Below are 55,568 nucleotides of genomic sequence, written 5' to 3'. Positions count from 1 at the left end.
ACGGCTTTGGCCTGTGGATGCTGCTGGAGAGCCGTCAGGTGAAGAAGATGATCTCCAGCTATGTCGGCGAGAACAAGCTGTTCGAGCAGCAGTATCTGTCCGGCGAACTGGAACTGGAACTGAACCCGCAGGGCACCCTGGCCGAACGCATCCGGGCGGGGGGCGCAGGCATCCCCGCCTTCTATACCCGCACCGGCGTCGGCACCGTCGTCGCCGAGGGCAAGCCCGTCGAGACCTTCGAGGGCGATGACTATGTGCGCGAGACCTGGCTGCGCGCCGACCTGTCGATCATCAAGGCCTGGCGGGCCGATCCGGCCGGGAACCTGATGTTCCGCAAGACGGCCCGCAACTTCAATCCGAACATGGCGACGGCTGGAAAGACCACCGTGGTCGAGGTCGAGGAGATCGTCCCCGAAGGCGCCCTCGATCCCGACGCCATCCACACGCCGGGCATCTATGTCGACCGCATCGTCCTGAGCACCATCAATGAAAATCGCATCGAGAAGCTGACGACGCGTCCGCGCGAGGAGGCGTCGGCATGAGTTGGACCCGTGACGAGATGGCCGCCCGCGCCGGGCAGGAACTTCGCGACGGCTATTATGTGAATCTGGGCATCGGCATACCGACGCTGGTCGCCAACCATGTGCCGCAGGGCGTCCGCGTCACGCTGCAAAGCGAAAACGGCCTGCTCGGCATCGGCCCCTTCCCCTTCGAGGGCGAAGCGGACCCCGATCTGATCAACGCCGGAAAGCAGACCGTGACCGTGCTGCCGACCTCCAGCTTCTTCTCCTCTGCCGACAGCTTCGCCATGATCCGGGGCGGCCATATCGACATGGCCGTGCTGGGGGCGATGGAGGTCGCCGCCAACGGCGATCTGGCCAACTGGACCATCCCCGGCAAGATGGTGAAGGGCATGGGCGGCGCCATGGATCTGGTCGCCGGGGTCAAGCGCATCGTCGTCGTGATGGATCACGTCGCCAAGGACGGCTCGCCCAAGATTCTGGAAAAATGCGCCCTGCCCCTGACCGGCCGGAAGGTCGTGGACCTGATCATCACGGACCTGGGCGTCATCGCCGTGGATCGCAAACAGGGCGGCCTGACGCTGATCGAGACCGCCCCCGGCGTCACGGCCGAGGAGATTACGGCCAAGACCGGCGCGCCGCTGGCCATCGCAGCGGCGGCGGCATGACCGCCCTCAAGAAGAGAGCCGCCGCGCGGCGAGCGATAGGGCAGGAACAATGACCGAGGCCTTCATCTGCGACGCCATCCGCACGCCGGTCGGGCGGCTGAACGGCGGGCTGTCGGCGGTGCGCGCCGACGATCTGGCGGCGATCCCGTTGCGGGCGCTGGCCGAACGCAACCCTGCGCTGGACTGGGGCGCCGTGGAGGACGTCATCCTGGGCTGCGCCAATCAGTCGGGCGAGGACAACCGCAACGTCGCGCGCATGGCCGTGCTGCTGGCGGGCCTGCCCGAGACCGTGCCGGGATCGACGATCAACCGCCTGTGCGGCTCGGGTCTCAACGCCGTGGGGCTGGCGGCGCAGGCCATCCGCGCGGGCGAGGCTGAGCTGATGATCGCCGGCGGCGCCGAGAGCATGACCCGCGCCCCCTATGTGATGGGCAAGGCCGCGACCGCCTTCGACCGCGCTCAGACGATCGAAGACACGACGATGGGCTGGCGCTTCATCAACCCGGCCCTGCGCGCCGCCTATGGCGTGGACACCATGCCCCAGACGGCCGAGAACGTCGCCGAACAGTGGGCCATCACCCGCGAGGCGCAGGACGCCTTCGCCCTGGACAGCCAGACCAAGGCCGCCGCCGCTCTCGCCTCGGGCCGGTTCGACGCCGAGATCGTTCCCGTCTCCGTGCCGCAACGGCGCGGCGACCCCGTCATCTTCGCCGTGGACGAGCATCCGCGGGCCACCTCCCTCGACGCCCTAGCAAAACTGAAGCCGGTCGTGCGGCCGGACGGCACGGTGACGGCAGGTAACGCCTCGGGACTCAATGACGGAGCGGCGGCGATGATCGTCGCCTCCGAGGCCGCCGCCCGCGCCCATGGCCTGACGCCCCGCGCCCGCGTGGTCGCCATGGCCGCGTCCGGCGTCGCCCCGCGCATCATGGGCGTCGGCCCGATCGAGACCGCGCGCAAGCTGTTCGCCCGCACCGGCCTGAGTATGGCCGACATGGACGTCATCGAACTGAACGAGGCCTTCGCCGCTCAGGCGCTGGCCGTGTTGCAGGAGCTTGAAGTCGATCCGCGCGATCCGCGCCTGAACCCCAACGGCGGCGCCATCGCCCTGGGCCATCCGCTAGGGATGTCGGGCGCCCGCATCGTCATGACGGCGGTGGAGCAGCTTCACCGCACAAATGGACGCTACGCCCTGTGCACCATGTGCATCGGCGTCGGTCAGGGCATCGGCATGATCGTGGAGCGGGTATGAGCGTGCAACACATCACCACCGGCGACGGCTGCCGTCTGGCCTGGCGCTTCGACGGGCCGGAAGACGCAGCCGTTTTGCTGCTGTCCAACTCGCTGGGCACCCGCATGGAGATGTGGGACGCTCAGATGGCCGCCTTCTGCGCGCAATACCGAGTGCTGCGCTATGACAGCCGGGGGCACGGGGCGTCAGACGCGCCTACGGGCGCCTATGGCCTCGACCGGCTGGGCCGCGATGTGGTGGAGTTGCTGGACGCGCTAGAACTTGAGCGCGTCGCCTTCTGCGGCCTGTCGCTGGGCGGCATGGTCGGCCAGTGGATGGGGGTGCGCGCCCCCGAACGGCTGGAGCGTCTGGTGCTGGCCAACACCTCGGCCTTCATGGGACCGCCCTCGGCCTGGGACGCGCGCATCGCCAGCGCCCTGTCGCAGGGCATGGCGCCGCTGGCGACGGCCTCGGTCGCCCGCTGGTTCACGCCGGTCTTCGCCGCCCGCGCGCCCGATCCGGTCGCTGTCATCGAGGCCGGACTGCTGGCGACCTCGCCGCAGGGCTACGCCGGATGCTGCGCCGCCATCCGCGACATGGATTTAAGGCGACTGGGCGGGCTGATAACAACGCCGACGCTGGTCATCTCGGGCGACGCCGATCCGGCCACCCCGCCCGACCACGCCGCCGGCCTGGTGAAGGCCATCCCCGAGGCCCAGTTGAAGGTGCTGGACGGCGCACACCTGTCGAACGTCGAACAGCCCGAAGCCTTCGCCGGGGCCGTGCTCAGCTTCCTCTCGGCCTGATCTGGCTGCGGGTGCGTTCGCGCACCAGGGCGCAGAAGCCGCCCAGCACCGAGGATCGATTGTCGCGCAGATAGGCCAGACTCAGCTGCGTCTCCCGCTCCTCGCCCAGCAGGGGGCGATAGGCGACGCCATGCAGCTGGGCCTCCGAGGTCGATTCCGGCACGAGCGACACCCCGGCCCCCACCGACACCAGCGACAGGGCGGTCTGAATCTCCAGCGTCTCCTGGGCGATCTCGGGGGTGAAGCCCTCGGCCCGGCACAGGTCCAGCACATGGTCGGCGAAGCTGGGTCGGGGCTGGCGCGGATAGAGGATGAAGGGCCGCACCGCCAGATCGGCCAGGGCGATATGGCTCTGTTCGGCCAGGACGTCGGTGTCCGGCAGGGCCACGATCAGCGGCTCGCGCTGGACCACCTCGCTGACGATGTCGGGATCCTGAATACCCGGCCGGGCGAAGGCCACGTCAATGGAGCGATCGCGCAGCGCCACCCTCAGCTCCGCCGTGTTCATGGCGTGCAGCACCAGTTCAACCTCGGGGTACTGTTCGCGATAGGCGTTGAAGACGCCCGGCAGGATCGAAAAGGTCGCCGAGCCGACGAAGCCCACCTGAATCACCCCGACCAGCCCCTCGGCCGCGCGGCGCGCCACGCGCACCGCGTCGGCCACGCGCGCCTGAATATCGCGGGCGCGCGGCAACAGGGCCTCGCCCGCCGGCGTCAGTTGAATGGCGCTGCGGCTGCGGTCGAGCAACTGGGCGCCGATGGCGTTCTCGAGGCTGGCGATCTGACGGCTGAGGGCGGGCTGGGCGATGTAGAGCCGCTCGGCTGCCCGGCCGAAATGGAGTTCCTCGGCCACGGCAAGAAAATAGCGCAAACGCCGCACATCGACGCCCGAAAGGACAGCACGCGGCAGAGGTTCCGGCTTCGGCGAGCGTTTCATTCCAACATCAGAGCCTGACGCCCGACCGCAAGGCAATACCCAAAAGGCATCAGGCTCTGCCCTTTTTGTATTGGCCCATTATCAGACCCTCCGACAGTCTTCGTTTCAGGGAACGGAACAACGAACCGCGAAAAGCGGTCCAACCCAGGAAACGAACATGACAGCGGCGCCCAGCCCGATCACGCGACCCAGCCCGTTTTCGAGCGGTCGCCCCAAGCTCCAGACCGTCGTCCGCAACCTGACGGACAACGGCATCGTGGAGTTCGACTTCATCTACGGCGACCCCGACCTCAGCGTCGAACTGGTCCTGCCGATCGCCGCCTTCCGGGAATTCTGCCTGGAGAACGGCTGTCTGGTGACCGCCGCCGATCCCGCCGCCAGCCACGCCGTGCTGCGCCTCGTCAAAAACGGCGCCGCCCTCGAACCTGTTGGAGCGTCACAATGAACATCGACCTGAAAGCCGAGGCGATCACGCCGCGGCGCCACACCTTCTCGCACATCGCGCGGCGCTTCGGCGTCGACAAGCCCGCGTCGCGCTACGAAGAAGCGACTTTCGACGTGCAGCCGATGGTCAACTTCCACTATCGGCCGACCTATTCGCCGCAATTCGAACTGTACGATGCGCGCCGCACCCGCATCGTGATGAATGACTGGTACGTCTTCCGCGACCCGCGCCAGTTCTACTACGCCTCCTACAACATCAGCCGCGCGGCCATGCAGCAGTCGTTCGACGACGCCGTGAACTTCGTCGAGAAGCGCGACCTGATCGCCAGCGTCGATCCGGCCTGGCGTGACCTGTTCGCCGCCTGGCTGCTGCCGCTGCGCCATGTCGAATGGGCGGCGAACATGAACTGCCAGTTGATCGCCGACTGGGGCTTTGGGACGCAGATCACCTCGGCGGCGGCCTTCTGCGGGGCCGACCGTCTGGGCATCGCTCAGGTCATTTCGCGCATCGGCCTGCTGCTGGGTCAGGGTACGGAAAGCGCTCTGAAGGACGCCAAGACCCAATGGCTGGAGGCCGACGTCTGGCAACCCCTGCGTCGTCTGGTCGAGGACCAGCTGGTCGTCCACGACTGGTTCGAACTCTATGTCGCCCAGTTGATCGTGCTGGACGGCTACATCTATCCGCTGGCGACGGGCGCCTTCGACCGCGCGGGCGCGGCGCACAATGGGGCGCCTCTGTCGATGATGACCGGCTTCCTCGGCGACTGGTACGCCGACAACAGCCGCTGGACCGACGCCGTCATCAAGGCCGCAGCGGCTGAATCCGACGCCAACCGCATCATCCTTGGCGAATGGTTCGAGCGCTGGTCCGCCCGCGCCGAAGAAGCTGTCCGCCCCATCGGAGCAATGGTGCTGGGCGCCGAGGGCGACGCCGCCGTCGATGCAGCAGGCGCGCGTCTGCGCGAACGGATGATCGCCCTGAACGCCCTCGAAGCCCGGGAGATGGCGGCATGATCAAGCCCGTTTCCATCAGCATTCAGAACACCCAGGACGGCTTCGCCATCGTCGAGGCCATACTGGCCGACAACCCCGAGGCCACCAGCAACCCCCTGCCCGCCATGACCAAGGTCGACTGTCCCGGTCGTCTGGTCATCCGCGCCGATAGCGTTTCCGAGCGCCTCGGCCGTGAATGGGACCCTCAGGAAATCCACCTCAGCGTCATCTCCCTGTCCGGCTCTGTGGACGAAGACGACGGCTCTCTGATCATCTTCTGGAGATAGGCATGACCCCGCGCAAAATGAGCCTGAAGCAGAAATACGGCGCCTATACGCGAGGTCTGGACTGGAAGCCGACCTATCAACGCGAAGACGACGTCTTCCCCTTCGCCAAATATGAAGGGATCAAGATCCACGACTGGGACGCCTGGGAAGATCCCTTCAAGCTGACCATGGACGCCTATTGGAAGTTCCAGGCAGAGAAGGAGCGCAAGCTCTACGCCGTCATCGACTCCATGGCCCAGAACAACGGCCAGCTGGGCATCACCGACGCCCGTTATCTGAACGCAGTCAAGCTGTTCATCCAGGGGGTGACGCCGCTGGAGTATCAGGCGCACCGCCACTTCGCCCACCTAGCGCGGCATCTGCCGGGCGCGGGCCTGCGCGTGGCGGCGCAGATGCAGTCGATCGACGAACTGCGTCACTGCCAGACGCAGATCCATACCATCAGCCACTACAACAAGTATTTCGACGGCATCCACGACTTCACCCACATGCATGACCGCCTGTGGTATCTATCGGTGCCCAAGTCGTTCTTCGACGACGCGACCAGCGCCGGGCCGTTCGAGTTCCTGACCTCGATCAGCTTCGCCTTCGAATACGTCCTGACCAATCTGCTGTTCGTGCCCTTCATGTCGGGCGCGGCCTACAACGGCGACATGGCGACGGTGACGTTCGGCTTCTCGGCCCAGTCGGACGAGAGCCGCCACATGACGCTGGGCCTCGAGGCCGTCCGCTTCCTGCTGGAGCAGGACGAGGCCAATGTGCCGATCGTCCAGGGCTGGATCGACAAGTGGTTCTGGCGCGGATACCGCCTGCTGTCGCTGGTCGGCATGATGATGGACTACATGCTGCCCAAGAAGGTCATGTCCTGGGGCGAGGCGTGGGAGACCTATTATGAGCAGGCAGGCGGCGCCCTGTTCGCCGACCTGGCCCGCTATGGCATCCGCGAACCGAAATACGCCGACGTCGCCAAGGCCGAGAAGGGCCACATGACGCACCAGGCGTGGGGCATCTTCTACAACTACACCCACGCCGCCGCCATGCACACCTGGGACATCGACGAAGCCCACATGGCCTGGCTGCGCGAGAAGTATCCCGACACCTTCGCCCAGCACTATGAGCCCCGCTATCGCAAGTGGCGCGAACAGGCCGAGGAAGGGAAACGCTTCTATAACAACGGCCTGCCGCAGCTGTGCCAGGTCTGCCAGATCCCGATGGCCTTCACCGAGGTCGGCGATCCGAACACCATCAGCTTCCGCGTCTCCGAACACGGCGGCGACAGGTTCCACACCTGTTCGGACGGCTGCAAGGACATCTTCGACCACGAGCCGGAGAAGTACGCCCAGGCCTGGCTGCCGGTGCACCAGATCTTCCAGGGCGCCTGCGGCGGGGCGACCCTGCCCGAGGTGCTGGACTGGTATCACATCAACCAGGGGGCCGATAACATGGACTACGCCGGGTCCCCCGAAGAAGAGCAGTGGAACCGCTGGATGGAGGGGCGTCGCCCCGTCGTCCCGGTCGCGGCGGAATAGGAGGACCCACCATGGCCACCGCAAGCCTGCACCCCGGCTACACCGGCCCTGTCCGCGACCGGGTCGAGAACTTCAACGGCGCCCAGCTGGTCTATGTCCACTGGGAGGAGCATCTGAACTTCTGCTCGGCAATCACCCTGCCGCTGCCGCCGCAGACGCCCTTCGCCGCCCTGACCGGCGAGATCCTGCCGTCCCTATATGCGGTGGATCCGGAATGGGCCGAGGTCGACCTGTCCAAGGCCCGCTGGATGCTGGACGGCGCCGACTGGACGCCCGATCCGGCCCGATCGCTGGCCGATCAGGGCGTCGGCCACAAGTCGCTGATCCGCTTCTGGACCGGCCCGTCCGCCACGGCCTGAGGACACGCCCATGCCGACCCTGACCATCGAACCGATCGGCGAGACCATCGAGGTCGCGCCCGGTCAGACCCTGCTGGACGCCTGCCTTCGGGCCGGCGTCTGGCTGCCCCACGCCTGCGGCCACGGCCTGTGCGGCACCTGTAAGGTCGAGGTGCTGGAAGGCGAAGTCGATCACGGCGGCGCCTCCCCCTTCGCCCTGATGGATTTCGAACGCGACGACGGCAAGACCCTGGCCTGCAGCGCCATGCTGCTGAGCGATACGGTGATCGAGGCCGACGTCGATGAGGACGAAGACGCCCGCCGCATCGCCGTCGACGACTATGTCGGCCGGGTCGAGCGCCGCGAAATGATCACGCCGGACATCCTGGGCCTGTGGCTGCGGCTGGACGGCGCGGGGCTGGATTTTCAGGCGGGCCAGTACGTCAATCTGCGTCTGCCGGGCATTGAAGGCACCCGCGCCTTCTCCATCGCCAGCAGCCCCACCGAACCGAACCTGATCGAGTTGCACGTCCGTCGCGTTCCCGGCGGCGTCGGCACCGCCTGGCTGCATGACGAGCTGAAGGAGGGTGACAGCCTCGACTTCACCGGACCGCTGGGTCGCTTCTACGTCCGGCGTTCGGCCGAAAAGCCGCTGATCTTCCTGGCGGGCGGCTCGGGCCTGTCCAGTCCCAAGGGCATGATCCTGGACCTGCTGGAACAGGGCTATTCGGAGCCGATCACCCTACTGCACGGCGGGCGGCGCCCCTGCGACCTGCACTTCGGCGACCTGTTCCGCCAGTTGGAGGCCGAGCACGACAACTTCCGCTACGTCCCCGCCGTCTCCCAGCCCGAGGCCGACGATGTCTGGGGCGGCGAGACCGGCTATGTCCACGAAGCGGCCGAACGCCTGTTCGAGGGGCGGTTCAGCGGTTGTCAGGCCTATCTGTGCGGGCCGCCGTCGATGATCGAGGCGGGCGTCGTCGCCCTGATGAAGGGGCGGCTGTTCGAGCGGGACATCTTCATGGAGCGGTTCCTGACAGCCGGCGACGCCGAGGCCACCGCCCGCTCGCCCCTGTTCCGCAAGATCTGACCAGTCGCCCCGAACCGGGGCTCAACAACAACGAGTGGGGCTTGCCGTCGGCGTTTTCGCGCCGAACGGCGCTCTGCGCCCGAAACTCAGGGAGGGACGACCATGAAAAGACTGCTGATCACCACGGCTGCGCTGGCCGCCGGTATGGCGGGCGCAGCCCATGCAGGGGAAACGCGCGGCACGGCCTATGCCGACGGCGCGGAATCCATCGGCGTGGCGCAACTGCCGCCGCCGGGAACCTATCTGCTGACCTACACCAACTACTACGCTGCTGACCGGCTGAACGACGGCGACGGCGACAACCTGGTCCCCGACTTCTCGCTCAACGCCTTCGCCAACATCGCCCGCGTGGTCCACGTCAGCGACAAGACCTTCCTGGGCGCCACGGTCGCCGCCCACGCCCTGATCCCCATCGTCAATCTTGACGTCAAGGCGGGCGGTCAGAGCCAGAGCAGCTTCGGCCTGGGCGACATCATCGTCAGCCCCCTGGTGCTGGGCTGGAAGAAAGGCGACTGGAACCTGGTGGCCACCGTCGACACCTTCATCCCGACCGGGGACTACAAGGCGGGCGACCTGGCCAACATCGGCCGCAACTACTGGACCTTCGAGCCGGTCTTCGCCGCCACCTACGCCCAGCCGGGCGGCGGATGGGAAGCCTCGGCCAAGGTGATGTACGACTTCAACACCACCAATGACGACACCGACTACAAGTCAGGTCAGAGCCTGCACACCGACGCGGCCGTGGCCTACACCACCGGCAAGCTGACGCTGGGCCTGACCGGCTACTATTACCGCCAGACCACCGACGACAAGATCGCCGGCGCCCGCGTCGGCCCCGACGGCGTGCGCGGAGAGGCCTTCGCCATTGGTCCCCTTGTCCGCTACGTCGTCGGTCAGGTGCCGATCACCGCCCAGTGGCAGCATGAGTTCCACGCCGAGAACCGCCCGCAAGGCGACAAGCTCTGGGTGAAGGCCGCCTTCCGCTTCTGATGGGCTTACAAACGGAGCATTGGCCTGGCACGAACTCCGAAAATGCTGTGGCAGGCTAGGTCACCGGCTCGCAGGCGATGACATAATCTGCTCCATGCCTCAGCCCGCGTCGCGCTTCGCAAAGCTCCAGCGCCTGCTTGCGGATGACTTCTGCCGTCTCTCGAAAATTCTGCGCCAGGGTTTGTTCGGCCAGATGGGGTAAACGCCGCAACGTCATGTCCAACTGTCCATTCACCCATTTCGCCTTGTAGCGATTGGGAAATCTACGTGCCGAGAGAATTTTGAAGCCACCGCCGGCCAGCGCATTCAGCGCCCATTCCGCCGGATATTCGCGGTAAGGCGTTTCGTCCGCCAGCATCAGCACGGCGTCGCGAAATCTGCCGATCCGTCTGACCATCCGCGCTTCATCAGTCTCAGCAGGCCCTACCACGTACGGATCCAGGCCGATGACATAGAGGCGGCGCCCCGTCATGGGGCGCAGGCGGCGTAGCAGCGACTGCTGGAAATAGGGTGCAAAGCCTTCCACGGCGCCGATCAGATAATCGGCCACGACTGTATCGTGAACCTCGCCCTGCAGAAGGTTCGGGTCCGTCCAGTTGCCGAGGACCAGACGATCCTGCGGCCGAAAACGCGAGCCCACAACCTTTCGCACCTGATCCGCATGCCCCGGAGCGGCCGTCACCCCCGTCCAGGATTCGGTGGTCAGGCCGGTGCTCCAGAGACTTGAGTTCACGCCTGTGCCGGCGTCCAGGAATCGTCCCCACGGCCTATCGCCCTGCAGCATTTCCACATGATCGAACAGGCTCATTGCACAATCGCCGGCTCAACGACCCCGGTCGCACGGCGCACCAGTCGCACATCGACATCATAGTCCATTGCATCCGCCAGACGCACCGCAGCCTTCAGCGTCATCCGTTCCCGATCACGCAGCCACAGACAGACCTGGCCTCGGGGAACGCCCAGCCTCCTCGCCAGCCGGGATTGGTTGAGACCGTCCTTCCGGCGCTTCTCGTAAACCTGACCGATCAAACGCCATAGTTGGCGCTGCACCCGCTCCGCTTTTTCAGCCGCTCCCACACCCCTTATTTCCATCTCCGCTCAGGCCCGCTTGATGAATGTTATGATATAACATAATAGCGACTCTCTTCATGAACGGGGAACGCCATGCACTCAAGATCAATCCTTCTCGCCGCCGCGAGTTTTTCAGCCGTTTCGACGGCTGCCTGGGCTGACGCCCTGCCCCAGTCCGGTCCAGCGACCACGCGCGTCGATGACGTAGTGGTCACGGCTGACGCCTTGGGGCGCTCGGGCAGCGAGGTCGTCTCGAGTGTGGCGGTTCTGCGCGGCGACGAGTTGATCCAGCGTCGGCAATCAACGCTGGGCGAGACGTTGACGGGATTGCCGGGCGTCAACTCGGACACCTTCGGCGGCGGGGCCAGCCGCCCGGTGATCCGTGGCCAGACCGCGCCGCGCGTGAAGGTGCTGACCGACGGCTCGGCCCTGATGGACGCTTCCGAAGTCTCGCCCGACCACGCCGTGTCCGGCGAGCCTCTGCTGCTGGAAGGCGTCGAAATCCTGCGCGGGCCGTCCGCCCTGCTCTACGGCGGAGGCGCCATCGGCGGGGCGGTCAATCTGATCGACAAGAAGATTCCGACGCGCATCCCTGAGAACGGCGGCGAAGGCGTGGCCGAATTCCGCCTCGGCACGGCGGATAATGAAGAAGCCGGCGTGGTCGGCCTGACCGCCGGCGCGGGATCGTTCGCCATCCGGGTCGAGGCCGCCGGACGCCGCACCGACGACTATGAGGTCCCCGACTTCGACGAAGCCACGCTGGACGGGTCGTTCAACCGGAGCTCGACCGCGACCCTGGGCCTGTCATGGATCGGATCGCGCGGCTATCTGGGGGCCGCCTATACGGAGCAGCGCAGCGAATACGGCCTGCCGGGACATACGCACGAGTATGAATCCTGCCATCCGCACGGCTCCAGCCTGCACTGCGGCGGTCACGACCACGGCGACGACGACCATGACCACGATCATGATCACGACCACGATCATGACCATGTCCCGATCGTCGATCTGATCAGCAAGCGGGTGGACGTGCGCGGCGAGATCGAGGATCCGTTCACCGGGATCGAACGCATCCGCTTCCGCGGCGGCTTCACCGACTATCGCCACGACGAGATCGACGACGGCGAGATCGCCACCACCTTCACCAATGAAGGCTATGACGCCCGCGTCGAGGTGCAGCACGCCGCCATCGGCGGGGTGCGCGGCGTGGTCGGCGCCCAGACCTCGCGTAGCGATTTCGCCGCCGTCGGCGCCGAATCCTTCATTCCCGAAAGCCGCACCGAGAACCACGCCCTGTTCCTGGTCGAGGAATACGTCGCCGGCGACTGGCGCTTCGAAGGCGCCCTGCGGCAGGAGTGGCAGGAGGCCCGCGCACAGGGACGCCCCGACGTCGACCACAAGCCCTTCTCTATCTCCGGCACCGCCAGTTGGACCTTCACGCCCGGCTATATGGTCAGCCTGACCCTGGCCCGCTCGCAGCGCGCGCCGACAGCCCAGGAACTCTATGCGCGCGGCGTCCACCTGGCCACCAACACCTATGAGATCGGCGACGCAGACCTGGATGTCGAGACGGCGGTTTCCGGCGAACTGGGCCTGAAGAAAACGGAAGGCGCCACCACCTTCGCCGCAAGCCTGTATCACTATGACTACGACGGCTACGTCTATGCCCGCACGCTGGATCAGTTCGAGGACTTCCGCCTGATCCGCTACAGTCAGGACGACGCCCGCTTCACCGGGATCGAGGGCCAGATCACCCACGACTTCAGGCCCGGTCTATCGGCCACGGTGTTCGGCGACTATGTCCGCGCAGAATTGAAAGGCGGAGGCGGCGACCTGCCGCGCATTCCGGCCGGCCGCCTGGGCGCGCGCGGCGACTTCTATCGCGGCGCCTGGTCCGGAAACCTGGAATACGTCCACGTCTTCGAGCAGGACCGCATCGCCGCCTTCGAGCGCAAGACGCCCGGCTACGACATGGTCAACGCCACCTTGGCCTATGACGTCCCGACGATCGCCGACATCAACGGCCAGATCTTCGTGCGCGGGACCAATCTTTTGGACGAGAAGGCGCTGAATCACGCCTCCTTCATCAGCCATCTGGCTCCGCTGCGCGGCCGCAATTTCGTGCTCGGCTTCCGCGCCCGCTTCTGACCCCTCCCTATTGTCCTGGCCGCGACGTCTAAGGCGTCGCGGCCGCCACGCCCTGAAAGAATCGCCATGAACGCTCGTGTCCAGACCTGGGGCGACGCCGCCGCCGTCGGCCTGTCCTGCCTGTGCATGATCCACTGCCTGGCCCTGCCTCTCGCTGCAGGAATGCTGCCGATGCTGGGTTTGTTCGTCGAGGTGCCCTGGGTGCATTGGGCCTTCGCCGCGACGGCGGCTCCCATCGCGGCCTGGAGCCTGACGCGACCGGACGCCAGCGGACGCCGCGCCTGGCCGCTGATCAGTCTGGGAGCCCTCGGCGTCGCCATGCTGTTCCTAGCGGCCGCCGAGTGGCCATCCCACGAAATGGAGACGCCGATCACTGTCGTCGGCGGCCTGATGCTCAGCGCAGCTCATGTGATGAACTGGCGACGCAGACCGCATGTCCGCTAAGCCTGCCGGCGCCCGCCTTCAGGCGACGGGCGCGTCGAGCATTCACGGCGCTAGGCCGACAGTTCTTTCCGGATGATCTCGGCCCCGGCGCTCAGGGCTTCCAGTTTGCCTTGGGCCACACGGCGAGACAGGGGCGCCATGCCGCAATTGGTGGCGGGATAGAGTTTATCGGCGTCCACGAACTGAAGCGCCTTACGCAAGGTGTCAGCGACCTCCTCCGGCGTCTCGATCGTGTCGGTCGCCACGTCGATGGCCCCGACCATCACCTTCTTCCCCCGGATCAGTTCGATCAGATCCATCGGCACGCGCGCGTTCTGAGCCTCAAGCGAAATGATGTCGATGCTGGACGTCCGCAGCTTGGGGAAGGCCTTCTCATATTGCCGCCATTCGGAACCAAGCGTCTTCTTCCACTCGGTATTTGCCTTGATGCCATAGCCGTAGCAGATGTGGACGGCGGTCTCGCAACGAAGCCCCTCGGCCGCCTTCTCCAGCGTCGCCACGCCCCAGTCGTTGACCTCGTCGAAGAAGACGTTGAAGGCGGGCTCGTCGAACTGGATGATGTCGACGCCTGCGGCCTCCAGCTCCTTCGCCTCCTCGTTGAGGATTTTTGCGAATTCCCAGGCCAGTTTTTCGCGGCTGCCGTAGTGATCGTCATAGAGGGTGTCGATCATCGTCATCGGCCCCGGCAGGGCCCATTTGATCGGCTGGTCGGTCAACCCGCGAAGGTATCTGGCGTCCTCGACGAAGACCGACTTCGGTCGGCTGACGGCGCCCGCAACCACCGGCACGCTGGCGTCATAGCGATTGCGGATACGCATGGTCTTGCGGTTCGAGAAGTCTACGCCGTCCAGGTGTTCGATGAAGGTCGTGACGAAATGCTGGCGGGTCTGTTCGCCATCGCTGACGATGTCGATGCCGGCGCGGCGCTGATCATCCAGCGACAGCCGCAGCGCGTCCCGCTTGGCTTCGATCAGGTCCTCCCCTTCCAGTTTCCAGGGCGACCAGAGGGTTTCAGGTTCGGCCAGCCAGACAGGTTTGGGCAGACTGCCGGCGGTCGAGGTGGGCAACAGGGTTTTCATGATGGATGACTTTGGAATGCTGGGCTGGATCAAACGGCGAAGCTGGCGGACCATTGGTCGAGGACGTCGCGGTACGGCTTGATGAAGCGTTCTTCGACGAACCTGCCCTGTTCGATGGCCAATCGGCTGCGCTCGTCACGGTCGTAGACGATGCGGGTCAGGGAATAGTCCTGATATTTCAGGCTGGGCTGATAGTGTTCGGTCGCTGGCGAGTTGGCGTTGTAGATCTCGGGGCGATAGATCTTCTGGAAGGTCTCCATGGTGCTGATCGTGCTGACCAGCTCCAGGTCAGTGTAGTCCGCCGTCAGGTCGCCCACGTGATAGAAGGCGAAGGGCGCCGCGCTGCCCTTGGGCATGAAGTAGCGGACCTTCATCCCCATCTTCGCGAAATACTGGTCGGTCGGCGAGAACTCGTCATTCTCATATTCGAAGCCGAGCACGGGATGCTCATTCCCGTTCCGATGATAGGTCTTGTTGCTCGACACGCTCAGGCAGATGACCGGCGGCTTTCGGAAATTTTCCCTATAGGCGCTTGACGTCAGGAAGTGCCTGAACAGCTTTCCATGCAGATCGCCGAACCCTTCCGGAGCCCCGGCGCCAGGGTGGCTCTTCATATGCTCCGGCAGAACCACGCTGAAGTCGTAGTCGCGGACGTAGGAGGAGAAGTTGTTCCCCACGATCCCGTCGATCCGCTCGCCGGTCTGCTGATCGACAATCGTCGTCTGAAGAATTTCGATCAGCGGGAAACTGTCCGCCCCCTCACCCGGGGCGACGCTCATCTCGACGGAGACGATCTGGAGTTCAACCGCGTAGCGATCGCCCTTCGGATTGTCCGTGTGCGCCAGCGAGTTGAACCGGTTGTCGATCATCCTCAGCGTGTTGCGCAGATTCTCCTGACGGCTCTCCCCTCGCGCCAGATTCGCGAAGTTGGTGGTGATGCGCGTGTTTTCGGCAGGAACATAGTCCTCGTCGAGCGGGGTCCGCTTGATGCTGAAAGTGAATTCGCTGCTGAGCATGGTCTCTGCCGTTATGCTGTGACGGGACAGCGGACAGGGACGCGCGACCGCCCGCGCGGAATCGTCCCGTCGCGGCGCTCATGCGGCCTGACCGACACCCCGTCGGAGGACGTTATCTGTCGCGGCAGGTCTCCTGGCTCACGGGTCATCGCCTCCGGTCCGGCCTTCCCGAAGGCGAACCTCCAGTGACGCGAAATGGACCTTCGACTCGCCGCTCACAGTTGCGGGGGCAGCGCCGGCATCGACCGCAGTCTCACCGGCTTCCCTCTTAGCTCCGCACAGTCCGAAGACCGCGCGCAGAACCACGACGACGCGAAAATGCCACGGCCGTCGCCAAAGTCAATAACGATATAAGGATATCTTTATATCGTTATTGATGCCTGTTTCAGGTCGCCGCCGCCGTCGGATAGGGCGTAGAGACACTGCGATCCATGTCGATCTGCAGAGCGCGACCGATGAAGGGGAAGGCGCGCTGCGGGCATGTCGGGCGCTCGCAGATCTTGCACCCGGCGCCGATGGGGGTGGCGGCGGCCTGATCGGACAGGTTCAACCCCTGCGAATAGACCAGCCGCTCTGCGTGACGGATGTCGCAGCCCAGTCCAATCGCGAACGTCTTGCCCGGCGCGCCGTACACTGGCCCCGGACTGCCTACGGTGCGGGCGATCCACAGGTAGGTGCGGCCGTCCGGCATCTGAGCCATCTGGGTCAGCACCCGCCCCGGCTGGACGAAGGCCTCATAGACGTTCCACAGCGGGCACGAGCCGCCGACGCGCGAGAAGTGAAAGTCCGTGGCTGACTGGCGCTTGGAGATATTCCCGGCGCGGTCCACGCGGATGAAGAAGAAGGGCACGCCAAGGGCGCCGGGTCTCTGCAGGGTCGACAGGCGGTGGCAGACCGTCTCGAACCCGACGCCGAAATGCCGCCCCAGCCGGTCGATGTCATAGCCGTAAACCTCGGCCTGCCGCAGGAAGTCGCCATAGGGCAGAAGCAGCGCCCCGGCGAAGTACTGGGCCAGGCCGATGCGCAACAGGTCGCGGGTTTCGCGCTCTTCCAGCACAGCGGCGTCGATCAGGCTTTCGATCAGGTCGCCCGCTTCCAGGAAGGCCAGTTGCAGCGCCATCTGAAAGGCTTGCTGACCCTGCTTGATAAAGGCCGAGACATACAGCGTCCGGCTCGGCCCGTCGTAGCGGCGCTGAGCCTCGTCCGTCTCGTCAAAGACGACGCGAACGCCGTGCTTCTCAGCCAGCCATGCGATCAGTCCGGGCCGCACCTGGCGCGGCGACAGCCCCGCCGCCGCATAAAGACGCTCGGCCGCCTCATCCAATTCAGCGACATGATTGCGGCGCGAATAGAAGAAGTCGCGCACCTGCTCGAACGGCATCCGCGCGGGGGCCTCTCCCGCCACGTCTTCACCCAGCCTCAAAGCCATGGCCTCGGCGCGTTCAGCGCTCTGACGCGTCTTGCGGTGCAGGGCGACGAGGGCGCGCCCCACGGCGGGCATGTTGAGCGCCAGTTCTCTTAGCTCGACGGTCGAGATCGGCTCATCGCCGCCGTCCGCCAGCGCGTCGCGCACATCCGAGATCAGCCGCCCCTCTTCGTCCTCCGAAAAAAACTGCACGTCGACGCCGAAGACGGCGTTCAGCTTCAGTAGCAGGGGCACCGTCAGGGGGCGCTGGTTCTGCTCGATCTGGCTCAGATAGGAGTTGGAGATATCCAACGCCCGCGCGACCGCCGTCTGGGTCAGGCCGCGCTCCTCGCGCAGCCGACGCAGCCGTACCCCCATGAAGGTCTTGCTCATGTATTTTGCAACTTTTACAGATCGAGCTGGCGATATTGACAATATTTGCGCGATAAATCGCGAACAATCAGCACTTTATGTGAATATTGCAAATATCCTGGCCGCGCAAGAACGGCTCAGTTCCCCGCGTCGAACGACCCGGCCGGGACCAGAATGCGCCCCTCCATCAGGCGACGTGCGCTGCGGCTCATGATCGCCCTTTCCACAGTCCAGACGCCCTCGGTCTGACGCGCCTCGGCCCCGACCGTCAGTGCGCCCGACGGATGGCCGAAGCGAACCGAGCGACGCTCGCCGCCCCCGGCCGCCAGATTGACCAGAGTGCCCGGCACGGCCGCCGCCGCGCCGATGGCCACCGCCGCCGTCCCCATCATGGCGTGATGAAGCCTGCCCATCGACAGGGCGCGGACCAGCAGGTCGATCTGGTCCGCTGCAATCACCTTGCCGCTGGACGTCACATGATCCGCCGGCGGAGCGACAAAGGCGATCTTGGGCGTGTGCTGGCGCCGCGCCGCCTCACCGACGGAACCGATCAGCCCCATGCGCACGGCGCCGATGGCGCGCAGGGCCTCAAGCCGCTTCAACGCCGCCGGATCGTCGTTGACCGCCCCCTGCAACTCCGCCCCCGAATAGCCGAGGTCCGCCGCATTGATGAAGATCGTCGGAATGCCGGCGTTGATCAGGGTGACCTTCAGCTTGCCGCCGGCGACCAGCGCCTCCGGCACGTCCAGTTCGTCGATCAGATTGCCGGTCGGGAACATGGCGCCGCCATCCTCGCCCTCATCAGCGGGGTCTAGGAACTCCAGCACGATCTCGGCCGCGGGGAAGGTCACGCCGTCCAGTTCAAAGTCGCCCGTCTCCTGCACCCGGCCGTCCGCGACCGGCACATGGGCGATGATGGTCTTGCCGATATTGGCCTGCCAGATGCGCACGGCGCGCACCCCGTCCGGCCCGACCGGGACATAGCCCGCGTGGATGGCGAAGGCCCCCGCCGCCGTCGACAGGTTGCCGCAGTTGCCCGACCAGTCGACGAAGTCCGTGTCGATCGACACCTGCCCATACAGATAGTCGACGTCGTGATCGGGCCGCGCGCTGGGCGAGATGATCACGCATTTGCTGGTGCTGGACGTGGCCCCGCCCATGCCGTCGGTGTGCTTGCCATAGGGATCGGGGCTGCCGATCACGCGCTGGAACAGGCGGTCGCGCGCCCGCCCCGGAACGCGGCACGCCTCGGGCAGGTCTTCCAGCCGGAAGAAGACGCCCTTTGAGGTGCCGCCGCGCATATAGGTGGCGGGGATGGCGATCTGGGCCAGGCGCGACATTCAGGCGGCCTCCGACTTTGCGGCGAGGAAGTCCTGCGCGAACCGCTGCAGCACGCCCCCCGCCTCATAGATCAGCACCTCTTCGGCCGTGTCCAGACGACAGGTGACGGGCAGTTCGACCGTCTCGCCAGTCGCGCGATGGATCCTCAGCATCAGGTCGGCGCCGGGGCGGCGCTCGCCCGTGACATCGAAGGCCTCCGTCCCGTCCAGCCCCAGCGTCAGGCGCGTCACGCCCGATTTGAACTCCAGCGGCAGCACGCCCATGCCGATCAGATTGGTGCGGTGGATGCGCTCGAAGCCCTCAGCGACGATGGCCTCAACCCCGGCCAGACGTACGCCCTTGGCCGCCCAGTCGCGCGACGAGCCCTGCCCATAATCGGCGCCCGCGATGATGATCAGCGGCTGGCGGCGGTCCAGATAGGTCTCGATCGCCTCCCACATGCGCATGACCTTTCCGTCCGGTTCGACGCGGGTCAGGGAGCCCTTCTTCACCACCCCGTCCACAACGACCATCTCATTGACCAGCTGGGGGTTGGCGAAGGTGGCGCGCATGGCGGTCAGGTGGTCGCCTCGGTGGGTGGCGTAGGAGTTGTAGTCCTCCTCCGGCACGCCCATCCGCGTCAGGTATTCCCCCGCCGCCGAGGCAGGCAGGATGGCGTTGGACGGCGACAGGTGGTCGGTGGTGATGTTGTCCGGCAGGATCGCCAGCGGCCGCATCCCCGTCAGCGTGCGCGGATTGGCGGCCAGAGCGCCGACCCCTTCGACATCCCAATAGGGCGGGCGGCGGATATAAGTCGACTGGGGGCGCCAGTCATACAGGGGGCTGACGCTGACCCCGCCGCCGCGGCGCGCCCCGAACATCGGCTCATAGACCGCGCGGAACTGCTCCGGCTTGACCGAGGCGGCGACCACGGCGTCGATCTCCTCGTCCGAGGGCCACAGGTCCTTCAGGCGGATTTCGCGGCCGCCGACCACGCCCAGCACGTCCTGCTCGATATCGAAGCGCACCGTCCCGGCCAGCGCATAGGCCACCACCAGCGGCGGCGAGGCGAGGAAGGCCTGTTTGGCGTAGGGGTGGATGCGGCCATCGAAATTGCGGTTCCCCGACAGGACGGCGGTGGAATAGAGGTCGCGGTCGATGATCTCCTGCTGGATGGCCGGATCGAGGGCGCCGGACATGCCGTTGCAGGTGGTGCAGGCGAAGGCGACGATGCCGAATCCCAGCGTCTCCAGCTCCGACAACAGGCCAGCCTCTTCCAGATACAGCCGCGCCACCTTCGACCCCGGCGCGAAGGATGACTTGACCCACGGCTTGCGCGTCAGGCCCAGGGCGTTGGCCTTCTGGGCCAGCAGGCCCGCCGCCACGACGTTGCGCGGGTTGGAGGTGTTGGTGCAGCTGGTGATGGCGGCGATGATGACAGCGCCGTCGGGCAGCAGGCCATCGCGCTCTTCGGCCTGCGCCTCGGCCAGGCCCACGGCGACGCCGCGCTCTTTCAGGGCGGATGTGGGCAAGCGCCGGTGTGGGTTGGACGGCCCGGCCAGATTGCGCTCGACGCTGGACAGGTCGAACGTCAGCACCCGCTCATATTCGGCGGTTTTCAGCGCCTCGCCCCACAGGCCGGTGGTGCGGGCGTAGGTCTCGACCAGCGCCACCTGATCCGGCTCGCGGCCGGTCAGCTTCAGATAGTCGATGGTCTGCTGGTCGATGTAGAACATCGCCGCCGTGGCCCCGTATTCCGGGCACATGTTGGAGATGGTCGCCCGGTCGCCGATCGACAGGCTGTCGGCCCCCTCGCCGAAGAACTCCAGCCATGCGCCGACCACCTTCTGCCCGCGCAGGAACTCGGTCAGGGCCAGAACGATGTCGGTCGCCGTGATGCCCGGCGCGCGGCGCCCGGTCAGCTTGACGCCGACGATGTCGGGCAGCCGCATCATCGAGGCCCGGCCCAGCATGACCGTCTCAGCCTCCAGCCCGCCGACGCCGACGGCGATGACGCCCAGGGCGTCGACGTGCGGCGTGTGGCTGTCGGTGCCCACGCAGGTGTCGGGGAAGGCCACGCCCTCGCGCACCTGAACCACCGGCGACATCTTCTCCAGATTGATCTGGTGCATGATGCCGTTGCCCGCCGGGATGACGTCGACGTTCTCGAAGGCGCGCTTGCTCCATTCGATGAAGTGGAAGCGGTCCTCGTTGCGGCGATCCTCGACCGCGCGGTTCTTTTCAAAGGCGTCAGGGTCGAAGCCGCCATGTTCGACCGCCAGCGAGTGGTCGACGATCAACTGGGTCGGCACCACCGGATTGACCTTGGCCGGATCGCCGCCCTGCGCTGCGATAGCGTCGCGCAGACCCGCCAGATCGACCAGCGCCGTCTGGCCCAGAATGTCGTGACAGACGACGCGCGCCGGATACCAGGGGAAGTCCAGATCCCGACGCCCTTCGACGATCTGGGTCAGGGCGTCAGTCAGTTGCTCGGGATCGCAGCGGCGCACCAGTTGCTCGGCCAGCACCCGCGACACATAGGGCAGTCGGTCATAGGCGCCCGGCTGGATGGCGTGGACGGCGGCGCGCGTGTCGAAATAGTCGAAGGGCGTGCCCAGCAGCCGCCTGCGGTAATCGGTATTCATCAGCGCGGATGTCCCTGCTTGCATGAGGCCGCGCCGGGCGGCGTTCAGCGCCGGATCAAACCGGCAGCCGCATCCCATGCGCAGACGTGCGCCCCTTATCCGACCCTGCCGCCTTCAGGTGAACGGCTGAAAAGGCGGAGACTTGTGAATGCCGCCATGTAAATCTGCAAATGCTGCAAAACTACCGGTCAGCAGATCAAGGCTGCCTGTCACTTGTTGCTCGCAGCACCGGACCGCATTTTGCAGCTTTTACAGCTTTGCATCTTCCGCTTGGCTGTTTTCCGCTTTTTCAGTCCTTAATCAGCGAGCGAAAGCGTGAATATTTCAGGGCGACGCGGATCCACCGCCGCCCTGAGGCCCCATGTCGCCGCCGACTCTGCTGCCCAATGAAGAGACCCGCTTTGCGGAGATGGTCTTCCCGGACCAGGCCAACCACTACGGCGCCCTGTTCGCAGGCGCAGGGCTGGCCCTGCTGTCCAAGGCCGCCTTCGTCGCCGCCAGCCGCAGGGCGCGCGGCGACGTCGTCATGGCCCGCTCCGAGGCGACCGACTTCCACACCCCAGTCCGCGTCGGCGAACTGCTGGACCTGTCGGCGCGCGTCGTCCGGGTCGGCCGCTCGTCCCTAACCGTGCTGGTCGAGGGGGTCGCCGAGACGCTGTCCACCGGCGTCCGGCGCCCGGCCCTCAGCGGCCGCTTTGAAATGGTCGCCGTCGACGCCGACGGCCGTCCTGTCCCCATCGCATCCCGTTCCGATCTTCACTGCTGAAGAGGCATCCCATGACCGAACCCGTTCTCGCACAAGGCGTGAAGCCGAAGAAGTCCGTCGCCCTGTCCGGCGTGCTGGCGGGCAACACCAGCCTGTGCACCGTCGGTCGCTCGGGCAACGACCTGCACTATCGCGGCTATGACATCATGGACTTCGCCGAGACCAGCGAGTTCGAGGAAATCGCCCACCTGCTGATCCACGGATCTCTGCCGAACGCGGCTCAGCTGAAAGCCTATAAGGCCAAGCTGAAGGCCCTGCGCGGCCTGCCTGCGGCGGTGAAGTCGGCGCTGGAGACGGTGCCCGCCGCCGCCCACCCGATGGACGTCATGCGCACCGGCGTCTCGGCGCTGGGCTGCGCCCTGCCCGAGGCCCACGACCACAACCACCCGGCCGCGCGCGACATCGCCGACCGACTGCTGGCTTCGCTGGGGTCGATGCTGCTCTATTGGCATCACTTCAGCCAGAACGGCCGCCGCATCGAGGTCGAGACGGATGACGATTCCATCGGCGGCCACTTCCTGCACCTGCTGCACGGGACGCCGCCGTCCGAGGGCTGGGTGCGAGCGATGCACACCTCGCTGATCCTCTACGCCGAGCATGAGTTCAACGCCTCGACCTTCACCGCCCGCGTCATCGCCGGGACCGGTTCGGACATGTTCTCCTGCATCGCCGGGGCCATCGGCGCCCTGCGCGGGCCCAAGCACGGCGGCGCCAATGAGGTCGCCTTCGAAATCCAGAAACGCTACGCCGACGCCGACGCGGCTGAGGCCGACATCCGTCGCCGCATGGAGGCCAAGGAGGTCATCATCGGCTTCGGCCACCCGGTCTATACGATCTCGGACCCGCGCAACGTGGTCATCAAGCGCGTGGCGAAACAGCTGTCGGAAGAAGCCGGTTCGATGAAGATGTACGACATCGCCGAACGCATCGAGACCGTCATGATGGACGCCAAGAAGATGTTCCCGAACCTCGATTGGTTCTCGGCCGTCTCCTATCACATGATGGGCGTGCCCACGGCCATGTTCACCCCCCTGTTCGTGATCTCGCGCACCACCGGCTGGTCCGCCCACGTGATCGAACAGCGCATCGACAACAAAATCATCCGCCCTTCGGCCAACTATGACGGCCCCGAGAACCTGAAGTTCGCGCCCCTGGCCGAACGCGCCTGAATCCCGAATTCTGAAGAGAGTCCCCATGCCCTATCTCGTCGCCGACGACCTGCCGACCGAATCCGCCGGGAAGCGCTTCCGCGCGGCGCTGGCTCGCCCCGGCATCTGGCAACTGCCGGGCGCCCACAACGGTCAGGCGGCGAAGCAGGCCAAGCTGGCGGGCTTTGACGGCCTGTATCTGTCGGGCGCGGCGATGACCGCCTCCATGGGCCTGCCCGATCTCGGTATCATCACTGTGGACGAGGTCGCCTTCTTCATCCGCCAGATCGCGTGCTCCAGCGGCCTGCCCCTGCTGGTGGACGGCGACACGGGCTATGGCGAGGTGCTGAACGTCATGCACATGGTCCGCACCTTCGAGGACGCGGGTGCGGGCGCGGTCCATCTGGAAGACCAGATCCTGCCCAAGAAGTGCGGGCATCTGAACGGCAAGAACCTGGTCCCGGCGCTGGACATGGCCGCCAAGGTCGCCGCCGCGAAAAAGGCCAGCCGCGATATCGTCATCATGGCGCGCACCGACGCCGCCGGGGTCGAGGGCTTTGACGCCGCCGTCGACCGGGCCAAGATGTATGTGGACGCCGGCGCCGACGCCATCTTCCCCGAAGCGCTGAACACCCGCGAGATGTTCGAGAAGTTCGCCAGGGCCCTGCCGAACGTGCCGCTGCTGGCCAACATGACCGAGTTCGGCAAGACGCCCTTCTACACCGCGAAGGAATTCGAGGAGATGGGCTATAAGATGGTGATCTGGCCGGTGTCTTCGCTGCGCGCCGCCAACAAGGCGCAGGCCGAACTCTACGCCTCGATCGCCGACAACGGCGGCACGCATAAGTACGTCGACCGGATGCAGACCCGTCAGGAACTCTACGACGTCATCGGCCTGCACGACTTCGAGGAACTGGACGCCAGCATCATCAAGACCGTCGTGCCCCAGGGCATGCCTCAGGTCGGTTGAAAGGGCTTGCGGGGCGGCATCGCATTGGCGCCTAAGCAGTCGCACCCCACAGGGCGAAGGCGCTGCTGGCGCGCTGGGGGGCTGGCCTAGAAAGCAGGACCCCCGCAGCGTGAGCTACGGGGACTTGGCTCCTGGAAGCAGACCTAGGAAAGCTTGGGGTCCGAGCCAGAGACGGCGTCGCCAAACACACGGCGCAACGAGCGACTCCCCCTTGGCTTTAGTCAGCCGTCGCTGATCAAAGCTCGCGACTAGCTGTTGGGAGCAGTCGCCGGTGCGGCTTGCTTCTCGGCGCGGCCCGAGAACGCAGCGGTTTAGGTGCAATAACAGCGTGATGAACCATTCAATGACGTTGAGTTGGGAGGCCGAGTGCGTTAAGCTATCCTCATCTTCCTCAAGAAGATCGTAAGCGTCTCACGTCAGGCAACGCATCCTCCGGTCTCGGCCGGAACATCCCGTTCATCGGGCGGATGCACAAGGCCGACGACCTCATTGATGAGACTGCTTTCAAATGAGCTACCCCACCTTCATCACTCTTCGCCGCCTCCCCGCGCGCTACGGCGCCGTGGCGACCCCGCTGGTCCTGTCGCTGCTGATGACTTTCGTCGTCTCCGCCATCGCCACCGCCCGCAGCCTGGGCTTCACTCCGGCCTTCGCCTCAACTTGGATGTCCGCTTGGGGCCTGTCCTGGCTGGTCGCCTTCCCCACCTTGCTGCTGATCCTGCCGGTGGTGCGCCGCATCGTCGGCCTGATCGTCAAGCCCGCGCAGGGCTGAGGCCAAGAAAAAAGGGCGGCCCGTCGAAGCCGCCCTTTCCTTCTGTCGTCCGGCACCCCGGCTCAGCTGTCCAGGAAACTCCGCAGCTTCCGCTAGCGGGGGGGGGGGGGGGGGGGGCTTCAGCTTGCACAGGGCCTTGGCTTCGATCCGAGGGATGCGTTCGCGCGTGACTGGGAACTGCTGCTCCACCTCTTCCAGGGCGTGGTCGGTGTTCATGCCGATGCCGAAGCGCATCCGCCGCACGCGTTCCTCAAGCGGAGTTGGCGGGCAGCGCGGTGTCAGGGTTGCGTCAGGACCAGACATCGCCGTACGGCCGAGAAGGCGACACTCGGGTGATCAGCCTAGCTTGGACCTGCCGCTCCGATGCGTCCGACTCCGACGCCACATGGGCCAAACCCGCCCCCGGCATCCGGCTGCGGCTCGTTCAGCTCGGGCGTCGTCCGCAGCCGGGCGGCCGCGAAATCGACGAAGGTTCTCAATTTGGCGCTCGCGCGTCGTCCTTCCGCATGGACGATCTGCACCGGCGACGGCGGCGGCTCGAACTGCGGAAGCACAACCTCCAGCCGCCCCGCGCGCAGATGTTCTGCGACCTGATAAGACAGCACCCGGACGATACCGCACCCGGCGATCGAGGCCGCGATCGCAGCTTCCGCCGCATTGGTGATCAAGCGGGCGTTCAGGCGGACCTGCTGGGTTCGTCCCTCCACCGTAAAGGTCCACCGACCCGGCGGCGGGCCCGAAGCAAACTCAATCGTGTCCATCTCTTCAAGATCGGGGAGCCGTTCCGGCGAACCGGCGCGCGCCAGATAGGTCGGAGCCGCGCACAACATGTGGCGCACGCTTCCGCAGCGCGTGACGGAGAGGCTCGAGTCCGGCAGGGATCCAATCCGGATCGCCACGTCCTGGCCTTCCTCCAGGAGATCGACAACCCGATCGATGAAGAGGGACTGCACGGAGATTCCCCGGTGGCGGTTTAGGAAATCGATCAGAAGAGGGGCGATGTACGTTCGTCCGAACATCGCTGGCGCGGTGATCGCAAGCCGGCCTTGGGGTTCGGCGTGAGCCCCCAATGCCGAAGCCTCCGCCTCATCCACCTCGGCCAGAATGCGCCGACAATCCGCGTGGAAGCGCGCGCCTGCTTCCGTAAGACGCACGCTGCGGGTTGTGCGAGTGAGCAGACGCGCGCCCAGCCTGTCCTCAAGCGCAGCTACGGCGCGGGTCACGACCGGCGGCGAAAGGCCAATCCGGCGCCCCGCGGCCGCGAAGCTTTGTTCCTCCGCCACGAGGACGAAGACACGCATAGCATCGAGCCGATCCACCTCATTACCTTCATAATATGCAATAGTTCATTGCAAAATATCCAACTTCTCGCGGAAAACCGCAACAGTCATAGGAGACTTCCCGAAACGACGGAGATTTAAGACCATGAAGCTCGCATTGATTGGGGCGACTGGATTCACTGGCCGCCCCATCCTCGACGAGGCGCTCGCGCGAGGACATGCCGTCACCGCAATCGCGCGTGACCTCACGCCGCTGCCCGCCCATGAAAAGCTTGTCCCGTTGCGCGGAGACGTGGCCGACACGGCCTTACTGGCCCGGCTCGTGGAAGGTCACGACGTGGCGATCAGCGCGTTCAATCCGGGCAAGGATCCAACGGGCGGCGGACCGGCCTCCATCATCGCCGCCGTGAGGAAAGCGGCCGTGCCGCGGCTGCTGGTGGTCGGCGGCGCCGGCAGCCTGCAGCTCCCCTCCGGCGATCGCGTCGTGGATCAGCCGGATTTCCCCTCGGAATGGAAGGCCGGCGCGCTCAGGACCGCGGAATTTCTCGAACAGCTACGGGCCACGCCGGATCTGGCCTGGACCTTCCTCAGCCCCGCCGCGACGCTTTTCCCAGGTGAGAGAACAAGCCGGTTCCGGCTCGGAGCCGACCGGCTTCTCACTGACGCCGCCGGCAGCAGCCGGATCAGCACCGCCGATCTAGCCGTGGCCATGATCAACGAGATGGAACGGCCGCAACACCATCGGCGGCGCTTCACCGTCGCCTATTGAACCTCGCCCAGGAGAACCCGGATGTCGCAAAGCTCCATCACATACCGAACCGTGCCGATCGACGGCGTCAATGTCTTCTATCGCGAACGCGGGCCGGTTGACGGGCCGGCCGTGCTGCTCCTTCACGGCTTCCCATCGGCCTCACATCAGTTTCAACGACTAATAGAGTCCTTCCCCGGCCACTTCCGCGTAGTGGCTCCAGACTATCCGGGCTTCGGTCGATCGGACGCGCCCGAAAGCCGCTCCGGCGGGGGGACCTTCACCTACAGCTTCGACCAGCTTTCCGACGTGATGGAGCGGTTCTGCCAAGCCGTCGGCCTGACCCGCTTCGTGATGTATGTCTTCGACTATGGCGCTCCGGTGGGATTCCGACTGGCCCAGAGACGGACGGAATGGATCTCTGGCCTCGTGATTCAGAACGCCAACGCTTACGAAGAGGGATTGGGCGAAATGGCGCGAGAGTTGATCGCGCTCCGACCAGACCGTCCGGGCGATGAGGACAAGATCCTGGGTGTGCTCGCGCCGGAGGCGGTCCGGGCCCAATATCTCACCGGCGTAAGCGACCCGACCCGGATGGCGCCGGAGGCCTGGGTCCTCGACTCGGCCTACCTCGGACTGCCGGGCCGCAAGCAAGGCCAGGTGGAGCTTGCCTTCGACTACGCCAGCAATATCGCCCTCTACCCCGCCTGGCAGGCGTGGCTGCGTCGACACAGGCCGCCGACGCTGATCGTCTGGGGGCGGAACGACCCGTTCTTCACGCAAGCGGGCGCCCTGGCCTACCAGCGCGACCTGCCCGAGGCGGAGGTGCATCTGTTCCCGACCGGGCACTTCGCGCTTGAAGAAAAGCTGCACCGCATCGCTCCACTGGTGATCGCATTCACCGAAGAGGTGACGGCGCGAGAGCGGGACAGGATCGTTCTTGCAGCCCTCTCCGGCGCGCAGGTGGGGGATAAGATGCAGCCGCATTCCGCCCCCATCGCCTCCGCCGCAGGGAGCTGAGACAGGCGCCCCGCGGAAGCTGTCCGCAATATTCTATTCCGACGGCCGCGCCGTCTGCCGGGACCGCCCATCAGGCTGCGTTGCGAGGTCCTGAAGGAAGGCGTGCGCCTCGCGCTAAACCTGTGCGGGCGGCATGCGGGCGAGCGCGGCGAGGTCGCCCGCATCTAGTCTCTTCGCCATCAGATAGCCCAAGTAGTAGCCCGCCCGCGGGGGAAGATCGGGCGGGTTCTCTCCGGCGGTGAACCAGCGGCCATAGCCTTCGTGGCCGTCGAGCTCGGCGAGCAGCAGCCGCGCCGCCTGCGGCAGCTTCTTCTCCATCTGCGCCTCCATGTCCCGGGGCAGCCAGAAGATCTCGGCCGAGGTGAGGTCGGGATTCAGTTCCCAACTGACGTAGCTCGCCAATCCCTCGCTCCAGAGCGCCCACCACAACGGTTGCGTCGCCTCAGGCGGCTCCGCCTCCCCGATCTGCTGGGCCTGGTAGATGTGGAAAAGTTCGTGCTGGAAAAACGGCTTTAGGTCATGGGGAGGGTGCAGCAGGGCGATCATGTCCACGCCGAAGCGCATTTCGGCCTGACCGGGCGCCGCGGAGGACTGGTTGCCGTCGAACAGGAACAGCGACGGTCCGAAGCTGATCGGCGTCTCGCAGCGGTAATCGGGAAAGGCTTGGCGGAACTCCGCCTCGATGCGGCGGTACTCGGTCCCGATCATCTCGCCGGTCTTGAGCACCCGATCGAGCGTGACCGACCCGACGCCCGGAAAGTTCGGCGTCCTCTCCGGATCGAACAGCCGCAGCGCTCTGGCCGCCAGCCTCTCGCGAGAGCCGAACAGACGCTCAGCGTAGTAGTCGGGGTGCCGGTCGACGATGCGGCTGACGAAAGCGTCCGCCCGCTCAGCTGGTTCCATGCCCGCCGTATCCGCGGCGAAGGCCGAGACCTCGGGCATGATGTCCTTGTAGGGGCAAACTTCGCTAGCCTGGGCGACGGCGGGCAGCAAGGCGGCGGCAATGAATGTCAGGAGTCGCATGATCCAGTTCTCAACAGTGACGGACGGGGAACTCCGCGGGGCTTCATAAGGGCGGACCGGCTCGCGGCCAGGAAGCGCGCTCTCGACTCGCGCGGCGGAGCGTCGACAGTATAGCAAGCTGCTTTCACCCGAACGGCGATGAGGCGGCAGGCTACGCTGGTCTTGGGGGCCTCGCTTGAGCGTCGACGCGGAGCTCAGCCGCAGGGCGGCGTAGCGACCCCAAGCACCGATTCCCCCAGCGGCCGGGCCTCGGTCCGGAACGTTTGTTGGCGGGTGGTAGCCACGGCCACCGATCGGCGCGTCTCGCGGTCGTAGTAGGCGGCCGTGCCCCAGAAGCCGCTGTGATGATAGATCTCGCGCCCCTCCGCCTCCTTGACCAGCATCCCGATGCGATATTGGTCCGCGCCTTCGTGCGCGCCGCGGGCGAGCATGACCTCGAGCGTTTCCGGCCGGTCGAACACGCGTCCCTCGAACAGGTCGGCCATGAACACGGCCAGATCGCGGGGGGACATCACCAGGCCGCCGCCGCCATAGAGATCGAAGGAGGCGTGGATGTCGGTGGCGTCGACCTCGCCGAGGAACTGTCGCGCCCGCGGTTCAGCGCCGCCGGGCGGCGGCTCGGCGATTTCCCACCAGGTCGCACCAAGGCCGCGCTCCCCCAGCCGGAGTTCGCGACGAACTGCGGCCGCCAGCGGCTCGCCCGTCAAGCGTTCGATCAAATCCCCCAGCAGAACGTAGCCCGTGTCCGAGTAGAGGAAGCGCTCCCCGGGCGCGCCTGCTGGATCCCCCCAGACGGTCGCCATGCGCACCTGATCCGCGCGCTCAAGCACCCGCTCCGGACGGGCCAGCGCCGCCTCGACGTAGCGGGAATCCGCGCCGTGGTCGTAAAGACCGGCGCTGTGCGACAGCAGTTGGCGCACGGTGATCTTGTCCACCGCATAGCCGTCGGCCCGCAGTAAAGCGACGAGGGCGGGATCCAGCATCGGGGCGACGGGCGCGTCGAGGTCGATCCGGCCCTGCTCCCACAGCCGCAGAACCGTCGCAGCCGTGAAAGTCTTGGTGTTGGAGGCGATCCGCATCGGCGTGTTCGGGGTCAGGGCCCGACCAGTGTGGGGGTCGGCGAGGCCGGCCGCGGCCCCAAAGGGCCGGGCCACGCCTGCGCCGGTCACATAGATGGCCGTGGGCGCGGCGAGATCCTCCAACGCCCGCTTGAGGGCAGCGGGCTGATCATCGGCGGGCAGGGCTCCGATGGCGGAGCACTGAAGCACTGCTGGCAGCAGAAGGGCGAGATACACGCGGCGTCTCTCCAAGAGGGGCGGTCGACGACGAAGGGATAAGACAAGAGACTAAGCGTCGTCTGGATTGACGATCGGAGAACCGAAAAGCATCAACGCCTTCTCCTCGAAGGAGCCTCTAATCAGACTACCAACCTGACAACTCAGTAGATCATGATGATCCATCTTTTACCAGTCCCATAGATCGTGCAGGAATGGCATGAAGAATCTAGCAATGACATTGGCGTCCCGCCGGGTCTTGAAGGTGTCTAGCGTCCACAAGGAGACTGAAGACAAATGGCCGGCAAAGAACACCACTATGCTGTCAAGGTGACATGGACAGGGAATACTGGCGCCGGAACCCGGACCTATCGTGGCTACGAGCGCGAGCATGACATATCGGCAGGAAGAAAGCCGACCATAGCGGGCTCAGCTGACGCATCTTTTCGTGGCGATCCGAGTCGTTGGAATCCAGAAGAACTTTTGGTTGCCGCTTTGTCGGCATGTCATAAGCTTTGGTTCCTTGGTCTTTGCTCACAAGCTGGCATCGTCGTTACGGAATATGAGGATGCAGCTGAAGGATTAATGATCGAGGAAGCCGGCGGCGGGGCGCAGTTCGTCTCGGTGACATTAAGACCCAGCGTGATAATCTCTTCTGACTCCGATGAGGCGAAGGCTGCAGAGCTTCACCATGAGGCTCATGCGATGTGCTTCATTGCGCGATCTGTAAATTTTCCCGTCACTCACGTACCTACGATTATCCGAGAGACGGAGACGGCCGCCTAATTGCCTAACTTCGGAACGGCATAGCATCGTCGCAGATCTCGCAGGGCGTTCCACAAGACGACGCCCATGGCCGGTCGTCGAGCCGGCGTTAAGGGGGGAATGGACCCTACGAGGAAAAGGGACGTTACCGATGACGAGCGCCTGGCCGTAGGAACCACATATCTGCTGTCGGACATTGAAACGCTCTGATCTGCAACTGTTAAATCGTGCCGCATCTAGCGGCACGCGGAAGACCGAAACTTGTGACGGCCATGCTATCGTCAAGCTGGCCGTCACAACGTGATGGCCGACCTCACGGTCCCCTGCCCTTTCACATCTAGCGGGAACCCTGCCGAAAGGCCCTGTTTGCCAATAGAATTACCGTGATCGAGACGATCGCCAAGGCGATCGCGACGCTCGTCCAGCCGAAACTCGCGGCCAAGGCGCCGCCGACAACCGGCCCAACCAGCATCCCGATATTGTTGCCCTGCATGGCGAGGCCTAAGGTCGCCCCCACCAGCTCAGCCCGCGGTGCCAAGCGGGGGACGCTGTCCATGATCACGACCGGGATCAATCCCGCCACAAAGGCGAACAGCACCGCAAGGACTGTAACCGCAGTCAAGAACAGATCGGCGGCCAACACGCCGCAGCCGAACAGCGCCATGAGAACGAATCCAGTTCCCAGCACGTGCAACGGCTTGCGACCCGAAGCCAACAAGAAGCCTGCGGCAAGATTGCCTAATCCGCTCGCGGCGATGGCGACGCCGGAAATCGTGCTAGCCAACTCCGAGCTAAGGCCGAACCGCTGCGTGAGGAGCGAAGGAAGAAAGCCGAACACTACAAAGAAGGCGGCGGAGAACGCGGCGAACATTACGGCGAGAACCCACGGCCCGGGCGCAGAGAGCGCCTGCCGCAGCTGACCGCTAATACTCCCGCCATCCTCAATTACTGCTTTACGAGCGGATACCATGACGACGAAGAACACCGCGTAGGCGAATAAGATCGCCGCATTGAGCGACCAGAAGCCGCGCCATTCCAGCAGGGTCAAAAGCGGGGCCGCAAACATGACCGTGGTCATCCCCACCGGCATGACCGTGGCCCAAACTGAGATGGCCCGGTTATGAATTTTTGCGGGAACAGACCCAAAGATCATCGCGGGGCCCGCGATGAGGACTCCCATGAAGCCAAGGCCCTCCACCACGCGCGAGATCAGCAGTAGCTCAACGCCGGGCGAAGCTGCGCCAAGCCCCGCGCCCACGGCCTGAACGACGAGTCCGCCGACGATCATTCGTTTGGCTCCAATCCGGTCCGCCGCCAAACCCACCGGCGCCCCCGCGATCGCGCCTACGATCGCGAACGCTGAGATGAGCCATGAAACGAGGACGAGGCTAATTCCCAGGTCGACCTGGATAGCGCCAAGCGCCATCGGGGCCTTGCCAACCTGAAAGGCAGACACGACGCCGGCGCCCGCAATGATGAAGACCGTATTCCAGCCTGTTTCGCGTCTGCGGGCCGCCATTGGCGCTGTGAACATGATTACCTCCGTCTACTGCAGGAAACGACCTGCCTGATCCGACAGTCGGACGTTTCCCCAAACCTGTGCCGCGCCTGCGCGTAACAACCGGGGTCCGCGTCGGCGAAGCCACGGTATCGGCCCGCCGCCTGCGCAGTTTGTCGCCGTCATGTCGCATCCTGAATGGCGTGGGCGAACCGACGTCCAGAAAGGATATCGACATTGAGTACGTCCAAGGCAGTGCTTATAAATTGAAGAAAATGATCGAAAGGATCGGCCATGCTTGACGGCCTCACGCTGGATCAGATGCGTGTCTTCGTGATGGTCGCGGAGACAGGTAGTTTCCGTTCAGCGGCGGTGCGGCTGTCGAGAGTGCAGTCGGCGGTCAGCCACGCTATCGGTAATCTTGAATCCCAACTCGAGGTAACGCTGTTTGACCGCTCCGGTCACAAGCCGCAGATCACGCCGGCCGGCGCATCGCTACTGGCCGATATTCGGGCGCTGCTAATCAAGGTCGATGCCGTACGCGGCCGGGCCCGCGGTCTGGGTCAGGGCGTCGAACTAGAGATCACCGTCGCACTCGATCCACAATTCCCGTTGCCGGTCGTGGCTCATGCGCTGGGCGAACTCTGCGAGAGTTATCCGAAGGTCGCATTCCGCCTCCTTTCGACCCCCCTCGGGGCGTCATACGACGCTTTGTTGGAGGGCCGGTGTGAACTGGCCATTACCGGCCTCGACCTAATCAACCCAGCCATTGAGCTGGAAACGCTGATCACTGTCCAGCGCGTCGCCGTCGCAGCGGCGAGTCACCCGCTGGCGCGAGCGGCCGGCGCGACGCTCAACACGATCGTGCTCGCAGATCACGTCCAAATCGTTGGGGAAGACCCCTCCGCACTCACGGACAAGCGTGACTATGGCGTCATGTCCCCAACGCGGTGGCGGGTGGCCGATAACATCACCAAAATGGCGCTGATCATGGCGGGGATCGGCTGGGGCAGCCTTCCACTTTGGATGATTGAAGAGGAGTTGCGCGACGGGCGCCTGGTTCGCCTCCCCGTCGCGGCTTTCGGCAAGGATGGCGAAACCACTCTGCGGACATACCTTGCCCATCGCGTCGATCGCCCCCTTGGCCCGGCCAGCGCCGCGTTCCGGGAGGCGCTGCTGACAAACCTACCTCCGGGTGACAGGACACCCTGACACGCCGAGAAGCCGGCTTTCCTGTCATCTGATAGCGTCGTACGGCCGGTGCCATCGGCGGCTCCCTCCACGAGGCTTATTCCCGCGCGCCCTTCAGCGTCAAAAGCCTAAGCTGGACTCCGAAAGCTGCCGCTCCGACGTCAAACGAAAATCCTCACGTCCCGCCGCTCACAAAGCTGTTCACGAGCAGCTTCGGCGGCAACGCGACCGCCTTCTTGGCTAATTTTTTCGATCGAAGTCTTCGATTTTTTGTCGCTTCCGTCGATCATTAGGCTGGCGCAATTGTCTCCTCCATTGTGAGGAAACCCTAATGACCAAGGTTCTTGTGCTCTACTATTCGGCCTACGGGCATATCGAGACGATGGCTCAGGCCGTCGCCGAAGGCATCCGCGAAACAGGCGCCGCAGCCACGATCCGTCGCGTGCCCGAGTTGGTGCCGCCCGAAGTCCGCGAGCGAGCTGGTTACAAGCTTAAGCAGTCGGCGGAAATCTGTACGATAGCGGAACTTCCGCAGTACGATGGGATCATCATCGGAGCGCCGACACGGTTCGGCAACATGCCCTCGCAGATGAAGAATTTCCTCGACCAGGCGGGGGGCCTCTGGGCCAAAGACGCTCTGGTCGGGCGGGTCGGTTCCGTCTTCACGTCTACGAGCACCCAGCACGGTGGCCAAGAGACCACGCTGCTTACTACCCAGATCGTGCTTATGCACCTGGGAATGGTGGTCGCGGGGCTCCCATATTCGTTCAAGGGACAAACTCGCATGGATGCAATCACGGGCGGCACGCCCTATGGCGCCTCCACCATCGCCGACGATGGTGAGGGCGGTGATCGACAGCCGAGCCCCAACGAGCTCGAGGGCGCACGGTTTCAGGGCCAGTATGTCGCGAAGTTGGCGCGTGCGCTGGCCGCCGCCAGATCCGGCGAGGCGGCATGACACGCTCGCTCAGCAAGACGGCCGTTCTGAGACCGCATTCTCCGCAGACGCCGGTGGCGCTGACGCCGCCCAGATTCTCAGCCCCCCGCTCAGACCCTCCGTCAGGTTCTCCGGTCGTTCGCTTGCCGCAAACCGCTTTCTGGGTTGCTGCGGCCTTCGCCGCCTTCGCCACGACGAATCCGGCCGCCGCCCAGGTGAGCTTGCCTCCCATGAACCTTGGCGACAGCGCATTCCAGGATGGCATCGCGGGCCCCAGTCGGATGGTGCAGGGCTCGCTTTCGATCCAGCACGCCGATCGCGTGAGGAACGCCAAGGGCGAAGTTGCAGAATCTCCGGGCAGCGTCCGATCGATGGGCGTTGTCGCCCACGCTGCCTGGCTCACTGAACATCAGGTGTTCGGCGCATGGTGGGGAGTTGAGGCGATCCTCCCGGTGGCGGCGGTCGACGTCAGCCTGCCGGGCCGGTCAGATAGCACGCTCGCGATCGGAGATCTGGTTGTCAGCCCGGTTATCCTTCAATGGCCCGAGACGAAGCTGTTCGGGCGTTCCTACTGGCAACGCCTAAACTTCAACGTGGCGATTCCCACCGGCGACTACGACCCGACCGCCTTGAGCATCGGGTCCAACGCCTGGCGCTTTAACCCACACTACGCCTTTACATGGGAAGCGAACGCGGATTGGGAGTTGAGCGGCAGGCTCCACTATCTCTGGACTGGGCGCAATAATCGACCTCCGATCTCAACGGGGGCGGAATCGACTCAGCCAGGCGGCGCCGTGCATGTGAACGGATCCGTGTCACGCCGGTGGAGCGATTCACTCCGCCTTGGCCTGTCGGCTTATTATCTCAGACAGTTGGACGACGACCGGATCGATAACACGCGGGCGCCTGGTGGGCGAGAGCGGGTGCTCGGTATGGGACCCGCCTTCAGTTGGAACGCGTCCCAAGGAACATGGCACGGGGCCGCCTACTGGGAAACTGCAGTTCGGGACCGTCCGGAGAGTGTTCGGGCCAGCCTGCGCTATGTTCAGACCTTTTGACTTGGGTTAGTTACGCCTCGCAGCGTGGGGTGAGCAACAGGCCGAGCCGCGCAGCTTTCATACTGCGCCGCGGGTCGGCCTGTTGCGGTCAGACAGCAGGCCGATGAGAGCGGCGCCGTGTGTTGTCGTCCAACGCCCATACAGCGACGTTTTGTCGGGCGTGGTCGAGGCTGAAGAACAAGCTCTCGCTGAGCAGTTCGTCGCGCATCCGCCATAAGGATTCCACAGACCCGTTTTGGGTCGCTTGTCCGGCGCATGCAGCACCCGTCGACGCCAGGATCTTGCGCCCGGTCCAGGATGGCTCGCTGACGATCATGTCCGCTCATTTCATTCCGTCCGTCCTTTCAAGGGTCGGACTCTAACTTGGCCAAGAGGAAATTCTCAGGAGCACGTCACTTCCAGTACAGCTCTGGCGTTCAAACCGTGATGCGTCACAAACCCGCCAGCCCCCTCATCATACTCCACGCCGGCCAAACCCGCGGAGCCGAGAGGCACTACTCAGAGGCGGCGCCTGCGAACTTCTCCGATAGCAGTTTCTCGCAATCTTGAGCGTTGAGAGCGACATTGAGTGCGTTCTCGTAGTCAGACTGGGCGCTTTCGAGACGCAACCATCCGCAGTCAGTAAGGACCGCGTAGATACCACCCCTGTCGTCCGAGCACAGGTCCCTGGCAGCCAGACCGCCACGCTCCCACCGTTCGATCATTCGCGAAACAGAGCTCTGGTTTAGGTGTACAATGCGCAGCAAGTTCTTGCATACAAAGCTCGAAGCACGGCGATCGGGACAACAAAGGGATGACGCGATACTCAGATAAAACCAAGCCATGCCTGTCTTGTAGCATTCAGGAGAAATCTACTTCTACCTGCGCCACAACATGAATTGGCGCCATGAATGTAGAGCCCGCTAAGCGGCTCGCCTTTCTGGGACGAGCCAGGCGGCGCGTATCGCTTTAACCCGGCGTCCGCGTCGGGACACGATGTTCCCTTGGCGGGTCGACGCAGCGCCGGAGATTAACCGCGAGAGGATCGACGATGAAGCAGTTTGGGAACCGCTCATCGTCGACGCGGCTCCTTAGAGAAGCCGCCCCGACTTCTGAGACACATTCAAAGGCCCAGAGGATCATGAGCTTCAGGCCTCTTGCCCTTGAAGCTTGGCGCTGTCGGCGAGTTTCAGCCAGACGACGCCGGCGACGATGACCGCCAGCCAGCCCCCCTGAACCAAGGTAAGCGGTTGATTGAGCAGAACGCCCCCAAACACGGCGGCTCCAACCGAGCCGATTCCGGCCCACACTGCATAACCGATGCCCACGTCAATTGTCCGCAGCGCGGCGCTAAGGAAATAAAGCGTAAGAAGAAAGAAGACCACGGCCGCAGCGGACCACGTAAGGACCGTAAAGGCTTGGCTTCCGCCAACACTCAGCGCATATCCGATTTCAAAGAGGCTCGCGAGCATAAGCATTAGCCATGCACGGCCCTGAGAAGTTGAATCTTTAATCGTCATAGGAGGGCTCTCGGATTGATTGAGGATTATGTGAACGAGGCAAGGGCTCAGGCAGCGCCACTCAGACGCAGGCCGACCACGCCGCCAATGACAACGACCATGCCGAGAATCTTTTGCCAGTTCAGTCGCTGGCCAAAGAACAGAGCGCCGATCACAACGATTCCCACCCCGGCCACGGACGTCCAAATGGCGTAGCCGACACCAACGTCGAAGGTGAGAAGTGCAAGGCTCAGAAAGAAGGTCGCAATAGCCCCGCTGATGAGCGTCGCCACAGTCCACGAGAGGCGCGTGAAGCCCATCGCCCTGCCTGCGCTGATTGCCACTGCGATCTCAAAGATCACGGCGATTCCAAGATATAGCCAACTCATCGTTTTGTTTCTTTCATTAAGGTCAGCGCCGTTTGAAGGGCGCTGACGAAGCGCATCTAGGCGACTCTTTGCTGCATGGCTCACAGCCACGCAGGAGCGACCTCGCCGCTCGACTGGACCACACGGCCAAGCCAAGCGCCGCGACCGCCTCGGCATCAGTTTTTCTAGTTCAGCGGATCGGCAGGTTCGGCAAACGTGTCGCCCCAATCATCTAGGCAACTCGTCGGCCTCCGGCGCGATCGTGTGAACGACCTCTCCGGCAGCGTCGAGAAATTCGATAGCGCCAAAACCAGCATCCGTAACCGTCAACCGAAGACGCGGCTTGTCGTTCTTGTCCGATAGAGCGACGCTGGGCGTCCCGTTCGCAGCGACGGTCAGACGAATTCGCGTCGGGGTGCTGACGCCCGGCACAAGCGCGCCCCCCAAAGCCTCATCGCGTATCAGGGCCGGCGCCTGATTAATAAGGAAATTGACCTCACCGTCTGGCGACACCCGCCAACCGATTGCGTCCATCGCCGGGTGGTCTAGGGCCAGGATAGCCATCCCACCATCGACGTCGGCAGTTCCTAGCCCACCACGTTCACTGCCGCTTTTATCGTAGATGACGAGTCCAGCGACGTCGAACGCTCGCTTGTACTGGATTCCGTCGATGATTGGAGCGGGCGTGGTTCCGGCCAACGTCATGCGGATCGTGCCCTCAGCATCAACAATATCGATGCGGCGCGCAGTGATGCGGTCGTGATCCGGCGCTTGCACGCGGGTGATTGGCTCGCGGTCCACAATGATCTTCTCAATGGCCTCGAGCGACGGACGATCAGATGCCAGGTCCTGCGCGTTGGTTTCCCCTGCCGTCGCGACCATCAACACGACATACAAGCTCGACCCGAATATCGCCTTAAGACGAAACATACCGACACCTATGATTTATGTTAAACAAGATAACTTTTTTGCCAGACTACCCGGAACCATCTCGCAACCACACCGAGCACGAAGACCGGAACGACAGAAAGAATGACTTTCATCACTAGCCATCAGCCCTACCTTCAGTGACAACAAGAAGAATTCGGCTTTTACGATCAAGATCTATTTTGAATCGTCGCTTCTGGATGCTTGAATTTGCCAACAAACCAGCCAGACCCGCCACTCCGGAGGGCGTCGTCTGCAGTCCCGTCGTCGATCGTAAGATATCCACTGCATCTAACAACTCGGCCTCGTCGACCTGCAGAGCTTGCGCCCCGTGGCGCTGGAGCGTCGCCAGGGCGGGAGTGGAAGCAAGCCCGCACGACAGCATCTCCGCTTGCGTCGTCAAACCTCCCTCCACCTTCTGGGGCCGCCCCTCCGCCAGTGCCCGAGCAACACAAGCCGCCGCCCGGGGCTCGACAACCAAAAGACGTGGGCTGGGAGACGGCGGGCCCGCAAAGCCATCCGCCATCGCGGCGGCCAGCCCCCCAACCCCAGCTTGGATGAAAAGATGGGTCGGCCGCCCAACCCTCGTCTGTTCAAGTTGGGCCAGCGCCTCCTCGCTTATGGCGCGATAGCCGGCCATGACGTCGCGCACGACTGGATCGTCCAAGACGTCAGTGGTGTCAGCGACCAGCACGCCCTGTCCCCGCGCCGCCGCGCGCCGCGCCGCATCCACGGCGTCGTCATAGGTGCCGTCGATCCGCACCACCTGGCCGCCGGCGCGCTCAATCCGCGCCGCCCGCACGCTCGAAACCTCGGCAGGCAGATAGATGATCGCCTGGGCGTTCGCGCGCCGGGCCGCGGCCGCGACCGCCAGGCCGTGGTTGCCGTCGCTGGCGCAGACCAGGGCGGGCAGAGCGCCGAAAGCGTCGGGATTGGCCAGAAAGGCCCCGAAATCCGCTCCGACCGATCGCGCGATCGCCTTCAATCCGGCGATCATGCCGCCCAGAGCCTTGAAGTTCCCGAGCGGACGACAGCCTTCGTTCTTGATCAGAACTCGATCCACTCCCGCTAGATCCGCCAAGGCTGGACAATCGATCAGCGGCGTAGGTTCATAGTCAGGCCAGATCGAAAGGAGCGTCGACCGGATATTAGACATCGCATTGGACATGCCGACAGATTACCCGAGCCTCACGCCGTTCAACCGCGATCAAAGGCGCGTCGACGCGGCCAAAACGCGAAAGTCGACGATAGGCGCGGCTCAGCCACGATCCAGCGGTTTGATCCGCTCAGTCCTCAGCGACCGGAGGGACCGGAATCATCAACCCCCGCTTCACAATGCTCATCGCAACATTGGTAGTGTATCGCTTCACGTTAGGGTTCTCACTAACGAGACGCCTCATCAACGCTTCAAAGCCGACGGCGTCGGGCGCGGTCACGACTGCTATGAAGTCCGCCTCTCCCGTGACGTAGAACGCCTGCTGAACGGCATCCTCCTTCGTCAGCCATCGGCGCAGTTCCACCAGCAGCTCCGGCCGCTCGCTTTCGATATGCAGCCCCACGACAAAGAAGGTCGGACGCCCAACGCGCCGAGGATCCGCCACGGCGATCGTGCGGGAAATGACGCCCTGCTCCCGCAAACGGCGAAGCCGACGCTGGATGGCGGATGGCGAGAGCGGCACCAGGGCGGCTAGCGCCTCGGCTGTCTGCTCGGCGTTGTCCTGCACCAGGTTCAGCAGGCGGCGATCAAAGTCGTCTAGCGTCATACTGCCTTTGTAACGCACGGTGACGCAGAAAAACTGCATCAAACCGCATCAGATCGCGGCCAGACGGCGCGCCCCTGCCGCTACGTTCTTTGTCTCCGCCGACCAGAAGAGACTTTTGTACATGGATATCGTGCGTCTACGCAGCTTCATCGAGGACAGATGGACCGCAGAGGTCATGCCGCCGTTGCTAGAATACATCGCCATACCCTGTGAATCTCCAGCCTTCGACCCGGACTGGAAAGCCCACGGCCATATGGATCGTGCGGCGGATCTCATGGCCGCCTGGGCGCGCGAACAACTGTCGGGCGTTCCCGGTTCGACCGTCGAGATCATCACCCTGGAGGACCGCACACCGGTGCTGTTCATTGACATCCCCGGCGACAGCGAACAGCCGGTGCTGGTCTATGGCCACCTGGACAAGCAACCGCCCATGGACGGCTGGGCGCCAGGGCGCAGCGCCTGGGCGCCGTCGCTGGAAGGAGACCGTCTTTACGGACGCGGCGGGGCGGACGACGGCTATGCGATATTCAGCGCGATCCTCGCCGTTCAGGCTCTGAGGCTCCAGGGCCTTTCTCATCCGCGCATCCTGATCCTGATCGAAGCGTGCGAGGAATCCAGCAGCGAAGACCTGCCCTTCTACGTGGATCATCTCCTGGACCGGCTTGGAGATCCGGCGCTGGTGATCGCCCTCGATTCCGGCTGCGGAAACTATGACCAGCTGTGGGCGACCACCTCGCTGCGGGGCCAGGTCGCCGGCGTGCTCAGCGTCCGCGTGCTGGACCAGGGTGTCCATTCCGGCGAGGCGTCCGGGGTGATCCCCTCGAGCTTCCGCATCGCCGCCGGCCTGCTGGCGCGGTTGGAGAATCCCGCGACGGGCGAAATCTTCCCGCCCGAGTTCACCGTGGAGATTCCGGCCGATCGGCGAGAGGAGGCGGTCTTCGCGGCCGACGCGCTGGGAAGCGCCCTCTACGACGCCCTTCCCTTCCGTCCCGGCGTCCGGCCGGTCGAGAGCGAGGGGGCCGCCCTGGCGCTCAATCGATCATGGAGGGCCCAGCTCGCCGTCACGGGCGCGGACGGCCTGCCGTCCATCGGCGACGCCGCGTCGGTCATGCTGCCCATGACCGCGCTGAAGCTCAGCCTGCGTCTTCCGCCGACGCTCGATCCGGAGCCGGCGGGGCGACGGCTGAAGGCGATCCTGGAAGCCGACCCGCCCTACGGCGCCGAGGTGAAGTTCGAGATCGATTTCGTCTCGCCCGGCTGGAGCGCGCCGCCGATTGCGCCGTGGCTCGCCCAGTCGCTGGATCGCGCCTCCCAGGGCGCATTCGGGCGCGCCGCCGCCCTCTACGGCGGGGGCGGGGGCATCCCCTTCCTGGCGATTCTGGGGGAGAAATTCCCGCGCACCCAGTTCGTCGTGACCGGCGTGCTCGGCCCCGAATCCAATGCCCACGGACCGAACGAATTCCTTCATCTGCCGACGGCGCTGAACGTAACCCTCGCCCTGGCGCAAATCCTTCATGATGCGGGCGGACGCCCCGCCCCTTCTTCTCTCTGAGGCCGGACATGTCGCTGACATTGCTTTACCAGACCCATTCGCCCTACGCTCGCAAGGCCCTCGTCTTCGCCCATGAGGCGGGCCTGGCGGAGCGCATCGAGGTGGTCCACCACGAGACCAGCCCGACGCTTCGCAACGAGGCGGTGTTTTCCCGAAACCCCCTCGGCAAGGTGCCGGTCCTCATCCGCGAGGACGGCGGCGCCCTCTTCGATTCCGATGTCATCTGCGCCTATCTGGACACCCTCCACGCGGGCGCCCCGCTGATCCCGGCCGAAGGCGAGCGGCGATGGCAGGCGCTGGCCCTGCAATCCGTGGCCCAGGGCCTTGCCGACGCGGGCATCGCGATCCGCTGGGAGGCGGTCCGGCGGCCCGAGCATCTGCGCTATCCTCCGCTGCGCGACGGCTACATCGACAAGCTGCTGAGCAGCTATGCCTGGCTCGACGACGTCCTGCATCCGGACGACGAGATCGACATCGGCCGCATCGCCCTGGCGACGACGCTGAGCTGGCTGGAGTTTCGCGGCCTACCCAGCTTCCGCGACCATGCGCGCCTGTGTCTGTGGTTCGATCGGTTCGAGGCCCGCGCCTCGATGCGGGCGACCCCTCTGTCGGGCGAAACCCACGACGCCTAGTGAAGCGTTGTCACGCCAGGTCGTGTGCGCGCCCTGGACGATCCGATCAGGATGGGAGTTTCAGGGTACCCTTTACGGCGCTCGACGGCCTATCGGCCTGCCGTCGCTGCGCACCAATCGAACGACGATGTTGGCAAGGGAGCAGAACCGCTTTTCGTGCCGCGCGCACGGGGAAGCCTGATCGGCATGGCTGCCGGGCTCAGCGGGTGCGGTCGTGGTCTCGCCGTCCGTGTCGCCATCGGCCCTCCCATGCCGCACTGGGCAAGCTTTTTTTGACCTCATAGTTCATGTGCCCTCGCGCTTCGCGACCTCGAACCTGCCAGTTCATCGCCTCCGACCAGACCGCAGCCACCTTCCGCTACAAGAACTATCGCCCTCTAGGGCTGTACCCACGCCGATGTAGTGCAGCCTACTTGAGGATCGCCGTGCGGGTCATGCAGCCTACTGCCTTGACGATCAGGGCAGACCTTCGCGAAGAGCAATATGTTGTTCCGTCGGTCGGGTAGCCATGCGCTTGGAGCGGATCGAGATGGCGACGAACAGGTGGGCAGAGGGTCAGCATTAAGTCAGGAACGATGCACTGAGTGCCGAAATGCTCTCAGCAACCAATTACAAAAAGAAAGAGCTGGCTTGCGGCCCCGACCTCATGGCGCCAGTTCTTTCCCCTGGAGCCGAAACGTCTACTCTTGATTAAATTTCCACGTTTCGATTCCCGACCAATGAACGCAGACTCGCTGACTCCCGCAGCGCGTTACTTAGCAACTGGCCCGCGTCGGTTAATCTTCAACAGGTTCCGCGCCCGCCTCTCTTAGACGACCCCTATAGCGCCGATGCTTCCTGCCGACGGCAACGGGTTTCCAGCTTCCTATTCACGCAGCGGGCTGATGACATGCGCCACCTTTAACGCCCCTTCTTCCCGCTGCCCCTCAATAAAATCGGAAATTCGGCCCGAAAAAAACCGCTTGCCGCGCTGAAGACTCCCCCCCCCCTGCCATGCACTCGCTTCACGCTTCATCTGCGAGGTTCATTGCATTCCGCCTAGTGTCAGGGTGAACATGGCGCGAACTGTAGGCGGAGCCACCCAGGAGAGCAGGCCGGACGGGCTTGCCAGATAGCCTTTCTCCCCTGTCACGTTGGTCGCCAAGACCCGCACCTGCACTGGCCTGTCCGCCACACGGAAGCTTGTCCGAGCTCCAAGATTGAGCGTGGTGATTTCTGGTGTCGTCAGCGTGCCGAGGGCGTCCACGGCGCGTTTCCCGATATAGTTCGCCTGCGCATCGACCGAAACCGTTCGCCAAATTCTGTGTTCAATGCTGGCGTTGGCCACAAGGCGCGACACGCCAACGGGACGCGTTCCGACCTGCCCCGCCTCGACCAGCGACCCGGATATCAGCGGATCGATCGCCACGGCGCCTACGACGATGCTGGTTCGCTCCGACAGGGCGCCGGCGAGCGAACCCTCCACACCGCGGTGACGAACCTCGCCAACGGCCCCATAGCTCTGGTCCGGCCGGAAGCCCATCATGGGCTTGGACACATCGAAAACGGCGACGATCAGGTTCAGACCTTCTGACACGCGGTGGCGCACCCCGAGTTCCATTTGGCGAGCTTCGACCGGCTCAAGCACTTGGTTTCTGTTTGTAGCCGTCTGGGGGGCCACGCCAGTCTCTTCCAGGCCCGTAACCCAGCTCGCGAAAAGACTCGTTCGCTCCTGCACGGTCCAGACTCCTGAAACGTTGAACAGCGTGCTTTCGTCTATGCCCCGAGTGATTGATCCCGAAAGGGGGGTTACGGTCTTGTCATAGCGGGTTCGGTGGGTGCCGAGGCGCATCTCCAAGCGATCGTTCCAGATCAGGCCATATCCGAGGGACGCTGTCATCTGCTCGACGCGGTCCTCGCCGTACACCCCGCTCCACGTGATCGGCGCAGTGGCGGCTGGTATGTCGGGCAATCTAAACGCTGGAATCGGAGCTGAGCGGACGGTCGAGAACTCGACCGTGCTGGCGCGGCCTCGCACCGATCCGCTGAATAGATGGGAAAACTCCCCGCGCGACACCATCCGGCTGATCCGTAACTCGGCTGAATCCGATATGTTGGTGCGGGGCCCGGTGATGAGGGTTTCGCCGGACGCCGTCCCGTTTGCCGCGGCGGAGATGATAGTGAAATCTTCCCGCTCCGCATCGAACATCGAACGAAAAGCAGACGCGTCAACCGACCAAGGACCGCGATCTGCGGAATAGATGAAACCGAGATTGACGTTCGTAGACTCCACGCGCGCCCAGTTCGACGAGCGATTGCGGCGGTCTCGGATAAAGGGCGGTAGTGCGTCTCCGCTGGCGCGGACGCTGTAGTCGCCATTATAGGCGCGGTCGTAAACGGACGCGAAAGCCTTTAGCATATGGCCGTCTGCGAGCCTGACCTGCCCGACTAAGCCAGCGTCGAAGGCGCGTCCATTCCCAATAGGCCACTGGGCGTCCGGCCGCCACACGAGTCCCCCGGCGAACCCCGCGCCTTCCGCTGCACGCCATGAGCCGTTCAACTCCAGCGTACGTGTCCCGAAGTCCCGCCAACCGGCGCCTATATTCAGAAAATCGTCTGCAGCAGGCGACCGCAACCGATAGTTCACGACACCCGTCGGAGATGGATAAGCCAGTCGGGACGCGTTAATTCCCACTCGAACGCCTACGCCAGTCAGTAGAGGGTCATTCAAGGGAGCTGCGCGGCTGAAATAGGCGTCATCAACCCGGTAGGCGCCCGAGGCCTGTAGATCAAAGCCCCTGACCTGACTTTCGCTGTAGAGACCGAGCTGCTCAATGCCGGTACGTTCTCCGAACGCGTCGACGGCTGAGCGCACAGCGCTCTCTTGTGCCCGGGCTCCGGAAACATTTGTTACAAGCGCGGCGACAGCCGCTGAGCCGGCGGCGAGGTTCGCCAGCGCGCGCGAAGATCTCGGTCGGCTCAAAGCCGCTATTGGTAGAGCAGGTTTGCAATAAATTTCGCGCAAGATCGCCTCCGTGGAAGGCTGGCCAGCATATGACCCGATAGTGCGGTTCGACCGCCTTCTCCCCCGGCCGGGCGCATCTGTCCGGCAAGTTCACCGGCTTTGACGCATCTTAACATTGTCAGTCCAGCGGCCGTTGCCCTAGCTCCCGCAGGCGGCTCAGCGCGAATGAGCGTCCTCTAGCTCCAGCGCACTTCTGCAGCTTGGTTCCCGCCAAACCAGGAAAGAAAGGGGAACTACATGTGCAAGATTTTGCGCGCATGAGGCCTGTGCCGACAACGCCCCCGTCCCCGTCGACGGGTCAGACGTCAGCGCCGCAATGGCAGTCCATGCGCGTTGACTTAGAGCCGGCCGAGCGCAGCGGACGCCGCATCATAAAGGTGCGGACGCGCCCGATGCCAAACGCCAGCCAGGAGTTAATGTAGATCGGCAGATTGGACGCAAGTGCGAGGCCTAGCAGCTGCATCGCCGGTTGCGATGCTTATGCGGCAGCTCCGCAGTCGCACTTCCTCCTAGCTTCGTTCTTGACCACACAATGGCTCCCGACGAAACGTCGCCTCTTTTCGGTGCGGGGCTACCACAACATCCTGCGATCTCGCCCCCGCCGACATTGAAGTTGGTTACGCAAACACCTGTCCCAGGAAGGACGAGTTGGACATTGTCGGCCTCCCGCAGGTCGCCGGCAAGCGCGGCGGCGACAGACCGAACCTGTTCATACCCTGTCAGCATCAGGAATGTCGGGGCGCGACCGTAGCTCTTGATGCCCACCGTGTAGAAGCCCGGCTCAAGATGAGCTAGTTCACGATGACCGTGCGCCGGCACTGAACCACAAGAGTGCTCGTTCGGGTCGATCAGAGGTCCGAGCGCCTTGGTGCTTTCTAACCAGGGATCGAGATCAACGCGTAGTTCCCGCGTCAGCGACAGGTCCGGGCGTTGTCCGGTCGCAGCAATGATGCGGTCGACAGGACCGATCGTGCGCGGACCATCGCCGGTCATGCCATCGATCATGAGCCCGCCGCCTTCCTCGCGAATGGCGAAGATCGCAAAGTCGGCGACAAGCGGCACGCGGCCGCCCTCAACCAGCGCGCGTGTGCCGGCGCCAAGTTCGGAGCGCGCTGGCAACTGGTCAGCGTCCCCGCCGCCATAGATGTTCACGAGGTTGGCCCTGCGGGTCGCCCATATCACCTTCGTAGCTGGATCAGCCTCCGCCATCAGGGTCAGATCGAGCAGCGCGTTCGCGGCCGAATGCCCAGCGCCAACAACCAAGGTGGTTTGTCTGGCATAGATAGTGTGATGCCGCCCAAGCACATCGGGAATGCCGTAGGCGATACGATCAGCGTGTTCTCTTTCGCCGCTGGCCATTATGCCGCTCGCCCCCAGCGGATTCGGTGTTGCCCAGGTGCCGGAGGCGTCGATTACGGCCCTGGCAAGGTCCCGGCGCGTTCCCGTGGCTGTCGTCACCGCCAGAATGAATGGCTGCCCTTCCCGACCTTGGCTCACCACCTTATCGACACCGAGTCGAGAAATCGCTGTAACGCGTGCGTCTGTCTCAATGACAGCGGCCAGTTCAGGCGTCGCCGAGAGCGGCTCGAGATAGTTTCGGACAAGATCGTTGCCAGTCGGGAAAGTGTCGGCAGGCGGCGCCTTCCAGCCTCGGCGTTCGAGTAGGGCGACCGACGCTGCATCGACACAGTATCGCCAGGGGGTAAAAATGCGGACGTGCCCCCAATCACGGATGTTGGCGCCGACTGCGGAGCCAGCCTCATAGAGCTTCACGGGAACACCACGGCTGACGAGATGAGCGGCTGCGGCAAGTCCGACAGGACCGCCGCCGATTATGGCGACCGGAAAAGATTTAACTGCTGACTTCCTCATATTTAGTCTTTCTAGAAAAACCGAAATATAGCGCAGAAGAGAGAATTTTACGCAGCCGCGCCCTCGTCCTCGCTAACCCGTGCAGTATCAGCGCAGCATTCGGCCGCCAGAAAATCGATGAGGCCGTTCATTGCCGGATAGTTCGCCCGGCAGATCAGCGTAGTGGCTTGACGCTCCTGCGTTACCAATTCCGTCGAAATTAGCCGCTGCAGGTGATGAGATAGGGTTGAGGGGGGTATGCCCAGCCGCTCTTGCAAGCGACCAACCGGCAATCCCGCACCGCCAGCACGCACGAGGGAGCGATAGATCCGCAATCGAGTCGCATTTCCGATTGCTTCCAACTGCTTGGCCGCTTGTTCGACGTTCATGGAAAGAAGCTACCGCCCCTTGATGGAGGCAGTCAATGACTAATTCGATTATTATCGAAATTCTGCTACCGCGCGCTCTCTCCAGCAAGACCCAGCCATCACTCCATCCGTACTCGTGCTGTATCTGGACAGTGTACGATCCGGACAATGGAGAGCATAATCGGAGCCTCGACCAGAACTCCGGCGTTGCAAGCGCTGCTCCCGGCTGGAAAGGCGTAGTGCACCGCCGTGGATTATCCTGTGACGTTCAGAGACGGCGGACGAGCCGCGTCAGTCGGAAGTGCGCCGATTTCGTTAAAAGAGGCCTCAGGGAAGTAGCATGACAGCAGCGCGCTGCTGACGCCCCCCCTTGAGGCTCAGTCAAAATATTAGACGAGGCTAGACGGGGAGGTCAGCGTGAAACGCGCAGAACAATTAGCGCCAAGATGCCGATTGCTAAAGAAACGGGCGAAAGAAACGCAACGCCTACGGTATTGAGAGCCAAACCGCCGAGAATGCCGCCCAACGCAACACCGAGATAGGTGAAGCTCGTATTGACGGCCATCGCTTGTTGCCCAGCGCTGCCGGCAATGGCCATGATCCTCGCTGCAATAGCGGGTGAGTTCCAAAATGCCGACCCTGCCCAAAGGGTGACCAATACAAGCAAATAAGGCAATGGGACTGGTCGAAAACTCCAGAGGACCGTCAACCCGGCCATGGCGATTACGAAAGCCGACATCCCCACTGCTAGGGTACGCAAGGCCCCAAACCGGTCAGTCGCGAGCCCCCCCAGCCAGACGCCTGCCATGCCGGCAAGCCCGGCAACTCCGAACACCAAGCCTCGCTGATCAATGCCCACACCACCCAACTCGAGAAGGACCGGAGCGAGATATGTCAAAAGCAGCATGCTCGCCGCCATGTTTAGAAAATTTGCAAGAAAGCCAAGCAGTAGCGGCCGCGACATCAGCAAAGCCAACAGCACTTTCAGTCCTGGGACCTTTTGAGGCTTTGGCCTTGGCAAAACAATCCATATTGCGATGGCCGTCATGAAGCCGCCTATTGTCATGAGACCGAAAGTCCATCGCCAACCGGCGGCTGCACCGACCCAAGTACCAAATGGAACGCCGAATGCTATCGACCCAGTTACGCCCAAGCTGATAACCGCTACGTAGCGCCCGGCCTTCCCTGCCGGAGCCATCGACGCTGCGGCGGCAAACAGCGATGGAGTGATTGCCGCCGCACAAAGCGCTGCGACAACTCGCGTAGCCATCAAGAGGTTGAATGATGTTGCAAGCGCCGCCACGAGATTGGCGCATGCGAAGATCAGCAGCGCCATCAACATCAGACGCTTGCGATCAAAGCCATGGAGAAGTGCGGCAAGCACAGGCGCAGCAATAGCAACCGTCAGGGAGAAGACGGTAACCAACTGACCCGCCATGCCGTAGCTCACGAACAGATCACGGGCAAGTTCGGGTAAAATACCGGCTATGACGTAGTCATCGGTAAACAGTACCAGCGACGCGAAAAATAAGGATAAAAGCCAGACGGCAGGGGGAACCATGCGTTCCGAAAGCATAGGTAAACTCCGCATTGATGAGGATCAAGCGGCGTCCTGTCAGCAGATATGATCAGACCGGTTGGCACGCCGCAACAACTTCAAGAGTCGTTGCGGCTCATCGGTCGGCATCGTTTAATGTGCCCATGTCTATCCGGCCAATTATTCGACGACTTTTTATCACGATAAAATTGGCCCCTCAAGCAGTCATCAGCCCTTTCTACAGCTCACAAATCGCTCGGAGGGAGGCGTCCGCCCCGCGGTGCTACAAACCTACTGTATAATGCTGCCTACCCGCATTCCAACACGTAGGAGACTCGATATTGGACAAACCAGTTGCCACCATCGCGCGCCGTTATGAGGCATGTCGATGATTGCGTAGCTTTTTTTGCAGATCATGATCAGAGCCCTACGCCTTCAGTTATCCACTGGCTCGAACTGATCAACGTTCCGAAGGCCTCTGACACCCCCACTCCTACTATAGCCGCTGGAAGAGGTGGCGGATCTTTAGCACGCTCACGCCAAAGCTCCGAGCCGATCACTCCCCCCAGCGGTGCGCCCCACCCTTTCGCTCCCCCGAACCTGTGCATTTCAACCGCGATCCGGACGCGTTCGGGCAACTCGGCAAGGGCGGCCTCCAGACGCATCAATTCATTTCGCGAAAGGACGACCTGTTCCGGCGTGGGCTGGACGGCGGCCATTTCGTCCAGAGCGGCCTGAATCGCCTTGCGTGCGGCGCCCTTCTCCAGGGCGACGCCTAAACCGACACCCGCCACAATTGCGAATGATTTGCAACTGATAGACGTCAAGCTGTGTCAGTGCAAGGGCAGGCACAGGACTTGCCACATCGCCCGCCAGCACCGGACGATGTGCGATGCTGTAGAATGCTGACCTTCAGCTCAGAGACCGGCTTCCTATGTCGCGGAAGCGTCAACAGCGGACACTGGTGCGTCGCCCGATCGGCGACATCATCGTAGGGGGGCTTCCCGTGCTGCGGGATGACTGCGATCAGATCGAGGATGCCCCGCCTCGACAGGAGCCAGGCTTCACCCAGGTCGTCGCCGCATGTCAGGCAGGAAGACGGTAACCAGGCCGAGCAGAGGCAGGAAGGCGCACAATTGGTACACCCAGACAATGCCGCGTGCGTCGGCCAGACCGCCTAGTCCCGCCGCGCCGATCCCTCCGATCCCGAACATCAGACCGAACATCAGACCCGACACCAGGCCGACACGACCCGGCACCATCTCCTGAGCATAGACAACCAGGGCCGCAAAGGCGGACTGTTCCTTCCACTCCACGACGGGACTTCAGACTCATGTTCCTGGCGTATTCGGCGTTCTGAAAGGCGCTGAACGTCGCCGCCATCTGCGTCACTTCGCCAGAACGAACGGTATGGATACCGATATCCAAGGCTTCGAGCTCTTCGATAACGGCATGAAGTCCCGACGCCTGTCGCGTTATCCGGTCCAGATCTTCGGTGACGACATAGTCGTACTTGCCGCGTTCGGCGTCAGCCATGAGCGCCGCAAATCCCGGACGCCCCATGAAGGACTGGCCGCTGCATTCAGGGTCGGAGTAAGACGCCACCCAGATTCCGCCCTGTGCGCGCACATACTCTTCGCAAATCCTAAGCTGATCCTCGATCGACTCCTGGCGCTGGTGAATGGTGGAATATCGCGCATAGCCGACGCATCGCTTGTTCTTAAGGGATCGAAGCGTCATGCCGCCACCTCCTCGCCACCGGCGGCATGAGGGCCCTCAAAGGCGCGTTCACACGCGAACCTTTGCGCGTCCAATCGCGCCAAAGCCAAGACGATGGGGATCAACTCATCACAGGGTTCGCCTGTCTGAAATTCCGCCTCGTGGCGCTCGAGACGCTGCTGTCGCAACAGTTCTTCGAACGAATGGGAGACCTGACGTTTCATCGGCTTCCCTCGCTACTACCGGCACTGTCAGCCGGACCGGTCACGTAGGTGACGAAGGTGTCGATCTTCCCAGTCGCCATACGTTCGAAGCAGATGCCGACGCCGTCAAAGCCGGCCGCCTCGAGCTGAGACCGCAGTTCGTTAATCTGCGACAGGGACGTGGCCGTCGCCTGGAACCGTTTGACAACCGCGGCCAACACTTCGTCGTTCGTGCGTGAAGGTCGCCTCTGCCCGATGCGGCACCTCGAGAAACGGCCCCTCATTGCTGCGCCTCCGGCTGGACGCGGCGCATGTGGAAGCGGTCCGGGTCATCCGGGTCGGGCAGCATGATCATTTCGTAGACCACGCCGTCACAGATCATCTGAGTACGCACGCCGACCTCATGGACGGGTTCTGCAGGCTGTTCAGCGGGGCAAGCGGTATCTTCAGTCATTTGCATTTCCAATATGCGACATCACTCTCGCGCGGGGGCGAGGCGACAGAGGGTGGGTTTGATTTCAGGGGAGAGGCCTGCGGCCTATCAGGCGTGGTGAAGGGCGCTGATCTCATCAGCGAGACGCGCGGCGGTGATCGGTTCGTTGGTCACCAGCCAGATCAACTCGTCCCGGCTCTCAAGGTCATCCTCGATCGCCACAAAGTCCGTCAGGTCGCCCCTCAGGTCTTCAATGTCGCCGATCATCCCCATGGCGGTCGGGTTGTTTTTCAGGATGTCGTCGAAGACGGCCTGGTCAGAGAAGGCTTCCGCGAGATCCGATCGGTTGGCGGCGACCGCCAGTTCGATGTTGCGCTGCTGCAAGTCGTCGATCAGCCAAAGCAACAGATTGGTGGAGGACGTCAGCACCGCCAGGTCATAGACGACCACCACATCCGCTTGGGCGTACAAGGCGAGATTGATCCCATGGGGATCGGCCGCCGTGCGAACGGCCTCGTCCACAACCACATCAGCGATGTTCCATGACCGTTCCGCGCAAAGCAGGGAACAAGCGTCGATCTGGTCGGTCAGGCCGGCGCCCGTTCCTCCCTCATCGGACGGAAGGCGCACATAGATGACGGCGTCCTTTCTGACGACAGATTCTGCGGCGGATTCTTCCGCCAACTCGGCAAAACCATCGAAGAGGCCAGCGGCCTGCCGATAGCTGCGTGCTCGCGGTTTGGAGAATTGGGCTTCCATTCAATTTCTCAAGTTCAGGGCGCGCGCCATCGGCTTCGCGCGGAGGCGCGAATGACGACGGGCCGGATTGTTGGGGTAGGAAGGCCGCCGCGACTTGCGGCGGCGCAGGTCAGTCGCCGACGGTGAAGACCGCGCGCTCACGCGCCAGCCGCACCAGGGCGCGGATCGTCGGCAGGAGGAGCGCGACGGCGGCGTCATAAGACGCCATCGACGCATCTTCCGCCCAGGGAGGGATCAGCGGCCGTGCCGGCCTGCGTCGTTCCGGCCGCGGCGACAGGCGAATGACGTTGGCGTCAGCCGTCATGAGCGAGCACCAGCTGAATGCGATGGCTGGGCACGAGCACTTCGACGATCGACGGATAGCCGTCCTCTTCGATGATGAGGTGGCCGACCAGGGCCCGCTCGCGACGCAACTGCTCGCTGACGGCGGACAGGTCCGCAGCCTCCAGACGCATCCGCAGCGCCTCACCGCCCATCAGCCGGACGGAATATTCTTTCTGATCAAGGGCATCGGCGTCCGCCGCGCCCCAATGGGCGACACGCATATGCACTCCCCGGGGTTGTTTATTCCCGCAGAATGCGATAGCCAGACAGCAATGTCAAGTTACAGGCGCAGCTCGCCTTATCCGCCCATATAAGACGACACGACAGACATCGTCAACCGCTTTTTTGCAGAAAACTTCAACCGGGAAATCCCTTGGTCCTTCGCCCAAAGAAACGCGCCATCTACGGCCGCCATTCCTCCGACCTCCAGAACACCCGATCAACCGCAGACCAGATCGCACTGCTGCGCGAGGCCAGCCGAGCCGAGGGCGTCACAGACGTTCTCGTGTTCAGAGATGAGGCCGTTTCCGGCAGCGCGATCGCCAATCGGCCAGGACTGCGCGCCCTCCTCGCTGCGGTGGAGCGCGGCGAAGTCAGCGATGTCATGGCTGAGGCGCTCGACCGGCTGTCGCGCGACCAGGAGGACATCGCCGGCATTTTCAAACGCCTCGCCTACGCCGGCGTCGCGCTGAAGACCCTGGCCGAAGGCCCGATTGACAGAATTCACATCGGACTGAAAGGCACGATGAACGAACTCTTCCTGCACGACCTGGCCGTGAAAACGCGTCGAGGCCTGACGGCACGGGTCAAGGCCGGCTACTCAGGCGGCGGCCGTTGCTATGGCTATGACATCGTCAGCAAGGGCGAACTGCAGCCCAACACCCGCCAGGTCGGCATCCTCCACCAGATCTTCAACGACTTCGGCCACAACGAAATGTCAGCCCGCGCCATCGCTCACAAGTTGAACGCCGCCGGCGAGCCCGGCCCACGCGGCGGCGAATGGACGCCGTCGACCATTCATGGCGACCGCCGCGCCCAGGACGGCATCCTGCACCAGGAACTTTATATCGGCGTGCGGGTGTTCAATCGGCGTCGCTACCGCAAGCACCCCGACACCGGAAAGCGCTCATCGGTGCTGAACCCGCCTGAGGAAGGGCTGCGCCAGCCGGTCCCGCACCTGCGCATTATCGATCAGGAACTTTGGGACGCCGTCCAGGCCCGCCTCGCTGCCCAGGCCGAACAACCCAAGACGCTCACTCGCAAACCCAAACGCCTGCTGTCCGGACTGATGAAGTGCAGCCTGTGCGGCTCCGCCATGACGCTAAAGGGCGGCAAGTACAACTGCAGCGGCCGCTACGATCGCGGGACCTGCTCCAACGGCAAGATCATCGCCGCCAAGACAGTGGAAGAGCGCGTCCTCACCGGCATCAAGACCCATCTGCTGTCGCCTGAAGCGATCGCGGAGGCCGTCAGAGCCTTTCACGCCGCCGCCGAGGCGGAGCGCCGGGCCCTTCAGGTTGAACGGGCGCCGCTGGAACGCGAACTGGCGGAGATTGAGCGCAAACTGAAGCGCGCACAGACCATGTGCCTAGAGGGCGCGATCGAGACGGACGAACTGAAGACGATCAGCGCGCCGCTGAAGACCCGCCGCAGCGAGATCCAGGCCCGACTGGCAGCCGACGCCGCCCCATCGGTGATCCAGTTGCACCCCGGCGCCGCTGACGCCTATCGGCGGCTTGCTGAGAATCTGCACCAGGCCATCGAGGGCGAGGACGGCGAGGAGGTGCGCGCGGAACTGCGCCAGTTGGTCGACCGGGTAGACTTCATCCCGCTGGAGGGGTTGGGCAAGTTCCAGTTGGAGGTTCACGGCAGTCTGGCGGCGCTTCTGGCGCTGGGCCAAGTGCGAAACGCAAAAAACCCCACGGCCAGGAGCCATGGGGTTTCTGTAGATCAAAGCCTCACGTCCGGGTGTGAGGTATCACTGGGTGCGGGAGCAGGATTTGAACCTGCGACCTTCAGGTTATGAGCCTGACGAGCTACCGGGCTGCTCCATCCCGCGGCAAGGCGGTGAGTAAAGGAAGAAGGGTTCGAGATATCATTCATGTGTGTCGGGTAGACCCGGCGACGACCTACTCTCCCGCGCCTTAAGACGAAGTACCATCGGCTCTGGAGGGCTTAACGACCGAGTTCGGAATGGGATCGGGTGGGGAACCTCCGACAGAGCCACCGGGTCAACCCGACACACATGAATGAGAAGATATTGTCTTTGATTTCGGCAAGTAAAAACCGAATGAGTTTTGCTGAGAAACGATCAAGCCGATCGGATTATTAGTACCAGTAAGCTTCACACGTCACCGCGCTTCCACACCTGGCCTATCAACGTGGTAGTCTTCCACGATCCTCAGCGAAGCCTTGTTTTGAGGTTAGTTTCCCGCTTAGATGCTTTCAGCGGTTATCTATTCCATACTTAGCTACCCTGCTGCACGGCTGGCGCCATGACAGGTCCACCAGAGGTATGTCCATCCCGGTCCTCTCGTACTAGGGACAGATCCTCTCAAGCTTCGAACACCCACGGCAGATAGGGACCAAACTGTCTCACGACGTTCTGAACCCAGCTCACGTACCACTTTAAACGGCGAACAGCCGTACCCTTGGGACCTGCTCCAGCCCCAGGATGTGATGAGCCGACATCGAGGTGCCAAACTTTGCCGTCGATATGGACTCTTGGGCAAAATCAGCCTGTTATCCCTAGAGTACCTTTTATCCGTTGAGCGATGGCCCTTCCACGCGGGACCACCGGATCACTATGGCCGACTTTCGTCTCTGCTCGACTTGTCAGTCTCGCAGTCAGGCTAGCTTATGCCAT

Annotated in this window: 55 protein-coding genes, 1 tRNA gene, 2 rRNA genes, 4 pseudogenes and 1 riboswitch (2 of these 63 cut by a window edge); of the genes and pseudogenes, 26 read left to right on the top strand and 36 right to left on the bottom strand. The window is 63.8% G+C overall.

Going from position 1 to position 55,568, the window contains the following annotated elements; genetic code table 11:
* The 4 genes in view from H556_RS0107715 to pcaD are tightly spaced (at most 49 nt apart) and all read left to right on the top strand, a layout consistent with a single transcriptional unit that may run on beyond the window.
* Positions 1 to 542, top strand: the 3' portion of a protein-coding gene (locus H556_RS0107715) for a CoA transferase subunit A (RefSeq protein ID WP_211216122.1). It extends 181 nt beyond the left edge of the window; 542 of the gene's 723 nt are visible here — the last part of the coding sequence; the start codon falls outside the window, past its left edge; it ends in the stop codon at positions 540 to 542.
* A complete protein-coding gene (locus H556_RS0107710; RefSeq protein WP_024353888.1) occupies positions 539 to 1,189 on the top strand; it encodes a 3-oxoacid CoA-transferase subunit B in 651 nt (216 codons plus the stop codon). Before H556_RS0107715 ends, H556_RS0107710 begins: the two co-directional genes overlap by 4 nt.
* Positions 1,190 to 1,238: 49 nt before the next feature.
* Positions 1,239 to 2,441, top strand: coding sequence for a 3-oxoadipyl-CoA thiolase (gene pcaF / locus H556_RS0107705; protein WP_024353887.1), 1,203 nt, complete (start codon positions 1,239 to 1,241; stop codon positions 2,439 to 2,441).
* Positions 2,438 to 3,226 (top strand): 3-oxoadipate enol-lactonase, encoded by a 789-nt coding sequence (pcaD, locus tag H556_RS0107700; protein ID WP_024353886.1) that lies wholly within the window; start codon positions 2,438 to 2,440, stop codon positions 3,224 to 3,226. Before pcaF ends, pcaD begins: the two co-directional genes overlap by 4 nt.
* Here pcaD and H556_RS0107695 read toward each other — a convergent pair.
* The gene (locus tag H556_RS0107695) at positions 3,207 to 4,163 is read right to left on the bottom strand and encodes a LysR family transcriptional regulator (RefSeq protein WP_024353885.1); all 957 of its coding nucleotides are present in this window, start codon (positions 4,161 to 4,163) and stop codon (positions 3,207 to 3,209) included. The two genes, pcaD and H556_RS0107695, sit on opposite strands and share 20 nt — an antisense overlap.
* A 157-nt stretch (positions 4,164 to 4,320) precedes the next feature.
* On the opposite strand from H556_RS0107695, the gene H556_RS0107690 reads away from it, so the two are divergent.
* The 7 genes from H556_RS0107690 (at position 4,321) to H556_RS0107660 (ending at position 9,834) form a co-directional block, all read left to right on the top strand.
* On the top strand, positions 4,321 to 4,608 hold the full coding sequence (locus tag H556_RS0107690) for a phenol hydroxylase subunit (RefSeq protein WP_024353884.1): 288 nt from the start codon (positions 4,321 to 4,323) through the stop codon (positions 4,606 to 4,608).
* Positions 4,605 to 5,621: a ferritin family protein gene (locus H556_RS0107685; RefSeq protein ID WP_024353883.1), complete on the top strand. Its 1,017-nt coding sequence runs from the start codon at positions 4,605 to 4,607 to the stop codon at positions 5,619 to 5,621. The genes H556_RS0107690 and H556_RS0107685 overlap by 4 nt, the downstream gene beginning before the upstream one ends.
* Positions 5,618 to 5,887 (top strand): MmoB/DmpM family protein, encoded by a 270-nt coding sequence (locus H556_RS0107680; protein ID WP_024353882.1) that lies wholly within the window; start codon positions 5,618 to 5,620, stop codon positions 5,885 to 5,887. Before H556_RS0107685 ends, H556_RS0107680 begins: the two co-directional genes overlap by 4 nt.
* 2 nt (positions 5,888 to 5,889) lie before the next feature.
* Positions 5,890 to 7,416, top strand: a complete 1,527-nt coding sequence (locus tag H556_RS0107675) for an aromatic/alkene/methane monooxygenase hydroxylase/oxygenase subunit alpha (protein WP_024353881.1) — start codon at positions 5,890 to 5,892, stop codon at positions 7,414 to 7,416.
* 11 nt (positions 7,417 to 7,427) lie between these two features.
* Positions 7,428 to 7,775 (top strand): phenol hydroxylase subunit P4, encoded by a 348-nt coding sequence (locus tag H556_RS0107670; RefSeq protein WP_024353880.1) that lies wholly within the window; start codon positions 7,428 to 7,430, stop codon positions 7,773 to 7,775.
* Positions 7,776 to 7,785: 10 nt separating this feature from the next.
* The gene (locus tag H556_RS0107665; protein WP_024353879.1) at positions 7,786 to 8,844 is read left to right on the top strand and encodes an NADH:ubiquinone reductase (Na(+)-transporting) subunit F; all 1,059 of its coding nucleotides are present in this window, start codon (positions 7,786 to 7,788) and stop codon (positions 8,842 to 8,844) included.
* A gap of 102 nt (positions 8,845 to 8,946) precedes the next feature.
* Positions 8,947 to 9,834 (top strand): SphA family protein, encoded by an 888-nt coding sequence (locus H556_RS0107660; protein WP_024353878.1) that lies wholly within the window; start codon positions 8,947 to 8,949, stop codon positions 9,832 to 9,834.
* A 55-nt stretch (positions 9,835 to 9,889) separates the two neighbouring features.
* On the opposite strand, the gene H556_RS0107655 is transcribed toward H556_RS0107660, so the two are convergent.
* Both H556_RS0107655 and H556_RS15625 read right to left on the bottom strand, forming a co-directional pair.
* The gene (locus H556_RS0107655; RefSeq protein ID WP_024353877.1) at positions 9,890 to 10,642 is read right to left on the bottom strand and encodes a class I SAM-dependent methyltransferase; all 753 of its coding nucleotides are present in this window, start codon (positions 10,640 to 10,642) and stop codon (positions 9,890 to 9,892) included.
* Positions 10,639 to 10,911, bottom strand: a complete 273-nt coding sequence (locus H556_RS15625; RefSeq protein ID WP_162140907.1) for a helix-turn-helix domain-containing protein — start codon at positions 10,909 to 10,911, stop codon at positions 10,639 to 10,641. Before H556_RS15625 ends, H556_RS0107655 begins: the two co-directional genes overlap by 4 nt.
* Before the next feature lie 87 nt (positions 10,912 to 10,998).
* Between H556_RS15625 and H556_RS0107645 the strand changes: the two genes are divergently transcribed.
* A complete protein-coding gene (locus tag H556_RS0107645; protein ID WP_024353875.1) occupies positions 10,999 to 13,053 on the top strand; it encodes a TonB-dependent receptor domain-containing protein in 2,055 nt (684 codons plus the stop codon).
* A gap of 66 nt (positions 13,054 to 13,119) precedes the next feature.
* Positions 13,120 to 13,497 carry a MerC domain-containing protein gene (locus tag H556_RS0107640; RefSeq protein WP_024353874.1) on the top strand — a complete coding sequence of 126 codons (378 nt, stop codon included), beginning with the start codon at positions 13,120 to 13,122 and terminating at the stop codon, positions 13,495 to 13,497.
* Positions 13,498 to 13,547: 50 nt separating this feature from the next.
* Here H556_RS0107640 and H556_RS0107635 read toward each other — a convergent pair whose 3' ends face one another.
* From H556_RS0107635 to acnD, 5 genes are all read right to left on the bottom strand, one after another.
* A complete protein-coding gene (locus H556_RS0107635; RefSeq protein WP_024353873.1) occupies positions 13,548 to 14,576 on the bottom strand; it encodes a methionine synthase in 1,029 nt (342 codons plus the stop codon).
* A 29-nt stretch (positions 14,577 to 14,605) separates the two neighbouring features.
* The gene (locus tag H556_RS0107630) at positions 14,606 to 15,592 is read right to left on the bottom strand and encodes a DUF1852 domain-containing protein (RefSeq protein ID WP_024353872.1); all 987 of its coding nucleotides are present in this window, start codon (positions 15,590 to 15,592) and stop codon (positions 14,606 to 14,608) included.
* 106 nt (positions 15,593 to 15,698) lie between these two features.
* Positions 15,699 to 15,914, bottom strand: a riboswitch (cobalamin riboswitch).
* Between the two features lie 63 nt (positions 15,915 to 15,977).
* Entirely contained in the window at positions 15,978 to 17,390 is a 1,413-nt protein-coding gene (locus H556_RS0107625) for a short-chain fatty acyl-CoA regulator family protein (protein WP_024353871.1), read from the bottom strand.
* Positions 17,391 to 17,506: 116 nt separating this feature from the next.
* Complete coding sequence (gene prpF, locus H556_RS0107620) at positions 17,507 to 18,709, bottom strand: 2-methylaconitate cis-trans isomerase PrpF (protein WP_024353870.1); 1,203 nt, start codon at positions 18,707 to 18,709, stop codon at positions 17,507 to 17,509.
* Entirely contained in the window at positions 18,710 to 21,334 is a 2,625-nt protein-coding gene (gene acnD / locus H556_RS0107615) for a Fe/S-dependent 2-methylisocitrate dehydratase AcnD (protein ID WP_024353869.1), read from the bottom strand.
* A 361-nt stretch (positions 21,335 to 21,695) separates the two neighbouring features.
* On the opposite strand from acnD, the gene H556_RS0107610 reads away from it, so the two are divergent.
* From H556_RS0107610 to H556_RS0107595, 4 genes are all read left to right on the top strand, one after another.
* Positions 21,696 to 22,100, top strand: coding sequence for an acyl-CoA thioesterase (locus tag H556_RS0107610; protein ID WP_024353868.1), 405 nt, complete (start codon positions 21,696 to 21,698; stop codon positions 22,098 to 22,100).
* An 11-nt stretch (positions 22,101 to 22,111) separates the two neighbouring features.
* Complete coding sequence (gene prpC, locus H556_RS0107605; RefSeq protein WP_024353867.1) at positions 22,112 to 23,269, top strand: bifunctional 2-methylcitrate synthase/citrate synthase; 1,158 nt, start codon at positions 22,112 to 22,114, stop codon at positions 23,267 to 23,269.
* 25 nt (positions 23,270 to 23,294) lie between these two features.
* On the top strand, positions 23,295 to 24,218 hold the full coding sequence (prpB, locus tag H556_RS0107600; RefSeq protein WP_024353866.1) for a methylisocitrate lyase: 924 nt from the start codon (positions 23,295 to 23,297) through the stop codon (positions 24,216 to 24,218).
* A 508-nt stretch (positions 24,219 to 24,726) separates the two neighbouring features.
* Complete coding sequence (locus H556_RS0107595) at positions 24,727 to 24,990, top strand: DUF2798 domain-containing protein (protein WP_024353865.1); 264 nt, start codon at positions 24,727 to 24,729, stop codon at positions 24,988 to 24,990.
* 62 nt (positions 24,991 to 25,052) lie between these two features.
* On the opposite strand, the pseudogene H556_RS16530 reads toward H556_RS0107595, so the two are convergent.
* Positions 25,053 to 25,251: pseudogene (locus H556_RS16530) on the bottom strand (hypothetical protein); the annotation flags it as partial.
* Between the two features lie 80 nt (positions 25,252 to 25,331).
* Positions 25,332 to 26,291 (bottom strand): LysR family transcriptional regulator, encoded by a 960-nt coding sequence (locus H556_RS0107590; protein ID WP_211216116.1) that lies wholly within the window; start codon positions 26,289 to 26,291, stop codon positions 25,332 to 25,334.
* A 124-nt stretch (positions 26,292 to 26,415) separates the two neighbouring features.
* Between H556_RS0107590 and H556_RS0107585 the strand changes: the two genes are divergently transcribed.
* Both H556_RS0107585 and H556_RS0107580 read left to right on the top strand, forming a co-directional pair.
* A complete protein-coding gene (locus H556_RS0107585) occupies positions 26,416 to 27,039 on the top strand; it encodes an NAD(P)-dependent oxidoreductase (RefSeq protein ID WP_024353863.1) in 624 nt (207 codons plus the stop codon).
* 21 nt (positions 27,040 to 27,060) lie between these two features.
* Positions 27,061 to 28,038, top strand: a complete 978-nt coding sequence (locus H556_RS0107580; protein WP_024353862.1) for an alpha/beta fold hydrolase — start codon at positions 27,061 to 27,063, stop codon at positions 28,036 to 28,038.
* A gap of 114 nt (positions 28,039 to 28,152) precedes the next feature.
* Here the strand turns inward: H556_RS0107580 and H556_RS0107575 are convergent, their stop codons facing one another.
* Complete coding sequence (locus H556_RS0107575) at positions 28,153 to 29,061, bottom strand: DUF2268 domain-containing putative Zn-dependent protease (RefSeq protein WP_024353861.1); 909 nt, start codon at positions 29,059 to 29,061, stop codon at positions 28,153 to 28,155.
* Positions 29,062 to 29,255: 194 nt separating this feature from the next.
* Entirely contained in the window at positions 29,256 to 30,356 is a 1,101-nt protein-coding gene (locus tag H556_RS0107570) for a serine hydrolase domain-containing protein (protein ID WP_162140906.1), read from the bottom strand.
* Between the two features lie 276 nt (positions 30,357 to 30,632).
* On the opposite strand from H556_RS0107570, the gene H556_RS0107565 reads away from it, so the two are divergent.
* Entirely contained in the window at positions 30,633 to 31,121 is a 489-nt protein-coding gene (locus H556_RS0107565; protein ID WP_024353859.1) for an OsmC family protein, read from the top strand.
* Positions 31,122 to 31,437: 316 nt separating this feature from the next.
* Here the strand turns inward: H556_RS0107565 and H556_RS0107560 are convergent, their stop codons facing one another.
* Positions 31,438 to 32,634 carry an MFS transporter gene (locus tag H556_RS0107560; RefSeq protein ID WP_029673359.1) on the bottom strand — a complete coding sequence of 399 codons (1,197 nt, stop codon included), beginning with the start codon at positions 32,632 to 32,634 and terminating at the stop codon, positions 31,438 to 31,440.
* Between the two features lie 258 nt (positions 32,635 to 32,892).
* Here H556_RS0107560 and H556_RS0107555 point away from each other — a divergent pair, with 258 nt between their 5' ends.
* From H556_RS0107555 to H556_RS0107545, 3 genes are all read left to right on the top strand, one after another.
* Positions 32,893 to 33,810: a LysR family transcriptional regulator gene (locus tag H556_RS0107555; protein WP_024353857.1), complete on the top strand. Its 918-nt coding sequence runs from the start codon at positions 32,893 to 32,895 to the stop codon at positions 33,808 to 33,810.
* Between the two features lie 310 nt (positions 33,811 to 34,120).
* The gene (wrbA, locus tag H556_RS0107550; protein ID WP_024353856.1) at positions 34,121 to 34,747 is read left to right on the top strand and encodes an NAD(P)H:quinone oxidoreductase; all 627 of its coding nucleotides are present in this window, start codon (positions 34,121 to 34,123) and stop codon (positions 34,745 to 34,747) included.
* A gap of 122 nt (positions 34,748 to 34,869) precedes the next feature.
* A complete protein-coding gene (locus H556_RS0107545; RefSeq protein WP_162140905.1) occupies positions 34,870 to 35,784 on the top strand; it encodes a SphA family protein in 915 nt (304 codons plus the stop codon).
* Here the strand turns inward: H556_RS0107545 and H556_RS16650 are convergent.
* From H556_RS16650 to H556_RS0107515, 6 genes and pseudogenes are all read right to left on the bottom strand, one after another.
* Positions 35,772 to 36,034, bottom strand: a pseudogene (locus tag H556_RS16650) (integrase core domain-containing protein); the annotation flags it as partial. The gene H556_RS0107545 and the pseudogene H556_RS16650 overlap by 13 nt on opposite strands.
* Before the next feature lie 877 nt (positions 36,035 to 36,911).
* The gene (locus tag H556_RS0107535) at positions 36,912 to 37,283 is read right to left on the bottom strand and encodes a DMT family transporter (RefSeq protein WP_024353854.1); all 372 of its coding nucleotides are present in this window, start codon (positions 37,281 to 37,283) and stop codon (positions 36,912 to 36,914) included.
* Between the two features lie 47 nt (positions 37,284 to 37,330).
* Positions 37,331 to 37,651, bottom strand: a complete 321-nt coding sequence (locus tag H556_RS0107530) for a DMT family transporter (protein ID WP_024353853.1) — start codon at positions 37,649 to 37,651, stop codon at positions 37,331 to 37,333.
* Between the two features lie 207 nt (positions 37,652 to 37,858).
* A complete protein-coding gene (locus H556_RS0107525; RefSeq protein ID WP_024353852.1) occupies positions 37,859 to 38,560 on the bottom strand; it encodes a hypothetical protein in 702 nt (233 codons plus the stop codon).
* 115 nt (positions 38,561 to 38,675) lie between these two features.
* The gene (locus H556_RS0107520; protein WP_024353851.1) at positions 38,676 to 39,725 is read right to left on the bottom strand and encodes a pyridoxal-phosphate dependent enzyme; all 1,050 of its coding nucleotides are present in this window, start codon (positions 39,723 to 39,725) and stop codon (positions 38,676 to 38,678) included.
* A gap of 118 nt (positions 39,726 to 39,843) precedes the next feature.
* The gene (locus H556_RS0107515) at positions 39,844 to 40,359 is read right to left on the bottom strand and encodes an Lrp/AsnC family transcriptional regulator (RefSeq protein ID WP_245559458.1); all 516 of its coding nucleotides are present in this window, start codon (positions 40,357 to 40,359) and stop codon (positions 39,844 to 39,846) included.
* 82 nt (positions 40,360 to 40,441) lie between these two features.
* Between H556_RS0107515 and H556_RS0107510 the strand changes: the two genes are divergently transcribed.
* Positions 40,442 to 41,872: a M20/M25/M40 family metallo-hydrolase gene (locus tag H556_RS0107510; RefSeq protein ID WP_024353849.1), complete on the top strand. Its 1,431-nt coding sequence runs from the start codon at positions 40,442 to 40,444 to the stop codon at positions 41,870 to 41,872.
* 8 nt (positions 41,873 to 41,880) lie between these two features.
* On the top strand, positions 41,881 to 42,504 hold the full coding sequence (locus H556_RS0107505; protein WP_211216114.1) for a glutathione S-transferase family protein: 624 nt from the start codon (positions 41,881 to 41,883) through the stop codon (positions 42,502 to 42,504).
* A 1,024-nt stretch (positions 42,505 to 43,528) separates the two neighbouring features.
* Here the strand turns inward: H556_RS0107505 and H556_RS0107500 are convergent.
* The 13 genes and pseudogenes from H556_RS0107500 to H556_RS0107445 form a co-directional block, all read right to left on the bottom strand.
* Positions 43,529 to 45,358: a TonB-dependent receptor gene (locus tag H556_RS0107500; protein ID WP_155802440.1), complete on the bottom strand. Its 1,830-nt coding sequence runs from the start codon at positions 45,356 to 45,358 to the stop codon at positions 43,529 to 43,531.
* Positions 45,359 to 45,958: 600 nt separating this feature from the next.
* The gene (locus H556_RS0107490) at positions 45,959 to 47,380 is read right to left on the bottom strand and encodes an NAD(P)-binding protein (protein WP_024353846.1); all 1,422 of its coding nucleotides are present in this window, start codon (positions 47,378 to 47,380) and stop codon (positions 45,959 to 45,961) included.
* Positions 47,381 to 47,427: 47 nt separating this feature from the next.
* Entirely contained in the window at positions 47,428 to 47,748 is a 321-nt protein-coding gene (locus H556_RS16060) for an ArsR/SmtB family transcription factor (protein WP_081650914.1), read from the bottom strand.
* Between the two features lie 391 nt (positions 47,749 to 48,139).
* On the bottom strand, positions 48,140 to 49,303 hold the full coding sequence (locus H556_RS0107485) for an MFS transporter (protein ID WP_024353845.1): 1,164 nt from the start codon (positions 49,301 to 49,303) through the stop codon (positions 48,140 to 48,142).
* A gap of 380 nt (positions 49,304 to 49,683) precedes the next feature.
* Positions 49,684 to 50,091 carry a hypothetical protein gene (locus H556_RS16525; protein WP_211216113.1) on the bottom strand — a complete coding sequence of 136 codons (408 nt, stop codon included), beginning with the start codon at positions 50,089 to 50,091 and terminating at the stop codon, positions 49,684 to 49,686.
* Between the two features lie 237 nt (positions 50,092 to 50,328).
* Positions 50,329 to 50,580 carry a hypothetical protein gene (locus H556_RS16645; RefSeq protein WP_024353844.1) on the bottom strand — a complete coding sequence of 84 codons (252 nt, stop codon included), beginning with the start codon at positions 50,578 to 50,580 and terminating at the stop codon, positions 50,329 to 50,331.
* Positions 50,581 to 50,686: 106 nt separating this feature from the next.
* A pseudogene (locus H556_RS16820) lies at positions 50,687 to 51,004 on the bottom strand (recombinase family protein); the annotation flags it as partial.
* Entirely contained in the window at positions 51,001 to 51,207 is a 207-nt protein-coding gene (locus H556_RS16815) for a hypothetical protein (protein WP_024353843.1), read from the bottom strand. The pseudogene H556_RS16820 and the gene H556_RS16815, both read right to left, overlap by 4 nt.
* A complete protein-coding gene (locus H556_RS0107465) occupies positions 51,204 to 51,404 on the bottom strand; it encodes a hypothetical protein (RefSeq protein WP_155802439.1) in 201 nt (66 codons plus the stop codon). The genes H556_RS16815 and H556_RS0107465 overlap by 4 nt, the downstream gene beginning before the upstream one ends.
* A 62-nt stretch (positions 51,405 to 51,466) precedes the next feature.
* On the bottom strand, positions 51,467 to 51,640 hold the full coding sequence (locus H556_RS0107460) for a hypothetical protein (protein WP_155802438.1): 174 nt from the start codon (positions 51,638 to 51,640) through the stop codon (positions 51,467 to 51,469).
* 87 nt (positions 51,641 to 51,727) lie between these two features.
* Positions 51,728 to 52,378, bottom strand: coding sequence for a recombinase family protein (locus H556_RS0107455; RefSeq protein ID WP_024353840.1), 651 nt, complete (start codon positions 52,376 to 52,378; stop codon positions 51,728 to 51,730).
* Positions 52,379 to 52,487: 109 nt separating this feature from the next.
* Entirely contained in the window at positions 52,488 to 52,682 is a 195-nt protein-coding gene (locus H556_RS16290; RefSeq protein ID WP_155802437.1) for a hypothetical protein, read from the bottom strand.
* Complete coding sequence (locus H556_RS0107445) at positions 52,672 to 52,923, bottom strand: hypothetical protein (protein WP_024353839.1); 252 nt, start codon at positions 52,921 to 52,923, stop codon at positions 52,672 to 52,674. Before H556_RS0107445 ends, H556_RS16290 begins: the two co-directional genes overlap by 11 nt.
* Before the next feature lie 152 nt (positions 52,924 to 53,075).
* On the opposite strand from H556_RS0107445, the pseudogene H556_RS16810 reads away from it, so the two are divergent.
* Positions 53,076 to 54,119: pseudogene (locus H556_RS16810) on the top strand (recombinase family protein); the annotation flags it as partial.
* A gap of 171 nt (positions 54,120 to 54,290) precedes the next feature.
* On the opposite strand, the gene H556_RS16635 reads toward H556_RS16810, so the two are convergent.
* From H556_RS16635 to H556_RS0107410, 4 genes are all read right to left on the bottom strand, one after another.
* Positions 54,291 to 54,602 carry a hypothetical protein gene (locus tag H556_RS16635; protein WP_245559444.1) on the bottom strand — a complete coding sequence of 104 codons (312 nt, stop codon included), beginning with the start codon at positions 54,600 to 54,602 and terminating at the stop codon, positions 54,291 to 54,293.
* An 82-nt stretch (positions 54,603 to 54,684) separates the two neighbouring features.
* Positions 54,685 to 54,761 (bottom strand) — tRNA-Met (locus H556_RS0107420).
* Positions 54,762 to 54,818: 57 nt separating this feature from the next.
* Positions 54,819 to 54,933, bottom strand: a 5S ribosomal RNA gene (rrf, locus tag H556_RS0107415).
* Positions 54,934 to 55,009: 76 nt separating this feature from the next.
* Positions 55,010 to 55,568, bottom strand: a 23S ribosomal RNA gene (locus tag H556_RS0107410); it runs 2,222 nt beyond the window's last position.

Origin of the sequence: Brevundimonas naejangsanensis DSM 23858 (assembly GCF_000421705.1) — a bacterium.
GTDB classification, from domain to species: Bacteria; Pseudomonadota; Alphaproteobacteria; order Caulobacterales; family Caulobacteraceae; genus Brevundimonas; species Brevundimonas naejangsanensis.
The sequence above is the reverse complement of the archived record's forward strand: the minus strand, read 5'-3'. Positions and strand labels throughout refer to the sequence as shown.

Excerpts from the sequence above, each read along its gene's own strand:
- H556_RS0107665 (WP_024353879.1), top strand. The coding sequence starts at position 7,786 with ATGCCGACCCTGACCATCGAACCGATCGGCGAGACCATCGAGGTCGCG.
- H556_RS0107445 (WP_024353839.1), bottom strand. The coding sequence starts at position 52,923 with ATGCGTGTCGCCCATTGGGGCGCGGCGGACGCCGATGCCCTTGATCAG.
- H556_RS0107675 (WP_024353881.1), top strand. The coding sequence starts at position 5,890 with ATGACCCCGCGCAAAATGAGCCTGAAGCAGAAATACGGCGCCTATACG.
- H556_RS0107555 (WP_024353857.1), top strand. The coding sequence starts at position 32,893 with ATGCTTGACGGCCTCACGCTGGATCAGATGCGTGTCTTCGTGATGGTC.
- H556_RS0107710 (WP_024353888.1), top strand. The coding sequence starts at position 539 with ATGAGTTGGACCCGTGACGAGATGGCCGCCCGCGCCGGGCAGGAACTT.
- H556_RS16290 (WP_155802437.1), bottom strand. The coding sequence starts at position 52,682 with ATGACGGCTGACGCCAACGTCATTCGCCTGTCGCCGCGGCCGGAACGA.
- H556_RS0107635 (WP_024353873.1), bottom strand. The coding sequence starts at position 14,576 with ATGAAAACCCTGTTGCCCACCTCGACCGCCGGCAGTCTGCCCAAACCT.
- H556_RS0107575 (WP_024353861.1), bottom strand. The coding sequence starts at position 29,061 with ATGCGACTCCTGACATTCATTGCCGCCGCCTTGCTGCCCGCCGTCGCC.
- H556_RS0107695 (WP_024353885.1), bottom strand. The coding sequence starts at position 4,163 with ATGAAACGCTCGCCGAAGCCGGAACCTCTGCCGCGTGCTGTCCTTTCG.
- H556_RS0107460 (WP_155802438.1), bottom strand. The coding sequence starts at position 51,640 with ATGACTGAAGATACCGCTTGCCCCGCTGAACAGCCTGCAGAACCCGTC.
- H556_RS0107660 (WP_024353878.1), top strand. The coding sequence starts at position 8,947 with ATGAAAAGACTGCTGATCACCACGGCTGCGCTGGCCGCCGGTATGGCG.
- prpB (WP_024353866.1), top strand. The coding sequence starts at position 23,295 with ATGCCCTATCTCGTCGCCGACGACCTGCCGACCGAATCCGCCGGGAAG.
- H556_RS0107535 (WP_024353854.1), bottom strand. The coding sequence starts at position 37,283 with ATGACGATTAAAGATTCAACTTCTCAGGGCCGTGCATGGCTAATGCTT.
- H556_RS0107640 (WP_024353874.1), top strand. The coding sequence starts at position 13,120 with ATGAACGCTCGTGTCCAGACCTGGGGCGACGCCGCCGCCGTCGGCCTG.
- H556_RS0107485 (WP_024353845.1), bottom strand. The coding sequence starts at position 49,303 with ATGCTTTCGGAACGCATGGTTCCCCCTGCCGTCTGGCTTTTATCCTTA.
- H556_RS0107610 (WP_024353868.1), top strand. The coding sequence starts at position 21,696 with ATGTCGCCGCCGACTCTGCTGCCCAATGAAGAGACCCGCTTTGCGGAG.
- H556_RS0107685 (WP_024353883.1), top strand. The coding sequence starts at position 4,605 with ATGAACATCGACCTGAAAGCCGAGGCGATCACGCCGCGGCGCCACACC.
- H556_RS0107505 (WP_211216114.1), top strand. The coding sequence starts at position 41,881 with ATGTCGCTGACATTGCTTTACCAGACCCATTCGCCCTACGCTCGCAAG.
- H556_RS0107585 (WP_024353863.1), top strand. The coding sequence starts at position 26,416 with ATGAAGCTCGCATTGATTGGGGCGACTGGATTCACTGGCCGCCCCATC.
- H556_RS0107510 (WP_024353849.1), top strand. The coding sequence starts at position 40,442 with ATGGATATCGTGCGTCTACGCAGCTTCATCGAGGACAGATGGACCGCA.
- H556_RS0107520 (WP_024353851.1), bottom strand. The coding sequence starts at position 39,725 with ATGTCCAATGCGATGTCTAATATCCGGTCGACGCTCCTTTCGATCTGG.
- H556_RS0107565 (WP_024353859.1), top strand. The coding sequence starts at position 30,633 with ATGGCCGGCAAAGAACACCACTATGCTGTCAAGGTGACATGGACAGGG.
- H556_RS0107455 (WP_024353840.1), bottom strand. The coding sequence starts at position 52,378 with ATGGAAGCCCAATTCTCCAAACCGCGAGCACGCAGCTATCGGCAGGCC.
- H556_RS0107515 (WP_245559458.1), bottom strand. The coding sequence starts at position 40,359 with ATGCAGTTTTTCTGCGTCACCGTGCGTTACAAAGGCAGTATGACGCTA.
- H556_RS0107680 (WP_024353882.1), top strand. The coding sequence starts at position 5,618 with ATGATCAAGCCCGTTTCCATCAGCATTCAGAACACCCAGGACGGCTTC.
- wrbA (WP_024353856.1), top strand. The coding sequence starts at position 34,121 with ATGACCAAGGTTCTTGTGCTCTACTATTCGGCCTACGGGCATATCGAG.
- acnD (WP_024353869.1), bottom strand. The coding sequence starts at position 21,334 with ATGAATACCGATTACCGCAGGCGGCTGCTGGGCACGCCCTTCGACTAT.
- H556_RS0107590 (WP_211216116.1), bottom strand. The coding sequence starts at position 26,291 with ATGCGTGTCTTCGTCCTCGTGGCGGAGGAACAAAGCTTCGCGGCCGCG.
- H556_RS0107560 (WP_029673359.1), bottom strand. The coding sequence starts at position 32,634 with ATGTTCACAGCGCCAATGGCGGCCCGCAGACGCGAAACAGGCTGGAAT.
- H556_RS0107625 (WP_024353871.1), bottom strand. The coding sequence starts at position 17,390 with ATGAGCAAGACCTTCATGGGGGTACGGCTGCGTCGGCTGCGCGAGGAG.
- H556_RS0107630 (WP_024353872.1), bottom strand. The coding sequence starts at position 15,592 with ATGCTCAGCAGCGAATTCACTTTCAGCATCAAGCGGACCCCGCTCGAC.
- prpF (WP_024353870.1), bottom strand. The coding sequence starts at position 18,709 with ATGTCGCGCCTGGCCCAGATCGCCATCCCCGCCACCTATATGCGCGGC.
- H556_RS16815 (WP_024353843.1), bottom strand. The coding sequence starts at position 51,207 with ATGAAACGTCAGGTCTCCCATTCGTTCGAAGAACTGTTGCGACAGCAG.
- pcaF (WP_024353887.1), top strand. The coding sequence starts at position 1,239 with ATGACCGAGGCCTTCATCTGCGACGCCATCCGCACGCCGGTCGGGCGG.
- H556_RS0107595 (WP_024353865.1), top strand. The coding sequence starts at position 24,727 with ATGAGCTACCCCACCTTCATCACTCTTCGCCGCCTCCCCGCGCGCTAC.
- H556_RS0107490 (WP_024353846.1), bottom strand. The coding sequence starts at position 47,380 with ATGAGGAAGTCAGCAGTTAAATCTTTTCCGGTCGCCATAATCGGCGGC.
- H556_RS0107645 (WP_024353875.1), top strand. The coding sequence starts at position 10,999 with ATGCACTCAAGATCAATCCTTCTCGCCGCCGCGAGTTTTTCAGCCGTT.
- H556_RS0107670 (WP_024353880.1), top strand. The coding sequence starts at position 7,428 with ATGGCCACCGCAAGCCTGCACCCCGGCTACACCGGCCCTGTCCGCGAC.
- pcaD (WP_024353886.1), top strand. The coding sequence starts at position 2,438 with ATGAGCGTGCAACACATCACCACCGGCGACGGCTGCCGTCTGGCCTGG.
- H556_RS16060 (WP_081650914.1), bottom strand. The coding sequence starts at position 47,748 with ATGAACGTCGAACAAGCGGCCAAGCAGTTGGAAGCAATCGGAAATGCG.
- H556_RS0107530 (WP_024353853.1), bottom strand. The coding sequence starts at position 37,651 with ATGAGTTGGCTATATCTTGGAATCGCCGTGATCTTTGAGATCGCAGTG.
- H556_RS0107525 (WP_024353852.1), bottom strand. The coding sequence starts at position 38,560 with ATGTTTCGTCTTAAGGCGATATTCGGGTCGAGCTTGTATGTCGTGTTG.
- H556_RS0107655 (WP_024353877.1), bottom strand. The coding sequence starts at position 10,642 with ATGAGCCTGTTCGATCATGTGGAAATGCTGCAGGGCGATAGGCCGTGG.
- prpC (WP_024353867.1), top strand. The coding sequence starts at position 22,112 with ATGACCGAACCCGTTCTCGCACAAGGCGTGAAGCCGAAGAAGTCCGTC.
- H556_RS0107580 (WP_024353862.1), top strand. The coding sequence starts at position 27,061 with ATGTCGCAAAGCTCCATCACATACCGAACCGTGCCGATCGACGGCGTC.
- H556_RS0107690 (WP_024353884.1), top strand. The coding sequence starts at position 4,321 with ATGACAGCGGCGCCCAGCCCGATCACGCGACCCAGCCCGTTTTCGAGC.